Origin of the sequence: Pseudomonas sp. N040, assembly GCF_015637705.1 — a bacterium.
Taxonomy (GTDB): domain Bacteria; phylum Pseudomonadota; class Gammaproteobacteria; order Pseudomonadales; family Pseudomonadaceae; genus Aquipseudomonas.
In genome coordinates this window covers 1-57,311 of record NZ_JADOBE010000012.1, presented here as the reverse complement: position 1 = coordinate 57,311, position 57,311 = coordinate 1, and the positions used below count along the sequence as shown (strand labels likewise).

Below are 57,311 nucleotides of genomic sequence, written 5' to 3'. Positions count from 1 at the left end.
AGTTGGCCGCGACCGATGGCGACATCGACGCTGCGCTGCAGGCTGGTGCGCTCGCGCGGCGGCATGCTTGGGGTGGTCGAGTCCACCAGGCTCTTGACCACGGCATCCTGCTGCTCTCTCGGCAGATCCTTGTATTCGGCATCCCACTTCTTGGCCAGGCCATGCACCATCTGCATGACGTTGTTGTCGTAGAAGCCGACCGAGGAAATACAGCTGCGCACCCGTGAATCCTTCTCGAAATAGATCGGCAGCGAAGTGCCGCCCCACGGCAGGCAGAACACCGGCTGGATAAAGTTGGCGTCGATGATGTTGAACGAGGCGTCTACCGCGTGCGCCCTGAGCTGGTTTTCCCACAGGTAATGCTGCTTGGCGCGCATCAGTTCAAAGATCGAGGCGGCTGAGCCCACACTGACGCCGGCCGAGTCACGCGGGCCGCGGCACATGGCAGCGGTTTCCAGCGCATCGATGCCCTGGGTTTCCAGGGCCAGTTCGGCGGCAATTTCCGAGAAGGTGTACATGTACGACACCGACGGCGAAACCAGCAGCCCGGCCTGGGCATACAGCGCGCCAAACTGTTCACGCACCTGGAGCATGTAGCTTTGCTCACCGGTGGTGTCGATATGGTGGCAGCCGGCCTTGAGTGCCGCCTCGACGGTGGTGATGCCGAAATTGACAAACGGCCCGACCGTGTTGCACACCACCTTGGCACCCTTGAAGGCCTTGGTCAGCGACTCGACCGTGTGCTCGGCTTCGATGATCTCGTAGGTCGCCGACTCCAGGCGCACCACGCGCTGGGCCATCATTTCCTGGGTGCGCTTGGCGTTGCGCGCCACCGCGGTGAACGGGATGTTCTGATCGATCAGCCAGTCCATGGTCAGCATGCCGGTGTAACCACTGGCGCCATACACAACTACGGGATATTTAGCCATTTTCTTTGCTCCTGAAATTCAGTGATTGGGTGTCTTGCCTGTGATCAGTTCTTGGTCCAGCCGTCTTCGTACATTTGCTGGGCGAGGAAGCCGAGCCGGGTAGTCAGCATGTAGCTGTCGCCGTCTTCGATCAGCGCGGCGCGGGCATCGCGGAACAGCTTTTCGATCGGGTATTCGCGGGTCAGGCCGTTGCCGCCGAACAACTGCAGGGCTTCGGACACCACCTTCATCGCTTCTTCGGTAACCGTGACCTTGCCGGAAGCCGTAGCCCACGGGTGGCCTTGCGGAGTCAGGCGTGCATAAGCCAGCGACCGCCGCGCGACCGCGCGGCACAGTTCGACGCGGCGCAGCATGTCGCCAATGCGATAGCGGGTCAGCTGGTGATCCATCAGCAGCTGGCCACCCTGTTTACGCTGATTGCAGTACTCCAGCGCCATTTCGAAGGCGGCGCGGGCCACACCGGTAAACATCTGGCCCATGTGCGTGCCGGCGAACGACCAGGCCGAGGCGACATTGCCGTAGTACTCGTCCTGCAGGGCAATGGCGAAGCGCTTGGGAATCCGCACGTTGTCGAAATACACCTCACCCTGCGGCAGCGAGCGCTGACCAATCTTCTCCAGTGGCTTGCCCTTGCTCACGCCCGGCAGGTCCAGCGGCACGATCATCGCCACACCGTTGGGACGACCATCAGCACCGATGAAGCCGTCACCGTAATCCGCCGTCATATAGGCCAGGGCCACCTGAGCCACCGCGCCGTTGGACACCCAGGCCGAACACTGGCCGTTGATGACGATTTCGTCAGCACCGACTTTGGCAAACATGTTGCCCTTGTTGCCTGGCTGCCCTTGCGGCCATTCACGCTTCAGGTCGAACGCACCAACGTCGGAACCCTTGTCCGGGTGGGTGATCATCCAGCAGCCGATCTTGCCGGCGCACAGATCGATCAATTCCTGATTACCAACAGTCTTCGCCATTTCACCGGGGAAGGCCGTGACGGTCAGCGAAACAGCCAGGCCAGCATCGCCCCAGCCCATTTCTTCACCGACCATCGATTCAACGCGAACCGCCATGTCCGGCGGCAACTGCGCCAGCAGATCGGAATCCAGGCCAAGCTTGGCCGCTTCGGTGAACACGCTGTAATAGGGAGACCCGGGCGCCACCACCTGCTCGGCCGTCATGCCGTCCAACTCGCGTCCCAGCGGGCGCAACACGTCGCGGGCAAAAGCGTGCGCACTCTGCTGAATGGCGCCCTCCTCCTCACTCAGGGGCGTTTCGAATCCACTCATTGAAATGGCGGGCAGGTTGAGCTGTTTGCTTAGTTTCATGATGCGCCTCGTCGGACATGGTGTTTTTGTCTTGTCACGAATGCTAGGCGTCGACGGGGCTGGCGGCTTTCAGTAAAGACACCTATCTTTATCAAAAAAAAACCATCGGCAGACGGATAATCCAACCCATGAAACCCTGGACAAAAGTGCGCAAGCAGCTCAGCCACACGCCCATCGTGGAAGGCTATGTCCGCGGCGCGGTGCCGCTGTATGTCGAGCGTTACCTGTACCAGGCGATGGAGCTGACGGTGAGCGGCATGGAGCTGTCCGCGCTGGTTACCCAGTTCGGCGGCAGCCGCGTGCGCGAGGGTGAACTGGAACAGTTGCGCAGCATGAATCTGCCAACCCAGTCGCAACTTATACCGGCCGGCGTGCCGACGCACTGGCACTATGCCGGCACCATCGACTACGCCATCTTCTACTTCATCGACAGTACCTGCAGCGCAACCCAGTGCCTGGATGCACTGGCCGAATCCCACAACGCACCGATGCCGTTCACTGACCCGCTGGTGGGTGCCGCGGCCCAGCAGATCGTCAATGAACTGCAGAAAGGCCGCCTGGCCGACCAGGGCTACATGGAGCGCCTGGCCGGGATCATGCTCGAACAAAGCTTCCGCGTGCTGACCACGCCGAACAACACCTTCATCAACCCCCGCCATGCGCAGTTTTTCCGGTTGCAGACGGTGCTCAACCACATCCACGAGCATTTGTCGGCGGACCTCTCGGCACCTTCGCTGGCCAGGCTTGCCGGCGTCAGCCTGACCCACTTCCGCCGGATCTTCGAAGACGCCATGGGCACACCGCCGCACCGCTACATCCTCAACGTGCGCCTCGAGCAGGCACGCAAGCTGCTCGGCATGTCGAGCATCCCGATCGCCCATATTGCCCAGGAATGCGGCTTCAGCAGCCAGAGCCACCTGACCGCCTGCTTTCGCCAGGCACACGCGGCCACCCCGGCTGGCTACCGCGCCGCCTTCACTCGCGCGGCAAACCGGGAGGAGAACCTGAACTGAACCCGTGCCGCGCTGCACCGGCATCGCTCAGGTTGCCCCGGACACAGCGGGGTGGCGAGCACGGTGGCCATTGCGCTAACCGGCATGGCACTTGCCGGTCGCACAAGCCACCGTCAGCCCAGCAGATACAGCCCGAGCAGGACGAAAGTCGCCAGCCAGACGGTTTCCAGCAGCATCAGCAGGACCGGCTTGAAGCCAATCGTCAGCATGCTGCGCAAGTCGCTCTTCAGGCCGATGGCTGCGATTGCCGCGACCAGGCAGATGCGCGACAGCGAGCTCATGGCATCGGTGAACAGCACTGGCAGCTCGAGCAGGCTGTTCAGCGCGGCAAACACCACAAAGGCCACCAGAAAACCGGGCAACAGCGGCGGGCGTTTCTCGCCAGCCTCGCGACTGGCGCTGAAGATCATGGCGAACATCAGCACCACCGGCAGCAGCAGGGCCACACGCAGCAGCTTGGTCAGAGTAGCGATATCGCCGGCGGTATCGGAGACCGAGTAGCCGGCGCCGACCACCTGCGCGACATCATGGATGGTTGCGCCGAAGAAGATCCCGGCAGCGGTGTCATCCAGGCCGAACTGCGCGCTGATTACCGGGTAGATGATCATCGCCAGGGTCGACAGCGAGGTCACTCCCACCACCACGAATACCGTGGCCCGCTCGTTCCGCTCGTCCCTGGGCAGCACGGCCGACAGCGCCAGCGCCGCGGAGGCGCCACAGATGCCCACCGCGCCGCCGGTCAACATGCCGAAGCGCGGCCGATAACCCATCATCCGGGCAATCAGCACCCCGACCAGAATGGTGCTGAACACCCCGGCGACGATCATGCCGAACACCGGCCAGCCAATGCTCAGCAGGTCATCGAAGGCGATGCGGAAGCCCAGCAGTGCCACGCCAAAGCGCAGGATCTGCCGCGAGCTGAACTCGATACCGGTGGCCGAGCGCGGGTCCTGGTAGAGAAAGTTCAGCGCCATGCCCAGCAGCAAGGCGAACAGCATCGCCGGGGCACCATAGTGCTCGCCGAGAAAGCTCGCGGCAAAACCAATGGTCAATGCAATGGCGATGCCGGGAAATACCGCCTCGGCGCGAGTTTTGAAATTGTCGAACATCAGCGTACTCAGTCAGGTTGTGAAGGCAGAACGGCCTTGCCCCGCGTCGAGCGGTGCAGCCGCTAATAGAACACCGACGCCAGGCCGGTTTACAAAGTCTTGGCGCTCCACAGCAGGAAGCCGCCGGCGATCACCTTGCTCGGGTTAAAGCGATCGGGCAGCACACGCATCAGCGGCCCGCTCAAGGCATACACGGTGAGAAAAGCGAAGCCGGTGAGCAGGCTGAACTGCTGGCGGTTCAGTCCAATTCCGCTGAGCGCGCCTCTGGATCAAGGAGCCACAACGCGTCATAGCAGAACTATGGTACGCAGTGACAACGCCGAATCGGGACGGATGCCGCTGGCTTTGCCGGACCAGCCAAACAGGTTACAGGCCAGGCTTGTCGCTTTTATCGCTGTCGCCGTGCAGCTCCACCTGCAGAAATTCTTCCTCCAGCGCTGCAATGCTCGACTCTGCTGGTGCCTGGAAGCGCAGGGCATCCTTTGCATAATGCCGGTTGGCCGCGAGGAAACACAGCCCGGCCAGCAGGCTGGCCACCGGCATCAGCAGCATCGCGGTATTCAGGTCGCTGTGGTCGGCAATCAAGCCGGTGACGAACGGACCCGGTGCCATGCCCAGCAGGCTGACGGCCAGGGCGACCACCGCCAGCACTGTCGCACGCAGCCGCGGGTCGTTGACCTCGGTAACAATCGCCGTCGATGGCCCGCTGTGCGCGCCGGAAACCAGCATGCCGAGACCGATCAGCCACAACTGCAAGGTGCCCGGCGCGATGGCAAAGGCGCCGACAAACAGCAGCATGGTCAGGCCGGTATAGATCGCGGTGATGCGCAGTTTGCGCGCCGGTGCCTGCCGTGCCAGACGATCCACCAGCGCGCCGCCGAGGGTCATGCCAACCGCCGAGACCAGCACGAAAATGCCGGCCTTGACGCCGGCGTCGGCGGGCTGCAGGCCGTGGTAGCGGTTCAGGTAACTGGGGACCCAAGCCAGAGAGGCGCCCACGGTAAACATCTGCAGGCCGCAGCCGAGGTAGACATAGACGGCGGTGGGCGCGGCAAACAACGCGCCGAACGCCTGCCGCAGCGGCAATTTTTCCGCGGACACGGCGCCCGCCGTACCCGACGCCGCGGCCTGCGGTTCACGTGCCACCAGACGGAACAGCAGCGCCATCAGCAGCGCCACAACGCCAAATACGCTGAATGCCATGCGCCAGCCATAGTGCGTGGCCAGGATGCCGCCGAGCACAATGCTGAATACCGAGCCAACCAGTGCCGCAGCCAGAAAGCTGCCCATCACCGTCGAATGCTGCCGCGCCGGAAACAGGCCGAGCAGGATGGCACCGCCAGCACCGCCAAAGGCGGCCTGGGCCACACCCAGCAGCACGTGGGCAGCCAACAGCAACAGATAGTTCCCGGCCAGCGCGCAGAGCAGCGTGGCCAGGCCCCAGAGCACCGCCATCAGGGTCACGCCGAGAACCCGGCCATAGCGATCGACCAAGAGCGAGATCGGCAGGGAAAACAACCCCGCCGTCAACGCCGCCATGCTGACCAGTGAACCGAGCTGCGTGTCGCTCAGGCTCCAGTCGGCCTTGAGGAACGGAAACAGCACGGTGACCACCTGCCGCGACAGGTAGTTCGACATCATCAGGCCGATCAGCAGGGCAAACACCAGCCACAGGTAGGTACTGGAAGTGCTCTTTGCGCCGGAGGCCGGCGTAGTCGCGGAGTGTCGATTATTCATGGGAATCCTGATCAGTGTTGCGCCAATCACCGCCACCGGCATTGCCGGCGGCGGGAAGAAGTTCGCTGGTTGGCTTAAGGGGTGCCGCGCACGCCGCCGATACTGCGGTTCTGCGCGGCCGGGCTGCCGGCTACCTTGCGCAGCGGTGGCGGAACCGGTGTACCCAGCTGGATGCTCTCGGCACAGTCCTGCATGCAGCGTTGTGCCTGCACATCCGGCTGCCCGCCATTGCCCATGCCGCCCTGGCTGGCCGGTGCGCCTGGCCACAAGCCGTGGTCGGTGGTCATGCCGTTGCGGTTGGGCAGGCGCTGCTGCACCTCGGCCATGTTCTGCTGGCTCAGGGTGAAGTCCGCCGGGACTATCTGCGCCAGGTTGAGCATGTACGCCATCACGGCATACACCTCGTCGGGCTTGAGCGACTTCGGCTGGGTCCAGGGCATGGCGCGCTGGATGTAGTCGAACAGCGAGGAAATGGTCGGCAGCTTCATGAATACGGTACGCACCCGCGTGGGACCGGCGCTGAGACTGGCCACCCGGCCCGTCTTGCTGTCGTCAGCCGTGGTGCCACCGATCAGCGGGGTGAACATGGCCGCCGACTCACCCGCCACACCGTGGCAGGCAGCGCACTTGGCGGCAAAGATCGCCTGGCCCTGGGCCACGCTGCCGGAACCGGGCGGCAGGCCGAGAAAGTCCGCACGCACGTCGATATCCCAGGCCTTGACCTCGGCCGGCGTGGCCGCACGGCCAATACCGGAAAAGTCATCGCTCGCCACTGCCGGCAAGGCGCTGCCCAGCAGGGTGGCGTACAGCAACGCATCAGAGAACCTGGACATTGTTCACCTCACCGCTGGCCAGCACTTCCCAGGACTGGATCGCATTGTTGTGGTAGGTCGACTGACTGCCACGCACCGCACGCAACTGCTTATAGCTAGGCTGCACATAGCCGGTTTCATCGATCGCCCGCGACTGCAGGATGGCCGGTCGGCCATCCCAGACCCAGTCGATATTGAAGCGGGTCAGCGCCTTGCTGAGCACCGCGCTGTCCAGCCGCGCCGGCTTCCAGTTGCGCCCGCCATCGAAGGAAACATCCACCTGCTTGATCTTGCCGCGGCCCGACCAGGCCAGCCCGGTGACATTGAAGAAGCCCTGGCTGAGCAGGGTCTGCCCGCCGGACGGGCTGGTGATGACCGACTTGCATTCATTGATGGTGGTGTACTGGCGGTGCATGCCATCGGGCAGCAGATCGACATAGCTGAGGGTCTCTTCACGAGAAGCGAAAGGCTGATCGCCCACCTCGATGCGCCGCAGCCACTTCACCCAGGACACGCCCTGCGCCCCCGGCACGATCAGGCGCAGCGGGTAGCCATTTTCCGGGCGCAGCATTTCACCATTCTGCCCGTAGGCAACCAACACCTCACCCGACTCGATCATTTCCATCGCAATGGTGCGGGTCAGCGTGGCGCCGTCGGCACCCTCGGCTAGCACGTAGCGAGCCTTCTTGTAGTCGACCCCGCAGTCCTCCAGCAGCAGGCGCAACGGGACGCCGGTGAACTCCGAGCAGGAGAGCATGCCGTGGGTGTACTGCACCGTGGGAAAGGTGGCCGCGCCCCACTCGCTGGCGCCATTGCCGCCACACTCGAGAAAGTGAATACGCGACACACTCGGCAAGCGCAGCAGGTCGTCCATGGTGTAGACCTTGGCCTGCTTGATAAAGGCCGGGTTGGAAGCGGTGATCATCAGCCGGTGACGCGCAGGGTCGATATCCTGCCAGCCCTGGTGATGTCGCTCGTAGTGCAGCCCGGACGGCGTGATGATGCCGAACAGCCCCTGCAACGGGGTGAAGGACACCGAGTTTCCGGGAACCTTGGACAACACGCCCGGCAAGTCGCGACGCACGAGCTGGCTTTCGTATTTCGACGGACTGCCATAGGGACGCTCAACCACCGGCCGGCCGGATGAAGTACTCCACTCGGGCAGCTTGAGGATGTCCGGATCGCCGCTGCCGGCCGCGGCGCGTGCCGTCAGCGGCGCCACCAGTGCCGCGGTGGCGGCCAGCAGGCTGCTGCGCAGGAAGTCGCGGCGGCCGGCCTTGACCTCGCCGATCTGCTCGGCGCTGAGGAAGTTTTCCGGCGCCGGACGCAAGTGTCCCGGCTGGGTAGGCAATCCTGTCATGGCAAAACTCCGTGCTGATTCAGTTAGATCCGCGAGTAGCCTGCAAGGCTAGTTGCTCAACTCAAGTTTGGCTGAGCGAGGTTCTGAAACAAGGCGCCGCGACGAGTCATAGCAGGGCTATGGCGAGAAGCGGCAACGCGGTAACAGGGCCTCGGGCGCCGAAAGTGACTGATGAACTAGCCACTCAGGCCAGTAGCCACCGCACCACCGTGCTGGCACCAGTCACTCCAGCTGCCGGGATACAAGCGCGCCCCCTGCAGGCCGGCGACCTCCAGGGCCAGCAGGTTGACGCAGGCGGTGACGCCGGAGCCGCAATACAGGATAGGCGCTGCTTGCCCCTTGAGCAGTGGCTGCCAGCGCTGGCGCATCTCCTCGGCGCTGCGCAGCAGGCCGTTGTCGCCCAGCGACAGGCGCCACGGCAGGTTGATCGCCCCCGGGATATGCCCGGCCTGCATATCAATCGGCTCGACCTCGCCGCTAAAGCGCGGCGGATCGCGACTGTCGACCAGTAGCGGGCGATGCTCGCCATAGCACACCGCAGCGAAATCAACGCTCATGGCCGGGTTCGGCGTGGCGCTGAAGGTGCCGTTGCCGGCAGCCGCCGGCGTCGTCACGCTGGCTTGGTTGGCCGCCAGCCAGGCGGCATAGCCGCCATTGAGCACCGCCACGCGGGCCAGGCCGAAGTACCGCGCAGTCCACCACAGGCGCGCCGCAGCGGCCAGGTCGCCGGCGTCATAGCAGACCAGCAGGGTATCGGCGTCGACGCCATAACGGGCCATCAATGCAGTGAACTCGTCCACTGAAGGAATCGGGTGGCGTCCGCCGCTGGACTTGTCCCGCGCCGCCAGGTCATTTTCCAGATGCGCGTAATGCGCACCCGGAATATGCCCGGTCCTGTAGGCCTGCTCCCCGGCGGCAGGATTCAGCGGATCGAAACGGCAATCGACGATGGCGAGCTTCGCCCCGCGTGCCATTGCTTCCACCAGTTGTGCCACCTCAATTACCGGACTGCTCATGCTGCTTGTTTCTCGTCAAGGTTGGTCGGCCAAGGCTGTCATACGGCACGGTTACTTGTGGTCCCACATCTGCACGCCGACATCATTCTTTTCCCAGTAGTTGCGCGCGTTGACCAGCAGGGTGTTCATTGCTGCAGGACGCTTGCCATGCCAGTCATCGGTTTCCAGCCACAGGCGGCGCAGGTGGCGGCGCTCCCTGGGATCCTCGGCATCCTTGAACTCACTGCGTGCATGCATCATGAAATGGTTGTTGAGAAACAGCATGTCACCGGGCACCTGACGCAGGCGCAGCACCAGCGACTCGTCCCACTTGGCCTTGTTGTAGGCATCGAATGCCGCGAGGTCCTCGCCGCTCAGGCGCGGTACCTCTTCGAAGCGCTGGGCGCTGCGCACATACTCGGTGATGCAGAAAAAGGCAACGCTGCCATCTTCCTGCCGGGTAACCAGCTTGGAGCGGTAATAGGGCTTCTCGCCGGGCTGCTGCTCACCGCGCCAGTCGAAGCAATACTCGGTTTCCAGCAGGTGTTGGGCCGCCGCCGGGTTGTCCTCGATCACCTTGTTGAATACCGAGACCGCGCTGCACAGCTGATTCTCGCCACCTTCAGGGGCCTGCTTGAGGCACAGCAGGCCGACGATATCGGCACCGTCGGTATGCAGATCGAGTTCTGCGGTCGACTGGTAACCACGGGCATTCATGTCTTTTACCGGATCACGACCTTCATTGATCACGTCACCCAGCACATGGCCGCGGGCATTCTGCTGCCAGGGCCGGCCGATGTAGGTGCCAATCCCCCAGAAGATCGCACTGGCATCGTCCTTGCTGAAGCGCTCAACGGGGAAACCCTTGAGATAAAAGATACCCATGCCGGTGCTCAGGCTCTGCAGGAATCCCTTGAGCTTTGCCGCCAGCTTGGGCATGGGGAAATCGTCCTTGCCGAACTTGGGCACGATCAGCCCGCGGGCCTTGACCTGCTGCAGGGCCGCGTCCAGCTCGGCAATGTCTTGCGCGGTAAATTGGTAGATCCACTTGTCCTGTTGCGCCATCAGGCTTTTGACAGTCCAGGCGGCGGGATGATCGATCTTGGAGAGTGCTGCGTTGCTCATGTCTGATGATCCTCTAGCTGCGGTTGCGCCTTGCGGGCAGGCCCGGTTCGGGAGCCACTGGCGCACAGGATACAAGCAAAAAACTCAAGATACCACTTAGTCGAGTTGTTTTTTTGCGCCCGCTTATCGGATGCGCGCAGCCAGCGGCGCGTCGATCAACCGTTCGACCCCGTTCAGCAGCATTGCCGTCAGTTCCTGCTGCGGGCGCTGCCCGTGCAACGGCCGCGAGCGGCCCGCCATGGTCCAGCCGCCGAGGATCAGGGTGAGTACCTGATAGGCCACCATTGCACTGCTGGTCTCGGCCCATTCGGGATGCATGCGCTGCAGCAGCCGCTGGTAGTAGCGATGCAGTTCCTGGTACCAGTTGTCGCGCAGCGCGCCGTAGCGCGGATGGCGCCGCCAGAACGCCACCGACTCGAAGAAAAACACGTCGTCCACTTCACGGATGCGGCCGAATTGCAGTTCGGCGCTTTCCAGCAACTGGGTCCGCGGGCAACTGCCAACCTCGGCGATTTTCGCCTTGAGCAGCGACTGCAGGCGCTCGATGCCGGTGGTAAAGAAAGCCGCGAGCAGCTCTTCCTTGGTCGGGAAGTAATGCCGCACCGCGCTCTGCGTCACCCTGGCCCGCTCGGCAATGGCCTTTTGCGAAGCGGCCGTCGGGCCTTCGGCAATGATCAGGTCATAGGTCGCGTCGAGAATCGCCTGCAGGGTCTGCCGGCCTTTTGCGTAGCGCGCCCGGTGTAGAAACTGATTCTCGAAACTCGGTAATGAGCTGCTGGCAACGTCGCTCGGCATTACACCACCTCAGTGCACAGCGCTGCTGAGGCACGCTTAACCCTGGTCGCCAGATGCAACTGTAAAAAGAACAGCAGCGACAACACCGTGATGACATCAGCCCCTAGTAGCGCACTGGTCAACGGACTGGCAAAACCTTGCGCTTGGAAAACATCCGCGAAGAAACCAATGGCAAAGGTACCCGTGCCGATCACCAGCACATTGGCGATAAACATGGTGAAGCCGACTGCGGTGGACTGGATGCTGGGCGGTGCATTGTCCAGCACCAGCGAGAACATCGCCCCATAGGGAAACGCCAGCATGAACACCGACACGCCCATGCCCACCAGAAAGAAAGGCGACTCAGGCGAGGACAGGCGAAACAGGATCAGCAACGGCGCGCTGAACACTATCACCAGCAGCACAAACAGGGCGCGAGTGGTGGCGAAGCGCCGGCAAAACCAGTCGGCTGCGATCCCCCCGAGCAGCGACGAAGGAATCGCCGTGAGCAGGAAGATGCCGCCATACAGTGAAGAAGCATCGGCCTCGGCAATCCCCTTGTCGGCCACCAGCCACAGCTGCATGAACTGCGTTGCGGCATAGAGCATGTGCAGAAGCGACATGCCCAGCACCGCGTTGCGGAAATTGGCATTCCCACGAAAGGTCGCACCCAGCTCACGCAGCATGGCGCCGACAGTGGCCCCGCTGGATGCATGCGCGACAGCGCTTTCCGGCAGCTTGCTGCTGGTGAAATTGAAGAAAGGCAGCAGCAACAACGAGCACAGCACGCCGAGCGCGCCGAGCAGGAGGAACATGTTGCGCCAGCCGAGCTCGGCACCGACGCTGCCGGCCAACCAGTAGGCCAGGCCCAGGCCGATCTGACTGCCCATGAAAAACATGCCGAACACCGTGGCTCGCTGGTCGGGAGCAAACAGCCGGCCAATGATGCCCGCCGCCGCCGGATGCAGGGTCGCCTCGCCCACCCCGATGGCCATGCGCGGCAGCAACAGATGCAGGAAGTTCTTGGCCAGCCCGGTGCAGAAGGTCATGGCACTCCACAACAGGATGCCGCAGGCGATCACCTTGCTCGGATTGAAGCGATCGGCCAGCACCCCCATCAGCGGCCCGCTGAGGGCATACACGGTGACGAAGGCAAAGCCGGTGAGCAGCCCGAACTGCTGGCGCGATAATTCCAGGTCCGCAGTGATCTCGCTGGCAAACGCCGGCAACATGTGCCGGTCCACATAGCTCAGTATGTTGATGATGATCAGCAGCAAAAGCATTGAATAACGGCGCACGGGCAAAAACCTCTCGGTGGTCGGGTCACATCGGCAACGCAGCCTGCGGATGGACATAAATTCTGTCCGTGTCGTGCGACTGACGGGTCACGGACGATTGCAACAGTTACAACACACTGCCTCAGCTGATTTTCACCATCCGCTTGCCGCGGTTCTCACCGTGCAACAGACCGATCAAAGCGGCTGGAAGGCTGTCGAACCCGTCAATGATGTCCTCGAACACCCGGATAGCGCCCTGCTCCACCCAGGCATGCAGCTGCGCCTGTGCCTCATCAAGCTGGCCGAAGAAGTCCGAGACGATAAAACCGCGCATGCTCAGGCGCTTGACCACCAGTTGGAACGGCACACCGCACAAGCCTGGCGCCGGAACACCACTGTCGTAAGCGGAAACCGCACCACAGCAGACGATGCGGCCGTGCAGGTTCATCAGCGTGAGTGCCGTTTCCAGAATCGGACCGCCGACATTGTCGAAATACACATCAATGCCGTTCGGGCAGGCGGCTTTGAGCTTGTCTGCCAGCGCGCCAGCCTTGTAGTTGAGCGCCGCATCCAGCCCCAGCTCCTCGCGCAACCAGCAGCATTTATCTTCCGAACCGGCGATACCAACCACCCGACACCCCAGCGCCTTGGCGATCTGGCCGGCGAATACGCCCACCGCCCCGGCCGCGGCTGAAATCACCACGGTGTCACCCGATTTCGCCTGACCGACTTCGGTGAGACCAAAGTAGGCGGTCAGACCGCTGACGCCATACACACTGAGCAGGTGCGACAGCGGCGTGCAGGCCGGCTGCTTGCGCAAGGCCTGTGCCGGCAAGGCGGCGTATTGCTGCCAGCCAAACTCAGCGAAGACCAGCTCGCCGGCGGTAAAGTCCGGATGCCGTGACTCCAGCACTTCGGCCAGCGCACGACCGGCCATCAGGCTTTCCGCTCCGAGCGCGTCACGGTAGGTGGCACCTTGCATCCAGGCCCGGCTGGCGGCATCAATCGACATATAACGCGCCTTGAGCAGCACCTCGCCGTCCTTCGGCACCGGCATGGCGGCTTGCTCCAGTCGAAAGCAATCGGCCATAAGCGCACCGCTGGGGATGCGCGCGAGAATGAACTGACAATTACCAGTCATGGAATTGGCCTATAAACAGATCGGTTTTGTGTAGGAGCCAGCTTGCTGGCGATCCGTTTTAATAACCCGCATCGCCAGCAAGCTGGCTCCTGCATTCAGCGCGGCACGCACACTTTATGAGGCCGTCTCGTTCAGCTGTCAGCGCCCACCAGATCGCCGGCGGCGCAGCAGATCTTCGGCTGCTCCTGGCTGTCTGCACTGGCGGCGCTGACGAACTCGGCGAGCGGCGCGGCAGTGCGGCTCATCGACAGCTTGTCGCGCTTGAGCTTGGCGAACTCTTCCTCGATCAGCTCGCGGTGCGCCTGCTCGGCGAACTCCGGCGCAGCCCACTGGTGTACATCGAAGTTGTTCTTGATGTAGCCGTGGCTGAGCATGAAGTCCTTGCCGATCTCGATCGCCGCCAGATTCTGCGGCGACAGGTTGGGCACCATGTCGACGTTCTTGATGTTGCGGTAGGTGTCGTCGACGTCGAGATAGAAAGTCTGCTTGTCGAGGATCGCCGCCGCCGCGTGCTTGTGCTGGTTGGACCACTGGCCGACCTTGATCATGCTCTTCATGAAGGCCACCACCAGTTCCGGGTGCTCTTCAGCCATCACGTCGGTGCAGGTAATCACCGCCGGCACGTTGGCCATTTGCAGGGTCCAGTCCGGGTACTTGGCCAGGTCTTCGATGGCCTTGAACTTGCCGGTGGCTTCCTGCAGGTGCTGGAAGGGCCCGGTCTGGGTATAGATGGCATCCACCACGCCGTTTTCCAGCGCGGTTTCCAGCGGGCGGAAAGCCAGGTCCTTCTTGTGGTCGCGCTTGAACCACAGCTCCGACGGGTTATCGATTGGCGGACCGACCATTTCCGGGTCGTCGTACCAGTCATCGGCATAGGGGAACTCGACGATCTCCACGTCGGCGCGGGTCATGCCATTCATCCGCAGCATCAGCTCGATGCCCTGCTCTTCCTGAATGCGCCACCAGTCGGTCTTGATCGTGTTGAGGCTCTTGGAAATGCCGATCTTCTTGCCCTTGAGTTCGACCATCCGGTAGATGTCGTCACGCGCGCGGACCATCATGCAGCCGCCCTCGTAGACATGGGTGGCGCCCAGCAGCTTGGTGCGGCGCATGTCGGCATGCACATGCACTGGCGGGAACAGGCCGCCGACGCGGATCAGGTTGTCCAGGTTGTGGATGTAATGCGGGTACCAGTCGTTCTCGGCGCGTGAGCGCAGGTAGGCATAGGTGATGCCCATCTTCTTGAAGTCTTCGCGCGCCCAGCCCAGTTCCTGATCGATGTTGCTGGCCGACACCAGCGGGCAGTTGGTGTAGTACACCTCGTTCCAGTTCAGCGGCACGGTGCCGCCTTTCTTGCGTGCTTGATTCGTCATGCTTGATTCCCCTTGAGTCTTTGCTGTCGTTCGTCAGGTTCTGCTGCCGGGCGGCTTGTTCAGGCCCAGGAGCTTCTCAGTTCGGCCCGGGCATCGGCCTCGGCGGCCAGTACGCGCTCTTCGGCAGTCGCGTAACGCTCGTCCCAGTCGCGCAGCTTGGGTTCCATAAGGCGGAACCAGAGTGGTGGAATCAGCGCCACCGACAGGGTGCTGACGTAGCCACCGATCATCATTGGTGCGTCCGGATACGGCTGCAGTTCATGGAACGGCACTTCGCCCTGGGCATGGTGATGCGAATGCCGGCTCAGGTTGAACATGCTCCACGACGTGATGCGCTTGTTGGTGTTCCACGAGTGGCGCGGCTGCACCGGTGTCGCTGGATCGCGCACCATGCCGTAGTGCTCCATGTAGTTGACGATTTCCAGAATCGCCTTGCCCCACAGGCCGCACACCGTGAAGAAGACCACCGCCAGCCAGCCGCCCATCAGGTAAGCGGCAACCAGCAGCGCTACCGACATCAGATGGCCACGAATTACATTGTTGTGATAACTGAACACCGGCAGACCACGGCGAGCCAGGCGTTCCCTCTCCAGATTCCAGGCGCCGATGTTGCTCTTGATGCCCGAAGAGATGATGTGGCTGTAAACGTTACGGCCGCGCGGTGCAGTGGCCGGGTCGTTGACGGTCGACACATAGCGGTGGTGACCGTACACATGCTCGACAGCAAACCCTGTATCGAAGCTGTAGGCCAGCAACCAGCGACCGATCAGCATGGATACCGGATCCCAGGTACGGTGCGTCAGCTCATGACCGGTTGCGGTGCCCATGATGGCGATCAGCAGGCCCGAAAGCAGCATCATCAGGGCATAGCCAGTGGTGCTGATGGTTTCCCGCGCAGCCAGTACGTCATAGCCGGTCAACTGAGTGACCAGGGCGCCATACCCCAGCGGGTCGCCGGAACACACGCTCCAGACCATGGTGAACATCACCAGGGTCAGCAGCGGCAAAGCCAGCCACAGCTGCAGGGTGAGAATCATCGGGTGGCCGAAGTCGGGGATGGAGGTGTCATCACCCAGCAGCACATCACCCAGGATGTAGAAGGCAAACACCATGAGCATGCCGTAAACCGTCAAGTCACCACCGGCGAGAATGCTCGCGACAGTGAACAGACCCACGGCGTGGAAAATAAAATACTTGAGGTAGTGCAGCAGTTTCATGGCTAGGTCTCCGTGTAACGGGTGATGTAGTTTGTTGATTGCAGGGTGGTATTGATCAGCGGCTGACAGCGTTGTCCGCCTGGGTGGTAAAGCGGTCGGCATGGATGTGTTCCTTGCTCACCCCCAGCTGCAGCAACTGCTGCTCGGCGCTGTCGATCATCGGCGGCGGACCGCACAGATAGACATGCGCACCGCTGTGCAGGGCGTCCTTGAGTTGTTCGGTGACCAGGCCGCGGGCGCCGTTCCACGAAGAACCTTCCGGCTCGGCGGAAAGCACCGGGATGAACTCGAAATGCTCGCGCCAGCCCGCCGCGAGAGCGGCAATCTCGTCGAGCAGATACAGATCAATCTGCGTCCGCGCACCAAACAGCAGGGTTACCGGGCGCTGCACCGGCTGTGCCGAGAGCTCGCGCAGGATCGCCATGATCGGTGCCAGACCGCTGCCGCCGGCAATCAGCAGCAACGGTGTATTGGCCGGGCGCAGCCAGAAATCGCCACACGGACCGCGCAGCTCGACCGCCTCGCCGGTCAGGTCGGCATCGTTGATGCGCCCGGAGAACACGCCATCCGGCACTTTACGGACAAAGAAGGTGCAAGCCCCGTCGGCACTCGGCGGGGTGGCAAAGGAATAGCTGCGGGCGATGCCCGGCAGCGACTGCAGGCTGAGGTCGGCAAACTGGCCGGCGCGGTAGTCCAGCGGCGCATCCAGTTGCAGCTGCAGTTCGGTGATGTCGTGGGTCAGCTTGCGCTGTGCCGTGACCCGTCCGGCCAGCGTGCGCATGGCCGGGCCCTGGGCCAGCTCGACCTGGATGGCGATGTCATTGAGTGGCACGGCCTGGCAGGCAAGGACATAACCCTGCTTGAGTTCGTCGGCGGAAAGGATGTAACTGCTGTCCGTCAACTCCTTGACCTTGCCGCTGACCAGCTTGCACTTGCAGGTGGCGCAACCACCGACCCGGCAACTGTTGGGGATCGCCACGCCCTGGCGCAGGGCGCCCAGCAGCAGGGTTTCGCCCGGCAGGATCTCGACCGCCACATTGTTGATGCTGGCCGTGTGAATCTGTTTCGACTTCTTGAAAAATGAAAACATCAGGCATCTCCCACGTAGTTGCGCTGTTTTTCTTCGGAAGCAAAGATAAACAGTGACTAGCGGCAGAAGGAGGTCATAAATTGACAGCCAAGGGTCATATATTGACAATTAAGCGTGGTTACGCTTTATTTTCCTGCCTGAAGGAGGCGCATGCCATGACCGCAGCCAAGGTTCCGATCCACTACATCCACCTGATTGCCGAGGAGCTCGAAGCCAAGGGGCTGGACAGCCGGCAGTGGCTGACCCGCAACAACCTGACCCCCGAGCAGCTGCTGAACATGTCGCTGCACGTGGACTTCAGCGTGTACCGCAACCTGATGGCCGATGCCTTTGCGCTGACCGGCGATCCGGCTTTCAGCCTGTCGATCGGCAGCCGCATGGCGCAGAGCACCCACGGCCTGCTCGGCTACGCCACGCTCAACTGCGGCACCCTGCGCGAGACCATAGAGGTGCTGACGCGCTTCATCGGCTTGCGCACCGGCGTCATCGGCGTCAGCTACCGCGAGGAAGGGGAAAACGTTCTGGTGGTGATCGACGAACTGCATGCCCTGGGCGATGTGCGCCGCACGGTGCTGGAAGGCGGTCTGCTGTCGATCAAGAGCCTGCTCGACTTCGCCCTGGCCGGCCGGCCGCAGGCCATCAGCGTGGCCATGGCCCTCAGCAGGCCTGCTTATGCGGAACAAGCCTCACAGGCATTTCGTTGCGAAGTGCTGTATGACCAGGCGTGGAGCGGCTTCATTCTGCCGCGTGCATTGCTCGACGTGCCGCTGCGGCGCAACGACCCGAAAACCTACCGGGAAACCCTGAAAATCTGTCAGCAGGAACTGGAGAAGCAGGTTGCCGACCAGAGCCTCAGCCAGCGCGTACGGCAATTGCTGCTCAGTCGCGCCGATGCCTTCCCGTCACTGGAAACCAGCGCGCGGCACTTTTACCTGACCCCGCGCACCCTGCATCGCCGCCTGCTGGAAGAAGGCCACTCCTATCGCGAGATTCTTGAAGAAGTACGCCGCGGCCTGGCACTGGCGCACCTGCGTGCCGGGCGCCTGAGCATTCAGGAAATTGCCTATTCACTGGGATACCACGACATCGCCAACTTTCGCCGCGCCTTCAAGCGCTGGGAAGGTGTGCCGCCCAGTGCGCTCCAGGCGCTACCCCCGGCCCCGGACGCCCAGCCGGCGGCATAGCGCCCAGCCGGTCCCGGACCAGGCAGGCGCACGCCGGGCGGTCATCCGTGATTGCCCGCCGCACGCCATGCACCCCCGCCGTTTCGTGGCAACAGGCCAGGCAGATTGCGCTGGCTTACAGGTGATCCCACATCTGCACACTGGACTCGGGGTGCTTCCAGGTATTCGAGACGCGCAGCAGGTTCTCCATGGCCGCCGGCCGCTTGCCTTGCCACGCCGGGCTTTCGAGCCAGAGACGGCGCAGATGGCGCTTCTCGCCAGGCTCCTCGGCGTCGCGGAAGGTGCTGCGCGCATGCAGGTGGTAGTGGTTGTTGAGGAACAGCATGTCACCCGGCTCCTGGCGCACCCGCACCACCAACTCATCGTCCCACACCGCTTTCTTGAAGGCGTCAAAGGCCGCCAGATCCTCAGCGGTCAGGCGCGGCACCTGGGGAAAACGCTGGGCGCTGAGAATGTAGGGGATGATATTCAGGCAGGCCACGGCACCCTCGACGGGGCACAGCACCTTGGCCCGGTGAAAAGGTTCTTCGCCGGCCGGCTCTTCGCCACGCCAGTCGAAGCAGTAGGTGTTATCCAGCAGATGCCGGAGTGCCTGGGGGTTGCTGTCCACCAGCTTGTTGTAGGCCGCCACGGCACTGCTGAGCTGGTTCTCACCGCCTTCCGGCGCCTGCTTCAGGCACAGCAGCGCGACCATGTCGGCACCGTCGGTGTGCATGTCAAGGTCTGCCGTGGTCTGGTAGCCGCGCGCCAGCGGATCATCAAAACTGCGGCCTTCGTCGCGAATGTCGCCAAGCACGTGCCCGCGATTGTTCTGCACCCAGGACTTGCCGATATGGCTACCGATGCCCCAGAAGATCGCACTGGCCTGATCCTTGGTGTAACGGCTGATCGGGAAACCCTTGAGGTAAAGAATACCCAGGCCAAAATCCAGGCTGGCCTTGTAGGGCTCGAGCCGCGCGGCCAGCTGCGGGATGTGGAACTCGTCCTTGCCGAAATTGGGTACCTGCAGGCCCCTGGCCTTGATCTGCTGCAGGGCGGCATCCAGTTCGGCAACATCCGCTTCGCTCAAGGTGTAAATCCACTGGTCGCTCTGTGCCATCAGGCTTTTTGCGGTCCAGGCCGCCGGGTGGTCATATTTTGCCAGCACAGCGTGCCCGGGCTTGGGTGAATGCATAGCGGTCATGATCAGTCCTCGTACTTGTCTTGTTTATCTGCCTGGCCTTGAGGCAATGCCTCTCGGGTTGCGCTCCAGTCTACGAGCGGTCGGTGATAAAACAACTCAGATACGCTGTTTTATTGACATGCATCAATTCGCGTCCGCGCCGGTCAGCCGCCGTGGCCAGCCGCCGCTGTGCTAACTGCTTGTTCAGTCATAAGAAATAGACGGAAGACCACTCGTCGCGCAGCGCCCGGCAAGGTACTGGCAGGGGCCTGGCGACCAGCTTCGAAGGCACCCGGCAGGCGCGCAAGCGGTGCCGGGATCCGTGGCAAGCGCCCTATTCCGCGCCGTGCTGTTGCCGCCAGGCCTTCGGCGAAACACCGGTCCAGCGCTGGAAGGCGCGGGCAAAGTTGCTCGGCGCGCTGTAGCCCAGAGCATCGGCAATTTCCGCGATGGCAATCGCCGGGCGCTGCAGCATCGACTCGGCGAGCGCACGCCGGCGCTGATCGAGCAGTGCCTCGAAGGTGGTGCCTTGCGCCTGCAGGCGCCGGTACAGCGTCAGCCGGTGAATGCCGAGCACCTGGGCGACCTGCTCCACGCTGCAGCGACCGCCGATCAGCAGACTTTCGATCAACTCGGCCACCTGCTCGGCAAAGCTGCTGCCCAGCGTGGCCTCCATCGCCTCCAGCTGCTGGCGCAGGAAGTAATCCAGCTCCGGGTCATGCACGGCCGGGCGTTTCAGCTCCAGCAGCGCCGCATCGAAGAACACCACGTCACGCGCCTGGGCAAATGCCGGTGCCAGGCCGAAATGCCGGCGGTACACGGCCGTATTGGCCGGCAGCGAGCGCGACAGGTGGACCTGCCTGAGCGGAAAACGGCGGCCGAGGATCAGGTCGAGATGGCGCACCATGGCGGTCAGGTAGCAGGTGCGGATGGCCTGGTGGCCGAGGAAGCTGCCGCTGAAGTCGATCGCCATGCTGGCGATGCCGCGCTCCTCGTGCAGCGCAATCTGGAAGCCGGAGAACCACAGCCGGCGGAAGCGGGTCAGCACGTTCACCGCCTCGCGCACGCTGCCGGACGACGCGATAAGAAAGCGCAACGGCCCCAGGTTGGCCATTTTCGCCTTGGCGCCGAGCAGCATGGGCAACTCGTCGCACTGGGTGAAGATCACCGCGCGCTGCAGCAACTCGCCGCAGAAGGCCATCGGTACCGGCTGCAGCGGCTTGACGAATGACTCCGGCTGCAAGGCGAAGTCAAGCATGAAGCCCCAGCCGTCGAAGCCGAGTTCGTTGAGCACTTCCGGCAGATTGAGCAGCGTGCCGATGGGGACGGTACTCATTGACTGAACCTCCTGCGCGTGGCAACCGCCAATCCGGTCGCCTGATACGAAATGAGCATCACCATAAACGAAATGATAACTCAGTTCCGGTGCGAACCTCTATGCTTTCGACAACGGCCACAGCCACCCTGGCGGCTGCCGGCAAACAGTCTTCCCTCAGCACCCGACTCAGGAGTAACCATGCGTATCGAACCCATTACTTGTCACATCGGCGCCGAACTGCTGGACATCAGCCTGCGCGATGCCGCCTATGACGACGCCCTGTTCAACGAGGTCTACGCCGCGCTGCTCAAACACCGTGTGCTGTTCCTGCGCGACCAGGACATCAGCGGCAAGGACCATGTGGCCTTTGCCGCGCGCATGGGCGAACTGGAGGATCACCCGGTACTGCCGACCCCCGAGGACACCCCCGGGCTGGTGCGCATCTACAAGACCCCCGAGCAGTCCGGCAGCTACGAGAACGTCTGGCACCACGACAACACCTGGCGCGCCGTGGCGTCCAAGGCCTGCGTATTGCGCTGCGTGGAGTGCCCGCCGGTGGGCGGCGACACCATGTGGGCGAACATGGTGCTGGCCTACGAGAAACTGCCGGAAGCCGTGAAAACCCAGCTCGAAGGCTTGCGCGCCACCCACAGCTTCCTGGAAATGGTGCACAGCGCGATGTCGCCGGAAAAGCAGGCGGAAATCCTCGCCAAGTGGCCGAATGTCGACCACGACGTGGTGCAGATCCACCCGGAAACCGGCGAGAAGATTCTCGCACTGGGCGGCTGGGCCACGCACTTCAGCAACTTCCACAGCAACGGCCGGGTGCGTTGCGGCCAGGACATCTGGCAATCCGGCGGCGACCTGTTCCAGTACCTGATGGCGCAGGCCTGCATTCCCGAATACCAGGTGCGCTGGCGCTGGAAGAAGAACAGCGTGGCGATCTGGGACAACCGCAGTACCCAGCACTATGCCGTGCACGATTACCCGCCGTGCCACCGCAAGATGGAGCGCGCCTCGGTTACCGGTTGGCATCTCAGCTGAAGCAGCTGCGTAGGGTGGGTTAGCCGCGCAGCGGCGTAACCCACCGTCGATGCCAAAGGCATCGCCCTTGCCGGCCTCATGGCCGGTTGGTGGGTTACGTCCTGCGGCCTAACCCACCCTACAGAAGCTCAACTCACCCCATGCAGGAACACCGCCATGCCGAACAACCCGCCGCTTGATGCCCGCCTCGATGATCCCCAGGGCTTTGCCCATCACTTCGCCCAGACCAACGGCATCGACCTGCACTATGTGGAAGAAGGCCAGGGCCCGCTGGTGATCCTGCTGCACGGCTTCCCCTACCTCTGGTACATGTGGCGCCGGCAGATCCGCGCCCTGGCCGCTGCCGGCTACCGGGTGGTGGCGCCGGACATCCGCGGCTTCGGCCAGAGCGAGTGCCCGGCCACGGCCGAGGCCTGCAACATGCTCAATTGCGTCGGCGATCTGGTGGGGCTGATGCAGCAGCTGGGCGAAACCTCCGCGGTGATCATCGGCCACGACCTCGGCGCCTGGGTGGCCTATGCCGCCGCGCAACTGCGTCCGGACCTGTTCCGCGCCGTCGGCCTGCTCAATACCCCGGTCACCCCGCGCGAGGCACAGCGCCCGAGCGCCCAGTGGCAAATGCTGCAGGACAAGACCGGCAAGCGCTTCTACCAGGCGCATTTCGCCAGTGGCGCAGCCACCGCCGAGATGGACGCCGACATCCGCAAGACCCTGCGCAGCACCTACTACTCGATTTCCGGCGATGCCGTCGGCGCCGAGCGCTGGCGCCTGTTCATCGGTACGGATGAGCAGTTCATGGATACGGTGTGCGACCCGGCGCAGTTCCCGGCCTGGCTGAGCGACACGGCCATTGACTATTACGTCGGGGAGTACGCCCGCAAGGGCTTTGCCGCGCCGTTGAGCCACTACGCGGCACGCGACCGCAACTGGGCGCTGAGCGCCTTCGCCGACGGCCTCAAGGTGCAGCAGCCGAGCCTGTTCATCGGCGGTGCGGCCGACCCGGCGGCCGAGCTGTTCATGGCCAACTTCGGGAAACTGGAAAGCCATATGCCCGGCCTGCGGCAGAAGGTACTGCTCGACGGGGTTGGCCACAGCGCCGCGGAAGAGCGCCCGGAGAGGGTCAACCAGCTGTTGCTGGAATTCCTCGCCGGGCTCTGAAACACCCTGCACCCGCCTGGCCCGACGGGCCTGCGGGGCACCACTATTGATCAGGCACGAATTAAGCGTGATGTCATAGGGTGGGTTAGCCCGTGGCGTAACCCACCATGGATGCCAGGGGCATCCGGTTGTTGATCTTGCGTTTACCGCCACAGCGGCCGGCCTTATGACCGGCGTGGTGGGTTACGGCCTGCGGCCTGACACCACCCTACGCAGGCCTCGCCTGTTGCGCAGATCAGGGATAAATGTGTCGGATCACTAGTCGATCAGCCGCTCGACGCCGCGCAGCAAGGCCGCGGTGAGCTCTGCCTGCGTGCGTTCCTTGTACATCGGCCGCGAATGGCCGGCGGTGACCCAGCCGCCGAGGATCAGCGTCAGTACCTGGAAGGCCGCCTCGACGCAGCGCGTCTCCGCCCAGTCCGGATGCATCTGCTGGATCAGCTGCTGGTAGCAGCGGCACATGTCCGCGTACCAGCGGTCACGGATTTCGCTGTACTGCGGGTTGCGCCGCCAGAACGCCATGGTCTCGAAGAACAGCGCATTGTCCACTTCGCTGATCCGCGAGTAGTGCAGCGCGGCGATTTCCAGCAACTGCCTGCGCGGGTCGACGCAGACTTCCGCCAGCTTGGCCCGGAGCAGGCTTTGCAAGCGCTCGATGCCGGTGGAGAAGAACGCCACCAGCAGGTCTTCCTTGGTCGGAAAGTAATGGCGCACCGCGCTCTGCGTGACGTTGGCACGCTCGGCAATGGCTTTCTGCGAAGCCGCGGTCGGCCCCTCGGCGATGATCAGCTCATAGGTGGCATCCAGAATCGCCTGCAAGGTTTTGCGCCCCTTGGGATAACGGGCGCGGTCCAGAAATGTGTTCTCGGGGCTGAACATGGGTTGACTCGGCTTCTCGGCAATTGACCTTTGGCCCATTCTAGCCTGCGCGTGCGCTGCGGTCTGGCTTTCCTGGCAAAAGCGCCGCGGCGGCCTGCTGTCGCCAGGCGCCGATGCGGGACTGCCCTTGATGCTGTGCAGGAGTGGCGCCAAAGCTCGCGCCGGGGGCGACGCGCCTACGGCAAGGGGAAAGCCGCAGGGCTACTCGACCGGCCGCACCGCCGGCAACTGGTAGCGCCCGTCCAGCACCGACGGGCCGGGGCGATAGATGCGCATCAGGAAATTCCAGCCGTCGCTGGTATCCAGGCGGTTCGGCACCTCGCCACACACTTCGCGCGAACCGAAATAGGCGGTGAAGCCGCCATCCGGATCAAGCACCACGTTGCTGGCGTTGAGCAGGCTGTTCTCGTGCTGCATGAAGCCGTCCTTGCCGTACAGGGTGATGGACCAGAACGCGCGGTTTTCCGGGATCTGGTAAGTCGCCGTGTAGCAGCGCTCGGCATTGAAGCCGCCGTTGTAGTTGAGGTAGGTGGCATCGCGCTCCGGGAACAGCCCCCAGGCCGCCGCCGCGGCGATGTGCCGGGTCTTTTCATTGACCTTGCCGCGCGGGCCCTGCATGCCCTTCCAGCTCGGGTACTGGCGGGCGTCCTGTTCGTACTGGGCGCGCAGGCGGTCCAGCGAGGGCATGTCCCAGCGCAGCGGCGGCAGCGGCTCGGCGCTACCGGCCTGGATGACGAACTGGTCCTGCAGGCTGTTGACCAGCGCGATCTCCCTGGGGTCATCCGGTTCGTGCAGCTGGATGCGCACCGCCACCCCCAGGTAGCGCGTAGCGCTGGGCAGCGGGTGCACGCCGGCGCTGTAGATGACCCGGGGGACGTAGTGATCGTTGTCCACCAGGTACACCGAGACGTAGCGATCACCCGGCAATTCCGGCACGCGGATGCTCGCGCCCCGGCGGGTATCGACCACCGCCATCGAGTACAGGGTGTCGCGGTTCATCCGCACCACGCTCTGCTGGTCGAGCGGCGTGGGCTTGCGGTAGTGGTAGAACTGGTTGACCCCGCCGGCCTGGCGCGCAATGCCGAAGAACATGCGGTCGGTTTCGGCGCGGATGAAATTCTGCGCGGTCACCAGCGTGGGGGCCTCGGCCGCCAGCAGTAGCGGGCCGGGCGCCAGGCCCAGCAGTGCCAGCGCAGCCAGCCAGGCTGGGCAAAAGACCGTCTTCATCACCTACTCCTGAACAGCGGCGGCAAGCCAAGGCCGGCGTGCGCCGGGGTTGATCCGGCCTGCCGTGCTGGCCGAACCTGTAGAAACACTATAGGCAACCCAGCCGGCGATCCTGAACCATGCCTGCAGCAGACCGCAGGCTGGGTTGCGGCGCTTGCGCCGATACCCAGCGGGGGTGGCTTGATGGGTATCGCTGTGCTCAACCCATCCTACGGGTCTGAGCCGCGGCTGCTGGCTGCTGGCTGCTCGGCGCAAGTCGTAGGATGGGTTGAGGCGCTTGCGCCGATACCCATCGAGGGTGGCTTGATGGGTATCGCTGTGCTCAACCCATCCTACGGTTCCGAGCCGTGGCTGCAGGCTGTTTGACGCAGGTCGCAGGCTGGGTATCGCGGCTGTCCGGCAGCCCCGCTCAGGCCGCGGCATCAAGCCGGCGCGCGGGTGGCCCGGCCCTCGGCCAGGCACTCGCCGCCGCGCCACAGGCGCCATTCGCCAGGCTGGTACAGCGTCCACGGCTCGTTGGCGGTAAGGGCTTCAGTGGCCAGCACCGTGACCACATCGGTCGGTGTGGTTTCTGCATGGAAGTCCACGGTCAGTTCGGCATCCTTGAGCTGCGCCGCGCCGAAGGGCGCGCGGCGGGTGATGCAGGCCAGCTTGCTGGAGCAGAAGCTGAACAGCCAGTCGCCATCGCTGAGCAGGCAGTTGAACACACCGTGGCCACGGTAGCCCGCGCAGCTATCGACCAGCACCGGCAGCAATTGCTCCACCGGCACCGGTTCGGGAAAGGCCAGCCGCACACGGTTGAGCAGGTCGCAGAAGGCCGTTTCGCTGTCGGTGTCGCCGACCGCCCGGTAGAACCCCGGCGCCGGCTGGAAATCCGCCAGCTGGCCGTTGTGCGCAAAGCACCAGTTGCGCCCCCACAACTCGCGGACGAAGGGATGCGTGTTGGCCAGGCTGACCTTGCCGACATTGGCCTGGCGGATATGCCCGATTACCGTCTGGCTCTTGATCGGGTAGCGCTGCACCAGCCGCGCGACTTCCGACTCGCTGCTCGCCGCCGGGTCCTGGAACAGGCGCAGGCCGCGCCCCTCGTAGAAGGCGATGCCCCAGCCGTCGCGGTGCGGGCCGGTGCGCCCGCCGCGCTGCATCAGGCCGGTGAAGCTGAACACGATATCGGTTGGAACGTTGGCACTCATGCCGAGCAATTCACACATGCGTCACTCCTGGGCCGGCAAGGCATTGCGCGGGCTGGCAGCCGGCGGTTATGCCGCAGAACACGCACTGCCTCATGGCGTCCGCCTGGCTCAAGCGTGCATGCTGAACAGCTTGCGCGGCGCAGGCAAGCCCCGCGCCGCAGTTCGGCTGGCAGAACGACTATTGCGCGCCGGCCGGCACTGCGGCGACCATTGGCCATCAACCCCCAGGAGCCATCCAGATGAAAGAAGCCGTCATCGTTTCCACCGCGCGCACCGGCATCGGCCGCGCCTTCCGCGGTTCGCTGAACAACATCAAGTCGCCGACCATGATGGGCCACGCGCTCAGCCACGCGGTCCAGCGTGCCGGGGTCGACGGCGCGGAGATCGAGGATGTGATCGTCGGCACCGTGCTGGCCGCCGGCACCGCCGGGATGAACATCGCCCGCAACGCCTCGCTGGCCGCGGGGATTCCCTACAGCGCCGGCGCGCAGACGGTCGACCGCCAGTGCTCCTCCGGCCTGATGGCGATCGGCATGGCGGCCAAGCAGATCATCGTCGACGGCATGCAGATCGTCGCCGCCGGCGGCCAGGACAACATTTCCGCGGTGCAGACGCCCTACTTCGAGTGGACCTCGCGCGAGAAGGATCCAAACGTCGAGAAGTTCGCCCCGCACGCCTACATGCCCATGCTGCTGACCGCGGAGAACCTGGCCAGGAAGTTCGGCATCAGCCGCGAGGCCCAGGACGCCTATTCCCTGCTCTCGCAGCAGCGCACCGCGGCAGCCCAGGCCGCCGGCCGGCTCGACCAGGAAATCGTGCCGATCACCGCGCAGATGGCGCTGGTCAACAAGGAAACCAGGGAAGTCAGCTACCAGGAAGTCACCCTGAGCAAGGATGAAGGCAACCGCGCCGACACCACCCTGGCCGGCCTGGCCAGCCTCAAGCCGGTCATCGAGGGCGGCTGCATCACCGGCGGCAATGCCAGCCAGCTGTCCGACGGCGCCTCGGCCTGCATCGTCATGGAGCGCAAGCTCGCCGAGCAGCGCGGCCTGGCCCCGCTGGGCCTCTATCGCGGCATCGCGGTGGCCGGAAATGCCCCGGAAGAAATGGGCATCGGGCCGATCTACGCGATCCCCAAACTGCTCAAGCAGCACGGCCTGAAGATCGATGACATCGGCCTCTGGGAACTCAACGAAGCCTTTGCCGTGCAGGCCCTGTACTGCCGCGACTTCCTCGGCATCGACCCCGAGCGCTACAACGTCAACGGCGGCGGCATCTCCATCGGCCACCCCTATGGCATGACCGGCGCACGCCTGGTCGGCCACGCGCTGATCGAAGGCCAGCGCCGCGGCGTCAAGTACGTGGTAGTGACCATGTGCATCGGTGGCGGCATGGGCGCCGCCGGCTTGTTCGAGGTCTGCTGAGAACAGCGCCCGCAGCGGGCTCGAAGCCGTAGGATGGGTTGAGCGCAGCGATACCCATCTAGCCACCCCGCGATGGGTATCGGCGCATGCGCCACAACCCAGCCTGCGGACTGCCGCGAGCAGCCAGCAGCCATGGCTCAGGACCGTAGGATGGGTTGAGCGCAGCGATACCCATCAAGCCCCCCGATGGGTATCGGCGCATGCGCCTCAACCCATCCTACGGACTGCGGCGAGCAGCCTGCTGCCATGGCTCAGGACCGTAGGATGGGTTGAGCGCAGCGATACCCATCAAGTCATCCCACACTCTTGCGACCTGCGTCGAGCAGCCTACAACCGCGGTTCGCTGCGCAGGCGGCGCTCGCCCTGGGCGTCGATCCGGGTCTCGCCCTGGGCCATGATCTGCCGCAGGGTTGCCTCCCCAGCCGTGGCCTTGGCAGCCCCCGACGGCTGGCGGCGGCGCTTGAGGCTGCGCTCGACCAACCAGCGCAGCAGCGCGAACAGCAGGTAGAGGACGAAGGCGATCATCCCGTAGGTGGCCAGGTCGGCCACCGCGCGCCAGGCGTTGTTGCCCACGTCCAGCAACAGGTCCATCGCGGCGATGGCGATCGCCGGGGCAAACGCATCCTTGCCCGGGTCGACCACGGTCGGGGTGCACAGCAGCACCAGCACCAGCAGCCGCAACGGCTCGCGCAACCAGCGCCACATCCAGCCGGTCATCAGGCACCACACCAGCAGGCAACCCAGGGCAGCGAAGGCGTAGGCGCCCCAGGCAAGCAGATAATCGTTTTCGGTCATGATGGTCGATGGCAGGGCTGACAGGGGGGCGCTTATCATAACGACTTTTCCCCGCCACGGCCTCCCCCGGCCAGCGGCCTGCCGCCCCAGAGAATCCCCCCATGCCGCATACCCCGCTCGCCCCTGTCGCCCACACCGTCGGCGGCCCCGATCCCTACGCCTGGCTGGAGCAGCGCGACAGCGCCGAAGTCCTCGCCTACCTGCGCGCGGAAAACACCTACCTGGAAGCCGAACTGGCCGGCCAGGCCGAACTGCGCGAACAGCTGTTCGCGGAGATCAAGGGCCGCATCCTCGAAACCGACCTGTCGCTGCCCACGCCCTGGGGCCCGTGGCTCTACTACCAGCGCACCAGTGCCGGCGACGAATACCCGCGACAGTACCGCTGCCCGCGCCCGGCCGATGGCAGCCTGGACGTCGATCCGGCGCAGGAACAGCTGCTGCTCGATCCCAATGCCCTGGCGGCCGGCGGCTTCCTCGCCCTCGGCGCCTTCAGCATCAGCCCCGATCACCGCCTGCTGGCCTACAGCCTCGACACCAGCGGCGACGAGATCTACCAGCTGTTCGTCAAGGACCTCGCCAGCGGCGCTGTCACGGCCCTGCCCTTCGACGACTGCGACGGCAGCCTGGTCTGGGCCAACGACAACCAGACGCTGTTCTTCGGCGAACTGGACGACACCCATCGCCCGCACAAGCTCTATCGCCACCGCCTCGGCAGTCCCAGCGCCGAGCTGGTGTTCGAGGAAACCGACGGGCGTTTCTTCCTGCATTGCTACCGCGCAAGCTCCGAACGCCAGCTGATCCTGCACCTGGCCAGCAAGACCACCAGCGAAGCCTGGGTGCTGGATGCCGCCACCCCGAACGGCGAGTTCCGCTGCCTGGCGCCGCGCGCGGACGGCCACGAATACGATGTCGATCACGGCCAGCTGGATGGCCAGTGGCACTGGCTGATCCGCAGCAACCAGAGCGGCATCAACTTCGCGCTGTACGCAGCAGACGAAGCAACGCCCGAACGAGCGCACTGGCGCGAACTGCTCGCCCATGATCCGCAGGTGATGCTCGAAGGTTTCAGCCTCAACGCCACCGCCTGCGTGCTGAGCCTGCGCGAGGCCGGCCTGCCGATCATCCAGGTACAGCCGCAGGGCCAGCCGGCCTACCGCGTGCAACTGCCGGATGCCGCCTACAGCCTGTCGGTGCAGGACCACCTGGAGTTCGACAGCCCGGTGATCCGCCTGCGCTACGAAGCGCTCAACCGCCCGGCGCAGATCCGCCAGCTCGACCTCGCCAGCGGCGCCCAGCAGGTGCTCAAGCAAACCCCGGTACTCGGCCCGTTCGACCCCGACGCCTACGTCAGCCAGCGCCTCTGGGCCAGCGCCAGCGACGGCAGCCAGGTGCCCATCAGCCTGGTGGCCAGACGCGAGGTGCTGACCGCCGGCGCACCCGCCCCGCTCTACCTCTACGGCTACGGCGCCTACGGCGAATGCCTCGACCCCTGGTTCTCCCATGCCCGCCTGAGCCTGCTCGAACGCGGCTTCGTGTTCGCCATCGCCCACGTGCGCGGCGGCGGCGAACTCGGTGAAGCCTGGTACCGCGCCGGCAAGCTGGAGCACAAGCACAACAGCTTCAGCGACTTCATCGCCTGCGCCGAACACCTGATCGCCAGCGGCTACACCACCCCGGCCCAACTGGCCATCAGCGGCGGCAGCGCCGGTGGCCTGCTGATCGGCGCCGTGCTCAACCAGCGCCCGGAACTGTTCGCCGCCGCGATCGCCGAAGTGCCCTTCGTCGACGTGCTCAACACCATGCTCAACCCCGACCTGCCGCTGACCGTCACCGAATACGACGAATGGGGCGACCCCAACCAGCCCGAGGTGCATGCGCGCATCCGGTCCTACGCGCCCTACGAAAACGTCAGCGCCCAGCCCTACCCGGCCATGCTGGTGGTCGCCGGCTACAACGACAGCCGCGTGCAGTACTGGGAAGCCGCCAAATGGGTGGCCAAACTGCGCACCCACAAGACCGACGACAACCTGCTGCTGCTGAAAACTGATCTCGAAGCCGGTCACGGCGGCATGAGCGGCCGTTATCAGGCACTGCGCGATGTAGCGCTGGAGTACAGCTTTCTGCTCAAGGTGCTGGGGAAGCAGCTAACCCGGTGCGAAGCCACGGGCTAATGTCGCGGGGAACAAAGGGGGTGGAGTGATTATTTATTGATCCGCTGCAACAGGGCAAAGAGTGCTAACGGAGTGCCTCTGCCCCCTTTATGTGGGCGTAGAGCAGACACAGCGGCAGCAGGATCGGGATGCTGGTGAGCATCACCACCAGCAGCATCAGCATCACTCGCGGGTCGCTGAAGTTCTCGCTGGCGATCACCACCGCGGCGGCCAGGTTGGGCTGGCTGCAGCTCAACGACAACAACTGCCGTGGACCGGCTTGCGGACCGCCGAGCAGCCAGCCGCCGGTGGCGGCCAGGACGATGAACAGAGCGGCGGCCGGGAAGGCATTGCCACGGGCAATTTCCACTAGATCCTGCCAGTGCTGCAGCGGCAGCACGATCCAGATCAGCAACATGCTGAGGGTGGACAGCCGCTGCACCGGCAACTGCAGGCGGGCTGCCCAGTTGGCGCGGCGCGCGCGCAGCGCCAGCCCGATGATCAAGGGAGTCAGCACTGTGGCGATCAGCGTCGTCACTATGGCCTCGGCATCCACGCTGACCTCGTCCAGCAGCAGGGGCAGCAGCAGCGGCTGGCTGATGACGCCCAGCAACAGCAGGATCACCAGCAGGCCAACCGCCAGGGCATGATCCGCCTTGGCCAGCGCGGCCAGCTTGACCAGCACCGGGCCGCCGGGGGCGGTCGCCAATACCAGCAGCGCCGCGCTTAGCACGACGTCCAGCTGCAGCAGACGAGCCACGGCGAATGCCAGCGCCGGCAGCAGCACGAAATTGGCCAGCAGGGCACGCACAAGCCAGCGCCGATCCTGCAGCGAGGCGGCGATATCGCGGACGCCGAGCATCAGGCCGACACCCAGCATGGTCGAGACAACAAAGAGCAGAATCAGCGGCTGGCTAATGAGTTGCATCAAAGTGGACATTCCTCGGGACAGGAGACACCGCGCACGGGTGCATGATTTCAGGCCGCAGGCTGGGTTGAGCGCAGCGATACCCATCGAGACAGCAGGCACGGTTTGATCTTAATCGATGGGTTACCCCGCTGCGCGGCTAACCCATTCTACGGGTTTACCCCCAAGTCGAGCGCCGCGTGCAGACCGATCCGGCGCAGGCTTGGAATATCGAGGCCGAGCAAGCCTTCACCACCGATGGACGTTCGAACTAAAGGGGTCGCCGGCTACAACGACAGCCGCGTGCAGTACTGGGAAGTCGCCAAATGGGTGGCCAAGCTGCGCACCCACAAGACCGACGACAACCTGCTGCTGCTGAAAACTGATCTCGAAGCCGGTCACGGCGGCATGAGCGGGCGTTATCAGGCACTGCGCGATCTAGCGCTGGAGTACAGCTTTCTGCTCAAGGTGCTGGGGAAGTAGGTGGCTCGGGACGGGGGTATGGGCTAATGTCGCGGGGGAATCGGTGTGGTTCGCTCGTGGTGGATACAATCCTGATACGGGACGGAAAAATGGCGGAAAAATGGGGCCGGATTTATTTTTGCGTGCGCATCAAGCAAGAAAAATAAATCCGTTACCTTTTTCTTAAAGCATTAAAGGGAGAAAGATGAGCATTCTTGATTGGATTGACTTCGGGAAAGTATCTGCTGAGCGCGACGACCTACTGTCGCATTACTTTTTTGACAACGGCGTTCTAAGGGCGGTTTGCGAGAGCCCTACATCGTTCTTGGTGCTTGGACGCAAAGGCGCTGGTAAGACAGCAATCTTTCGACACTTAACAGAAAATCCAAGAGACTTTCTCGGGGCCAACGATCTGCTAGTTCCATTGTCATTTGAAGACTACAACTGGAACATCCACACCCTCCTAACGAACGAAAACAAGGCCGAATCGCTGCTCTACAAGCAGTCTTGGCGCTTCGTTATTCTAGTCGAATCGCTAAAGGCTGTCGCCGCTTGGTTCTCGCGGACGGGAAATACGCCGCCCAAGCAGATCGCAACGGCCACGAAGCTTTTAGAGCGCCTTTTTGATAGTCCGGTACCAACGATCTATCAGATCGTAGGACGCAAACTGCTTTCCCTCTCCGGTTTCAAGCTGCCGAAAGCTGGGCTTGATCTCGAAGAAGGTAGCCTCGACTCCGTTAGCATGGAAGGAGGCGAGGTCAGCTTCGAGCAAGTCCAGAAAGACCAGTCTCTCAGGCAGCACTTGTCTGAGAATATTGAGAATCTCATCGACTACTTGGACAACGCGCTAAGTAGTACTAAGGAGCAGTGGCCAACGACATTCATCTGCTTTGACCGAGTCGACGAAGCATGGGACGAAGTTTCTTATGACGCATCGCGAAAGGTTATCGCCGGGTTGGTTGCCGCGTCTGATTCGATCAACGCTCAGTACAAGGGCAAGCTTCGGCCTATCATCTTTCTCCGTGAGGACATCTTTGACAGTCTGAGCCTCAATGACGCAAACAAACTGCGCGAGGATTGCGGGGCACTACTTCACTGGACGAAGGATTCGATCGCAAGCCTCATGCTGAAACGGGTTAACTATTTCGCTGAAAAGTACGGGCAGCCGCTTGTAGCTTCGCTAGATGCACTTTTCGACAAAACTGAGATGCGCCAGGGGGCTCGCCCTACCCGGTACATTTTGCTTCGAACGATGATGCGCCCGCGCGACCTCATCTCGCTGTTGAATCGCACTGTCGACGCCATGAAAGACAAAGCGAATGACCCGTTCGCCGATGAAGCACAGACTTTTGACAAGCTCGAATGCGATTCCATCTACGACGCCGAACCCGGGTACTCTGAGTGGCTGAAGCTTGAAGTCCTCGAAGAATGGAAGGTTCAGAGGCCCTCCATCGTGAGCCTGCTCAACGCGATTCAGAACCACGGTTCAACAAACTTCTCCGTTGAGAGTCTTTCGATCGAGCTAAAGAAGCTCAGCATTGAAGAAGCAACAGCAGATACGCTGGAAAACCTGCGGTTTCTCTTTGAGAACTCTGTCATCGGCTTCCGATTGGGTTCGTCAAACGAATGGCGTTTCAAATGCTTCTATCCATCGCAAGGCTTCGTTGAAGCCAATGAGTATCGAGTTCACCACGGCCTAGTGCGTGCACTTAATTTGACCGAGACACGAAAACCGGGCTAGCGACGCCCAACACTTTTCCATAGGGAAAACAGGGACGGATTTATTTTTGCGTGCGTACAAAGCAAGAAAATAAATCCGTCACCATTCCCATAGGTCAATCAATCCCCTGCTATCTGCTGTACCCTGCTCCCACCAGGCAGCCGGCAGTCATAGTCGGCAGCGAATCCGCCAGTTTCGTCTACAGTTAGGCATGCCTGAAACGCTGTGGTGCGCATCCACACAGGCAGTCGTGGCTTTCGACCCGAAACCCGGCCGTGTACCCGCAGCGCTTGCCGGTACACCTCCCCGCCCAGGCCACCCCGACTCGAATGGCGCCGTCGTGACGGGCCAGACCGCCCGCCCCGAAGCCGACCGTCAGGCCACGCCCTTGCCGTGGCTCGACGGAGCCGTGATGCGCGAGCTCATATTCGTTGGGAGACTGAAGATGCGAACGCTAACGCTGATTTTTTCGTCCTTGTTCCTGGCTTGTCTTGCCGCGCCACTGGCGACGGCAGATGAACCGGCCACCCCCGCTGGCGCCGCCGCGGAACAGCTCGGTGCGGTGAATTTCCCGGTGTCCTGCAATGCCGCGGCGCAGCAGGAATTCAACCACGCGATGGCGCTGTTCCACTCGTTCTGGTTTGAACCGGCCAAGGCCTCGTTCAACAAGGTGCTGCAGCTCGATCCGCAATGCGGCATGGCCTACTGGGGGATTTCCATCATGTCGATGGGCAACCCCTTTACCTGGCCGACCAACCCGGCGGCGGCCAAGGCTGGCGCGCCGGCCGCGGCAGATGCCAGCCGGGTGGGCGCCAACAGCCAGCGCGAACGCGACTACATCGCCGCGCTCGGCGCCTTCTTCAAGGACTGGCAGACCACCGAGTTCCGCCCGCGCGCCCTCGCCTACGAACAGGCGATGGCCGGCGTGGCGGCGAAGTACCCGGATGACGTGGAGGCGCAGATCCTCTATGCGCTGGCGCTGAACATCACCGCCCTGCCCACCGACAAGAACTTCACCAACCAGCTCAAGGCGGCGGCCATCCTCGAGCCGCTGTTCACCCGCTACCCCGAGCATCCGGGCGCGGCGCACTACCTGATCCACACCTACGACTACGCCGCGCTGGCCGAGAAGGGCCTGCCGTCGGCGCGCGCCTACGGCGCCATCGCCCCCAGCGTGCCGCATGCGCTGCACATGCCCTCGCACATCTACGCGCGGGTCGGCCTGTGGCCGGCGATGGTGGAAGGCAACCGCGCCTCCTATCTCGCCGCCAAGGGCGAGCTGCAGGGCGACAGCCTGGGCATCGGCGCCTATGACGCCCTGCATGCGATGGACTACATGGTCTTCGCCCAGCTGCAGCAGGCCCAGGACGCCGCGGCCAAACAGCTGGTGGACGAAGCCGCGGCGATCCACAAGGTCAACGTGGAGAATTTCCCCGCGGCCTATGCCTTCGCCGCCATGCCGGCACGCTATGCGCTGGAGCGCGGCGACTGGGCGCAAGCCGCGAAACTGCAGCTGACGCCAGCCACCCTCGGCTGGGACAAGTTCCCGCAGGCCGAGGGCATCCTGGTCTTCGCCCGCGGCCTGGGTGCGGCGCGCAACGGCGACACCGCCGCAGCGCGCCGGGATGTGGAGCGCCTGCAGGTGCTGAAGGCGGCGATGCTGGCGGCGAAGAACGGCTACTGGGCGAGCCAGACCGAGTTCCAGAGCATGACGCTGAATGCCTGGATCGCCCTGGCCGAGCAGCGCAATGACGAGGCGCTGCAGCTGATGCGCGCCGCGGCGGACGCCGAGGACGCCAGCGACAAGCATCCGGTGACGCCGGGCAACGTGGTGCCCTCGCGCGAACTGCTCGGCGAGATGCTCCTCATCCTCAACCAGCCCGGACCGGCACTGGTGGAATTCCAGCGCTCGCTGCAGCGTGACCCGAACCGCTTCCGCGGCCTGTATGGCGCCGCCCGCGCCGCCGCAGCCGCCGGCAATCAGCAGCTGGCCGCGGACTATTACACCCGCCTGCAGACGCAGGCCGCCAGCCATGACACGCAGCGCCCCGAACTGATCGAGGCCACGGTGTTTCTGGCGCAGCGCTGAGCAGGCGCAGGGGGTGCAATGAAATAAACAGGGCAAAGCTCACGCCGGGGGCGACGCTCCTGCAGGGTTGCGCAAAAACCGCCGCGCCGCAGCGGGATGCTGCGGGATGGCTGGCGGCTGTTGCCAGGCTGGATGTCCCGCTGCTGTGCAGGCTCGGCCAACGCTCGACGGCCTGCGTCCATGGCGTGGCCCGCCTGCTGAGCGCGAGCCTGCCACGGCTCGAGGTGCTGGCGTTCAGCGAGCTTGGGCACATGGCGCCGATCACCCATGCGGATGTGGTGAACCAGGCAATCGCCGCTTTCCTCGCGCGGCTCGGAGCCCCCTGAGGAACACCGATTTTTTTCGTGACAGGGCCTTGATACAGATCAATCCAGCCCCAGTATTCAGGTGTAGGATGGCATGAGCGATTCAGCTACTTGCTGTCGCAGCTGATGAGCCAATGCCTTGAAATTGTTTAACGATGGAAAGGAGTATCAATCATGAGCCTTATTCGTCATACCCCTCGCGGCCTCTCCGCACTCGACCCGTTTTCCGGCATGGAAAGCCTGCTGGACAACTTCTTCTCGCCGGTGCGCATGCGCGATCTGGATAACGACCTGCACATGCCCTCGACCGACATTCGCGACACCAAGACTGCCTACGAGGTGACCGCCGAGTTGCCGGGCATGAAGAAGGAAGACATCAAGGTTTCCCTGGACAACGGTGTGCTGACCATCAGCGCGGAAAACAAGTCGGAAACCGAAGAGAAGAAGGAAGGCCAGCTGATCCGCCGGGAACGGCGCTACGGCAAGTTCCTGCGGCGCTTCTCGCTCGGCCCGGATGTGCAGGAAGACAAGGTCGACGCCAAGTTCGAAGATGGCGTGCTCAAGCTGACCATCCACAAGGCCGCGCAGAAACCTGCCGAGGCCAAGCGGATAACCATCAGCTGACCCCACCAAAGACCTGCCCCGCAAGGCTCTGCGGGCGCAACTGTCTTCTGCGGGAGCGGCGCCCTCGCCGCGACAAGGGCCGGCTCCGGCCCGCCGGGCAAAAGCAAAGGCTCGCGCCGGGGGCGACGCTCCTGCAGGACTGGGCAATATCCGCAGCGCTGCTGCGGACCGGCACTCGATGGCTCTTGCAGGAGCGGCGCCCTCGCCGCGACAGGACCGGTTCCGGACGGCCAGGCACAAGCAAAAGCTCGCGCCGAGGGCGACGCTCCTACAACAAGGGCCAAGCCAGCGCGCCGCTGCGGGAAGGCGCTTGGTTGTTCTTGCAGGAGCGGCGCCCTCGCCGCGAGGGGGCGCTGACTGCGCTTCAGCGCCCGCCCCGAGCCAGGCGCCAGAGGCGGGCGAGGTCGCAGGTGCGGGCTTCCAGTTCGGCGGCGGCATGGGTCATCGCCTGATGCAGGCTGAACGGCCCCGGCACCAGGCTGAAGGCCGCGTCGATACCCACCGCATACAACGCCTGATAGCCCTCGCCGAGGCTGCCGGCCAGCGCCAGTACCGGCACTCCCGCCGCCCGCGCCAGTTGCGCGACCCCGGCCGGGGTCTTGCCATGCAGGGTCTGGCCGTCCAGGCGGCCCTCGCCAGTGATCACCAGATCGGCGCCGACCAGGGCCTCGGCCAGCCCGGCAGTCTGTGCCACCAGCTGGACGCCGGGGCAGAAGCTCGCGCCAAGGAACGCCTTGAGGGCGAAGCCCAGGCCGCCGGCCGCCCCGGCGCCCGGCTCGTGCTGGCAGTCGCGGCCGAGGCTGTGGCTGGCGCAGGCGGCGAAATGCGCCAGGGCGGCGTCGAGCAGGTCGACATCGAAGGGGCTGGCGCCCTTCTGCGGGCCGAACACCGCGGATGCCCCGCGCGGCCCGCACAGCGGGTTGTCGACATCGGCCGCCACCCGCAATTCGAGCTGTTGCAGGCGGCTGTCCAGCCCGCTGCAGTCGATGCTGGCCAGCCCCGCCAGGGCCGCGCCGCCGGGGCCGAGCGGCTGCCCGGCAGCATCCAGCAGGCGCACGCCCAGCGCCTGCAGCAGGCCGGCGCCGGCGTCGTTGCAGGCACTGCCACCCAGGCCGAGGACAATGCGCCGGGCGCCGGCGTCCAGCGCCGCCAGCAGCAGTTCACCGGCGCCGCGGCTGCTGGCCCGGCACACATCGCGCTGCGCCGGTTCGAGCAGATGCAGGCCGCAGGCGGCAGCCACCTCGATCACCGCGCTGCCGTCGGCCAGCAGCCCCCAATGTGCGTCCAGCGCTGCGCCGAGCGGGCCCGACACCCGGCACGTGCGGCGCTCGCCACCCTGCGCGGCGAGCAGCACTTCCACGGTGCCCTCGCCGCCATCGGCCATCGGCCGCAGCAGCAGTTCGGCGTCCGGGTAGACCCGCGCCCAGCCGCGGGCGATGGCGGCGGCCACCGCGGGCGCGGAAAGGCTTTCCTTGAACGAATCGGGGGCGATGACGACTTTCATGCGGATTCCTGTCCAGTTTGCGCGCAGCTAGGCAGCATGCAACGCCGCGGCGGGTTAAGCTTCAAATATGTGATTGGACGAAGCAACAGGTGACAGCATGAGCACGGAAAAATCAGCGGCAACCCTCAAGACCGACCGCCTCATCGCCGAGGCGCAACGCAGCAGCGAGGCCGGCTACCGCGACAAGGCGCTGAAAATGTACCCGCACGTCTGCGGCCGCTGCGGCCGCGAGTTCTCCGGCAAGCGCCTGAGCGAACTGACCGTGCACCACCGCGACCACAACCATGACAACAACCCGCAGGACGGTTCCAACTGGGAACTGCTGTGCCTGTACTGCCACGACAACGAGCACTCGCGCTACACCGACCAGCAGTACTTCGCCGAAGGCTCGACCGCCACCCCGCAGGGGCCGAAGTCGACGCACAAGGCCTTCGCCGACCTGGCCGCGCTGCTCAAGGGCAAGTCCGACGAATAGCCCGGCAATCCGGCTGCGCCTTGCAACCGTACCCCCCGAATGGCTATGTCCAGATTATGTGTTGCGGCGCTTTTTTGTTGGATGGGCGTCGGGGGGGGGCGTAGCCTTCCGCATGACTATCAAAGCAAAAACCTGGAGCACGCATGTCCGCACTGATCCTACATCACTACGCAATGTCCCCGTTCTCGGAAAAGATCCGCGCCATGCTCGGCTATGCGCAACTCGACTGGCAGTCGGTGATCACCCGCGAAATGCCGCCGCGACCGTTGCTGAGCCCACTGGCCGGCGGCTACCGGAAGATCCCTGTGGCGCAGATCGGGGCGGATATCTTCTGTGACTCGCGGACCATTGCCGCCGAGATTGCCCGGCTGTCAGGCCGCCCTGAACTGGCCCTGGAGCAGTGCCCGGCCCGGCAACGCGCCTATGTCGGTGAAGTGGACCTGCAAGTGTTCTTTGCCTGCGTCATGCTGGCGGGCACTCCGACCATGCGCCGCAAGTTCCGCCAGTCGCTGTCACTGCCGGACATGGCACGCTTCATCTGGGACCGCCTGAACATGGGACGCACCGCAGCGTTCAAACCGCTGAGCGGGCGCGCGGCGCGCAGCCGGGTCGAAGCGCATCTGGACAGCGTTGACAACCTGCTCGAGCAGGACTTCCTGTTTGGCCCGCAACCGACCCATGCCGACTTTTCCACCTACCACAGCCTGTGGTTCCTGCGTGACCTGGCCGAGTCGCCGCTGCTCGAGCAGCACCCGCAAACCCTTGCCTGGATGGACCGGATCAAGGCCTTCGGCCATGGCCGGCGCCACGAGATCAGCGCCGAGCAGGCGCTGGAGATGGCCCGGCAGGCCAGCCCGCGCAGCATTCCGTCGGCGCAGCGCCGCGACCAGCGCATCGGCCAGCCGATGCAGGTGACTCCGGTCGACTATCGCCAGACACCCACCACCGGCACCCTGGTCGGTGTCACCGCCAACAGCTGGATCCTGGCCAGGCAGCAGGCGGAAGTGGGCACCGTGCATGTGCACTTTCCGCAGCAGGGGTTTGCGCTGGATCCGGCTTGAGCCAGACCCTCGCCAGGACTGGCACGCGCCCGCTTACTGGCCCGACTTCAGGCGACTGAAGGCACGGGTCAGCGCCCGGTCGAATTCGCGCGAATTGTCGTTCTTCACGTACAGGTTTGCCTGCACGGCGGCCGGTGGATAGGTGCCCGGATCGTTCAGGATCGCCGGATCCACCAGCGGATTGGCTGCCGGCACGGCGTTGGCGTAATACACCGCGTTGGTCACACCCGCAATCACCGCGGGGGTCATCAGGTGATCCAGCAAGGCATGCGCCGCTTCGGGATGCGGTGCATCCTGGGGAATCACCACGGCGTCGAACCACAATACCGTGCCTTCTTTGGGGATCTGGTATTTCACACTGTAGGGCTTGCCCGCCTCCCCGGCCTGGCTGGCCGCCAGGGCGACATTGCCGTTCCAGGCCATGGCCAGGCAGGTATCGCCATTGGCCAGATCGGCAATGTTGCGGTCGTTGTCGAAGTAGCGGATGTGCGGGCGCACCTTGGCCAGATGCGCCTCGGCCAGCTTCAGGTCAGCCAGGTTCTGCCGGTTGATGTCCAGGCCCAGATACTTGAAGGTGGCGGCAAACACCTCATTCGGATCATTGAGAAAGCTCACGCCACAGTCGGCAAAACGCGATACCACTTGCGGGTCGAGCAGCATCGCCCAGCTGTCCAGCGGCGCATTGGCCATGCGCTTGTCGATGGCCTGCTGCTGGTAGCCGAAGCCGGTGGTGCCCCACATGTAGATCCCGGCGTAACGGTTGCCGGCATCGAAGCCTTGCATGTGCTTGAGTGCCCAGGGATCGAGCTGTTTAAAGTTCGGCAGCCTGGACTTGTCCAGCGCTTGCAGGGCACCGCTGCTGATTGCGCGACTCAGGTGCTGCCCGGAAGTCAGCACCAGATCGTAGCCACTGTGGCCGGTCATCAATTTGGTGTCGACGGTCTCCATCGAGTCGAAATGATCAGACACTACCTTGATGCCAGTCTTCGCTTCGAAGGAACTCAGGGTGTCCGGCGCTTCGTACTCGTTCCAGATGTACAGATTGACCTGTGGTTGTGCGGTTGCCGCCTGTACGCCAGCGGCGACAAGTCCCAACGCTATGGCAGTCAGCAGAGCTCTTGGCTTCATGGGTGAATTCCTTTGGTGGGTTTTAGTGATGAAGCAATTACGTGTTGCGGAGCTCTTTTGTAGGAGCGAGCTTGCTCGCGATGCGCGTGCACAGCCTCTCGCCAGCAAGCTGGCTCCTACAGAAAGCGAACAGTGGCTAGCACCACCTAATCCGGACCTGGCCTCAGCTTTTAATGGGCGCCGCGTACTGCGGCATGGTGATGCAGGCTACGTTGCCACCACCCAGCAGGATCTCCCGGGAATTCTCGATACCGATGATCCGGTGCTTGGGGAACAACCCCGCCAGAATGTCGCGCGCTTCGCCGTCTTTCGGATCATTGAACAGCGGCAGCACGATCGCCGAGTTGCCGCAGTAGTAGTTGATATAGGACGCACAGATCCTGGTCCCGGCTTCGCGCACATGAGTGCCGTCGATATGGTCCAGACCTTCGGCTTCCTCGGCTGTCCATTCCAGCACCCGGGGCTGCGGCAGCTTGTGCACTTCCAGTTCGCGGCCGCGGGCATCGCGGGTGCTGCGCAGGATGTCGTAGGCCTCCTGATAGATTTCCCACTGCGGATCGTCGCGGTCATCGGTCCACTGCATGACCACCACGCCCGGCCGCACGAAGCAGGCCAGATCGTCGATATGGCCATCGGTTTCGTCGAACTTGCAGCCGCGCGGCAACCAGATCACCTGCTCGGCACCCAGATAGTCGAGCAGGCGCCTGGTGACTTCTTCCTTGCCCAGATGGGCATTGCGGTTGCGGTTGAGCAGGCATTGTTCGGTGGTGAGGATGCTGCCCTGACCGTCGGACTGGATGCCGCCGTTCTCGGCAATCAGCGGCGCGCGGTAGCGGTCCAGACGCTCGATTTCGAGCATTTTCTGCGCGATCTGGTCGTCCTTGTCCCACGGGTAATACAGGCCGCCATCCAGACCACCGTAGGCGTTGAATTCGAAGTCGATGCCGCGCACTTCACCGGTGGCATCGTTGACCACGGTCATCGCACCGCTGTCACGGAACCAGGTGTCGTTGCAGGTCATTTCCACCACGCGCACATGCTCGGGCAGCATGCGCCGCGCATTGGCGTATTGCGCGGCAGAGGCGCAGACCGTCACCGGCTCGCTGCTGGCGATGGCGGTAACGATGTCGACCCAGACTTTCTGCGCCGGTTTGGCGCCGTTACGCCAGACATCCGGACGTTCCGGCCAGCCCAGCCAGCAACCCGCCTTGCGCTCGAACTCACCGGGAAAGCGAAAGCCATCGGCCTTGGGGATCGACGTCAGGGAACGCGCCATGCAACACCTCATTTCATGATTGTGGAGAGAGGTGCCGACAGTACGCTGGCCTGACGTTTACGCGCCAATGACGATTATCGCGGAATAGCTGAATTTAATTCACAGATTAACCGGCGACTGTTCGAACTGATCGCTCAGCCAGTCGAGAAACTGCAGCACCGCCGGTTTCTCCAGACGGATGCGTTCGCAGACCAGTGCGTACTGCCCGAGCGAGGTCACGCTGGCGGCAAACGGCCGGACCAGCCGGCCACTGGCCAGGTCCTCGGTGGCGGTCAGGTTGTCGCCCATGGCTATCCCCTGCCCCTGAGCCGCAGCCTCCAGGGCAAGGCCGGCATGGGGAAAATACAGGTGACGGGCGGCCTGCAGGTCTTCGGCATGGGTGGTCAGCCAGGCCGTCCAGGTCTTGCCGTCCTGGTCGTCATGCAGCAGGCAATGCCGGGCCAGGTCGCGCGGTTGCTTCAGGTTGCCCTGGTTGAACAGGCTCGGGCTGCACACCGGAAAAAACTGCAGGGTCGGCAACGGCCGGACGAAGTAGGCACTGGCATCTTCCGGGCCGGTGCCGTAGGTAATCGCCAAATCAATTTCATTAGCCGGCACCCGCCCCTCGAGTGCCTGCTCGTAGAGATGCAGGGTGATGTGCGGAAAGCGCGCGCTGAAATCGGCCAGCCGGCTGACCAGCCATTTCTGCGTCAGCTCCGCGGTGACCGCGACCCGCAGTTGCGCCTGCGAATCCGGATCGCGCACTTCGTCACAGGCATCCAGAATCAGCTCGAAGGCCTGCTGCACCCGGTGCAGCAGGCGCTGGGCCGCCTGGGTCGGCTTGATCTGGCGCCCGTTGCGCAGAAACAGGCTGGTGCCCAGCTGCTCCTCGAGCTGGCGGATCTGGTGGCTGACGGCGCTGTCGGTGACGCACAGCTCTGTCGCGGCACGCCCAAAATGGGCATGCCGGGCAGCACATTCGAAGGTGCGCAGGGCTGTGAGTGAGGGCAGGCGGCGCATTCAGTGGCTCCGGTTGATTGGCATGCAGATCATCCTTGTTCGACCAGCCGGCTGGCCAGGCGCTCCAGCGCCGGCAGACCGATCATTTCGCCGTCCATCTCCGGCACGCTGAGGATCTCCGCGAAGCGCGTATGCAGCGTGCGGCGCGCGGCGTAATAGGCCAGCAGGCGGGCATGGCAGGCGGCCAGCTCGCGCGCGTGCGCCGCGCGCAGGGACTTCTGCACCGCTGCCTGTGCGGCAGCGCTGCCCTGCGACCACTGCGGCCAGGCGCGGTTCACGATGACCTTGCGCAGGTGGTAGCCGGCCTCGAGCAACTGGTCATGGAAGGCCTCGCCTTCCTGGATCTTAGCCGCATCGAAACTGCTGATCAGCACGAAGGCGGTGCTCGGGTCGAGCAACAGTTGCTGCGCCTGCAGGTTGGTCCGGCGAATCTCCGGGGCGATGGCGTCGATGGCAGCGAAGAAGTCGGTGAAATTGCGCACGAACTCCGAGCCGGTGAGGAACGTCAGGGTGCCGAGGATCATCTTCACCCCCTGCTTCCATGCCGTGGCGGCCAGGCCGAAGCCGGCCGCGCGGCCCATGAACATGCTGACGATGGTCGAGTCGAACACCGCGTTGAGCTTTTCCGGGGTCAGCAGGAAATCCACCGCATGCGCCGCCGGCGGCGTGTCGAGGATGACCAGATCGTAGTCGCCGCTGGTGGCCGCCTCGTGCAGGCGCGCCAGCGAGGTGAATTCCTGGGAGCCGGACAGGGTGGTCGACAGCTGCTGGTAGAGCACCGTGTCGAGCAGGCGCTGCGCGGCCGCGCGGCTCTCGCTGTGGCGCTCGATGTAGTCGGCGAAGATCCGCGCCGGGTCGATCATGCCGGCATACAGCTCGCCGGCGAAATGCTGCCCGGGTACCCGCACATCCTCCGCGCTATTGTCGATGCCCAGGCTGGTGGCCAGGCGCCGCGCCGGGTCGATGGTCAGCACCAGCACGCGCTTGCCCAGCTTGGCCGCGGCAATCCCCAGCGCCGCCGAGGTGGTGGTCTTGCCGACCCCGCCGCTGCCGGTGCAGACAATCACCCGGTGATTTTCCAGCAGGGCTTTCATGTGGCGTCCTCCTCCCCGGCCGCCAGCGCATCGGCCAGCTGTTCCAGCAGGTACTCGGGGTCCAGGCTGGTCACCAGCGGCAAGCGCTGCAGCGGACCCTGGCGCTGGCGGCCGAGCTGTTCCAGGGTCGCCAGGCTGCTCTTTTGCCGGCGGTCGATGCGGCGCATCTGCGCGACGAAGTCATGCGCCGGATCCTGCCGTGCCACCGCGGGGATGCTGGCCGGCAGCTCGAGCAGGCGGTTGCAGTAGACGCGCGGCGCGATGCCGGTTTCGGCGAGCAGTTCGGCAGCCATCTCGCAGGCCTCGGTGACCGGCATTTCCTCGGCCAGGGTCACCAGGCGGTATTCGCAGAGCGCCGGATCGGCCAGCATCCGCGCCATGATCGAACTGTGCTTGTGCATCGGCCCGGCACTGGCGGTCTGCGCCATGCCGCGCGGGGCGCGCAGCATGGCCATGAACTGGCCGGTGGCATAGGCGTCGACCACCACCACATCGACCTCGCGCTGGTACCAGCCGTGGCGCATCGGCGCGGTCAGCTTGCCGAGCATGGCCAGCTCGGACAGGCTCGGCGCGGCCGCGACCAGCGCCTTCATCACCGTGTTGCCAAGGATCTTGTCGGCCAGGGCCTTGATCGGCAGGTAGTGTGTGATGTACTCGCGCAGGGTCGACTCGACGTCCCAGCGGGCAATCCCGATGTTGTGTTTCCAGGCCACCGGCTCCACGCCGACCGAGAGGCCGAGCAACGGCCCGTAAAAGCTGCGGCTGCCCATTTCCGCCAGCAGCACGCTGTGCCCCTGGCGGGCGAACTGCAGCGCGGTGGCCGCCGCCACCACCGACTTGCCGACCCCGCCCTTGCCGGTGACGAACACGATGCGATGCCAGCGCTGGCCACCGTAGGCGGTGGGCTGACGGCTGCCGGCTGAAGCTCTGGAGGTTTTCAAGGGCCGCATTTCCCTGGCTGAAAAATTCATTTCACCACAGCGCGCCGAAGGCGCCCAGCGAGCAAATGCCGCAGCCGCTCAATCCTGATTCACGGCTGCAGGCTCATCCAGCGTGACCTCCCTGCGGATCGCCGCATCGAGTCGCCGGATGATCGCCTCCGGAACCTGCTGGCTGCACATCAGGTAACGCAGCTCACCCCGCGGCAGGTCCGCCAGGCGGACAACGCGAAACCCCTGCAGTGGCTGCCCCGCCTGCGCGGCATAGAAGTCGACCTCCTCGGCCGCGAGGATGAGCAGGTCGGCCCGCCGCGCCTGCAGCATCAGCAGCAGGTTGGGCACCTCGACGGAAACGCGCTGGACCCGCGCGGCCGGCAGCCGGGCAATCAGGCTGTCCAGGTACTCGCCATAGGCAAAACTCTGCTTGAGCAAGAGGCGGATTTCCGGGTTGCCCAGCAGCTCCCGTGCGCTGACGCCCTGCTGCACGGGAAAGTCCGCGCGCACCAGTCCGACCTGCGGCTGGTCGCGGTAAATCGGCAGGCTGAAGCGGGCAAAACCCTCGCGCTCCGGCGTCTTGAACCAGCCGATCGAGCAGTCATTACCGGTATTGGCCTGGATCACCATCAGGCTTCGATTGAACGGCTCGGATTTCCAGGTGACCGGAACCCCCGCCCTGGCGAAGACCCTGGCCGTCGGCGTGATCAGCACGCCGGCAGCTCGGCCATCCCCATCGGTGTATTGATACGGCTGGCGTTCGGAGTAATGCAGGGTGACGGTCGGGTACGGCTGTGCCGGCAAATGCCCGCTCACCAGCAGGCCACCGGCCAGGCAGATGTGCAGCAGCATGCAGCGACTGGACAGAAATACGCCTCTACCCGCGAATGCCATAGCAACCAACTCTCCAGAACAGCCCGGGGCGCCCGCGTTGCGCAGCGCCACGCCTAGCCTGGCGGGCGCAGGCAGGTGCAGGCTCAGATGCGCCCTTCGGCCACCATCCAGTCGTAGCAATCCCTGACCATCTCCTCCAGCGGCACGATCCTGAAACCCAGCTCGCGCTGCGCCTTGGCGGCAGTGATGGTGACGCTGCCGGCAAAGCCCTTGGCCATTTCCGGGGTGAGCGCGGGCTCCTTGCCGGTGAAATTGCTGATGAAATCGCTGACCGCGGCCACCACCGTGAGCAGCGGGCCAGGCACCTCCCTGGCCTTGGCCGGCTTGCCCAGCAGCTGCTCGATGCAGCGCACCAGCTCGAGCATGCTGCGGTTTTCGCCACCAAGCAGGTACTGCCCGCCGTTCTCGCCCTTGTCCGCCGCCGCCACATGCGCGCCGACCACTTCGCGGACGTGGGCGAAGGTCAGCCCGGCGCGCGGCACCTGGTTCATCTTGCCATCGCGGACCAGCGGGAACAGGCGTGACCAGGTGCCGATGTCATAGGGCCCCATGATCGCGCCGGGCTGCATGATGACAACCTCGAGGCCGCGGGCCATGGCCGCGCGGGCGATTTCCTGGGCCTGCCATTTGCTGAGTTCGTAATTGACCGTGGAGCTGGCCGCCAGGCTCGGGGTTTCCTCGGTGATGGCGCCGCTGACCGGGCCATAGGCGGAGATTGACGAGGTCACCACCAGCCTCCGCACGCCCTTGGCCAGCGCCGCCTCGACCACGTTGCGCGTGCCTTCGACATTGTCGCGGGTCTGCTGGGCATTGCCCTGGCGCCACATGCTGGTATTGCCGGCCACGTGAAACAGCGTGTCGATGCCATTCGGCAAGGCCTTGAGGATCGAGGCGGCATCGGTGATCTCGCCCTGCGCGAGGTTTGGCGAAAAGCGCGAGAGCAAGCCCAGGTCGGAACTGGCGCGGTGCAGCGCGGTGACATCCCAGCCGTCATTCTTGAGTTTCTGCACCAGGTTGAGGCCGACAAAGCCGGTGCTGCCGGTGACAAATGCGCTGCGTGCCATGGTGTATTTCTCTCCGTCCGGGATGCTGTTTATCCGCAGGGAAAGTAGCACGAAATGCAGCGGCCAAACGTACGCGGATTGCCCGGCATTTGCAGGGCGGGTGCAACCCGGCATAACCCAGCAAGCGGCAAGCCGCGCAATGGATTCAGCCAGCGGTGGGTTGCACCCGCCCCAGGCGATTCGTTGCGCGGCGCTTGCCCTCAGCGTTCCTTGAGCTTGTGCCGCGCGGCGTACAGGCAAACCAGTTCCATCGCCACATAGGCGGCGGCCAGCGCGGTGACTTCGGCGTGGTCGTAGGGTGGCGAGACTTCCACCACATCCATGCCGATCAGGTTGATGCCGCGCAGGCAACGCAGGATTTCCAGCGCCTGGTGGCTGCTCAGCCCGCCGGGGACCGGGGTGCCGGTGCCGGGGGCGTAGGCCGGGTCGAGGCAGTCGATGTCGAAGGTCAGGTACACCGGATTGTCCCCTACCCTTGCCTTGATCTGCGCCGCGATCTGCTCCGGGGTGCTGCGCTGCACCTGCCGGGCATCCAGCACCTGAAAGCCCAGCACGTCGTCATTGGTGGTGCGCAGGCCGATCTGCACCGAACGCGCCGGATCCACCAGCCCCTGTTTGGCGGCGTAATAGAACATGGTGCCGTGATTGATGCCCTGCGTGCCCTCGTCGGTGTCCGGCCAGGTGTCGCTGTGCGCATCGAAGTGCACCAGCGACAGCCTGCCGTGCAGCCTGGCATGGGCCTTGAGCAGCGGGTAGCTGATGAAGTGGTCACCGCCAAAGGTCAGCATGGCGCAGCCGGCGCCGAGGATCTTGTCCGCATGCGCCTCGATGGCAGCCGGGGTGTGCTGCGGTTGCGAATGGTCGAAGTCGCAATCGCCGTAGTCGATGCTGGCGAGCAGCTCGAACGGGTCGAACTCCCATGGCCAGTGCCGCTCCCAGGCACTGGTGATGGATGCAGCACGCACCGCCCGCGGGCCGAAACGGGCACCCGGGCGGTTGGTGGTGGCGCTGTCGAACGGCACGCCGCTGACCACCAGGTCGACGCCGGTCAGGTCACGGGTGTAGCGGCGGCGCATGAAGCTGGTGACGCCGGCGTAGGTCGGCTCGGAAAAGGTGCCGTACAGGCTGTCGCGGGTGATGGCCAGGTCGTTGCCCTGAAACGCTTCCATGATCGACTCCTCAATACTGACTGCGGAAACTGGTCCAGATGCGGGTGCGCTCGCGCTGCTGCTTGAGCGACAGCAGTTGCTCGCTGAACAGCTTGGCGCGCACTTCCCGCGGCGGGTAGATATCCGGATCACCCTTGATCGCCGGGTCGATCAGCGCATCGGCGGCCTGGTTGGCATTGGCGAAGTAGATGCTGTTGGTCAGCTCGGCGATCACCTCCGGGCGCAGCATGAAGTCGATGAAACTGCGCGCGGCTGCCGGGTGCGGCGCATCCACCGGAATGGCCATGACGTCGAACCAGATCAGCGTGCCTTCGCGCGGGATGCGGTAGACCACCTCGAACGGCTGCTGGTTTTCGGCGGCCTGGGCGGCGGCCATGCCGGCGTCACCGTTGTAGGTCAGCGCCAGGCAGATCTCGCCCTTGGCCAGGTCGTCGATGTGCCGGCCAGTGCCGACGTAGCGCACGTTGGGTTGCAGGGTGGCGAGCAGTTGCTGCACGTCCTTGAGGTCGCTGGCCTGGTGACTGTACGGATCATGGCCCAGGTAGTTGAGCGCAAGGCTGATCACTTCCTGCGGCGAATCCAGCACGGCGATCCCACAGTCTTTCAGCCGGCTGGCGTATTCGGGCTTGAACAGCAGGTCGAGGCTGTTCAGCGGCACGTTCGGCAGGCGCTGCTGCAGCGCCTGCAGGTTCAGGCCGAGGCCCACGGTGCCCCAGGTGTAGGGCACGCCGTAGCGGTTGCCCGGGTCGCTGGCGGCCAGCTTGGCCAGCAGCTCCGGGTCGAGGTTGGCGTAATTAGGCAGGCTGTCATGCGGCACTTCCTGAACCGCTTGGGCCTTGATCGCCCGCGCCAGGCCGCTGGAGGCCGGGAACACCACGTCATAGCCGCTGCCGCCGGTGAGCAGCTTGCTGTCGAGTGCCTCGGCGCTGTCGAACATGTCGTACTTCACCGCGATGCCGGTCTCGTCCTTGAACTGCTGCAGGCCCTTCTCGGGGATATACGACGACCAGCTGTAGATATTCAGGAGCTTGTCTTCGGCCAGCGCCGGCAGGCACAGGCAGGACAACAGCAAACAGGCAAGCAGACGCATGGTGGCGGCCTCATTCGGGTTGGCGAGTCAAATCGTTCCGTAGGAGCCAGCTGGCTCCTAGACAGGCGTGCATCCTGCGCCGGGATTTGCTTCCGATAAATATGAAGTGTGCTACTTTGACATTCATATTTATCAATGTTTGGAGCCGGCATGCTCAGCCAGCTGCGTGACCTCGACCTGCAACTGCTGCGCCTGTTCGTCCGCGTCGCCGAGTGCGGCGGCTTCAGCGCCGCCCAGGGCGAACTGGGAATCGGCCAATCGACCATCAGCACGCAGATGGCCAAGCTGGAAACCCGCCTGGGGTTTCGCCTGTGCGAGCGCGGCAAGGCCGGCTTCAGCCTGACACCCAAGGGCGCGCAGGTGCTGCAGGCCACCTACCGCCTGCTGCAGGCCATCGACCTGTTCAAGGACGAGGCCCGGGACATGGCCGACAAGCTGCTCGGCGAGCTGCGCATCGGCCTTTCCGAAGCCCTCGACAGCCAGGTCCTGCAGCGCGTGGCGGCGGCCATCGGACGCTTTCGCCGGCGCAACCAGGCGGTGCGGATCGAGCTGATCAGCGCGGTGCCGGCCGAACTGGAGCGGCGCCTGCTGCAGGACCAGCTGCAGCTGGCCATCGGCTACTTCGCCGGCAACCAGAGTGCCCTCGACTACCAGCCGCTGTTCAGCGAGCAGCAGGCGCTGTACTGCGCCAGTGGCCATCCGCTGTTCCAGCGCGAGCAGATCAGTCGCGAGGACCTGGCCGGCTGCGACCTGGTCTACCACCCCTACCGCTCGATCACCGCCACCCAGCCGCTGCAGACCCGCCAGAGCAGCGCGCACTGCGAGCAGGTCGAGGGCAGCCTGGCGTTCATCCTGTCCGGCGCGCACATCGGCTACCTGCCCGAACACATTGCCGCGCCCTGGCTGGCCAGCGGCCAGTTGCGCGCGCTGCTGCCCGCGCAGCTGGGTTTCCGCGTGCAATTCCACCTGGCCAATCACCGCGGCCGGCATCCCGGCGATGCCCAGCGCGCGCTGGTCGAGGACCTGCTGGCGGCCTTCGCCAGCGCTTGAGGGCGGCGCGCCGCTAGACTTAAGTGCAATAGCCAGTGGCGCCGCGGCCGGCTAGGGTGTCGCGAGGGCCACTGGCTGCCTGCCAGCGGGCGACAGCGGACACACTGATTCCATTTGGCGACGAGGCCGGCATGAGCAAGGCGGATGCTTTCGATCAGACGGGCAGGATTGCCGTCCAGCAGAATATCCAGGGCACCCTGGAGTTCCTCAAGAAGTACCCCCCGTTCAACCAGATGGAGCAGGCCCACCTGGGCTATCTGGTGGAGAACTGCCGCTTGCGCTTCTATGCCGCCGGCGACTCCATCATCAAGCCCGAAGAGGGCCCGGTGCAGTACTTCTACATCGTCAAGCAGGGGCGCATCCACGGCAAGCGCGCGCTGCAGGCCAAGGATGGCGAGCCGAACACCTTCGAGATCTCCACCGGCGAATGCTTTCCGCTGGCCGCACTGCTCGGCGAGCGCGCCACCCGCACCGAGCACCTGGCCGCCGAGGACACCTTCTGCCTGCTGCTGAACAAGCCGGCGTTCGTCCGCCTGTTCTCCAACTCCAATCCGTTCCGCGACTTCGCCCTGCGCGGCGTCAGCAGCCTGCTCGACCAGGTCAACCAGCAGGTGCAGGCGCGTGCCGCGGAAAGCCTCGGCTCGCAGTACTCGCTGGAAACCACCCTTGGCGAGCTGGCGATCCGCGAGCCGCTGACCTGCGGCCCCGAGGAGACCCTGCAGGGCGCGGTGCGCCTGATGCACGAGCGGCAGGTCGGCAGCATCGTGATTGCCGGCGCGGACATGCAGGCGCTGGGCATCTTCACCCTGCGCGACCTGCGCAAGACCATTGCCCGCGACGGCGCCGACCTCGGCCAGCCGATCAGCCAGCTGATGACCCCCAGGCCCTTCCACCTGCCGCGCCGGGCGAGTGCCTTCGATGCCGCGCTGGCGATGACCGAGCGGCATATCGCGCACGTCTGCGTGGTGGAAAACGAGCGCCTGTGCGGCGTGGTCTCCGAGCGCGACCTGTTCTCCCTGCAGCGGGTCGACCTGGTGCACCTGGCGCGCACCATCCGCCACGCCGGCAGCCTGGAAACCCTGGTGCACCTGCGCCATGACATCGGCCAGCTGGCCCAGCGCATGCTGGCCCACGGCGCCAGCGCGGCGCAGATCACCCACCTGATCACCCTGCTCAACGACCACACGGTGTGCCGGGTCATCGAGCTGTGCATCGAGGAACTCGGCGATCCGGGGATTCCCTTCAGCTGGCTGGTGTTCGGCAGCGAAGGCCGCCGCGAGCAGACCCTGCACACCGACCAGGACAACGGTATCCTCTTCGAGGCGAGCGACGCCCGGGAGGCCGAACGCATTCGCCAGTGCCTGCTGCCCCTCGCCCAGCGCATCAACCAGGCCCTCGACCAGTGCGGCTTCAGCCTGTGCCAGGGCAACATCATGGCCGGCAACCCGCAGCTGTGCCTGTCGCGCCAGGAGTGGAGCCGGCGCTTGTCCGACTTCGTCCGCGAGGCCACCCCGGAGAACCTGCTCGGCTCGACCATCTTCTTCGACCTGCGGGTGGTCTGGGGCGCCGAGGAAGGCTGCGAACAGCTGCGCCAGGAAGTCCTCGGGCTGATTGCCGACAACAGCGTGTTCCAGCGCATGATGGCGGAAAACGCCCTGCGCCACCGGCCGCCGCTGGGCGGCCTGTTCCGTGAGTTCGAGGTGGCGCGCAAGGGCGCCGAGAAGCACACCCTCGACCTCAAGGTCCAGGGCCTGACCCCCTTCGTCGATGCCGCACGCCTGCTCGCGCTGGCCAACGGTGTCGAATCCTGCAGCACTCTCGAGCGCTTCGACCAGCTGGTCCGCCGCGGCGTGATCGAGGCTCTGGACGGGGCCGCCTACGAGGAGGCCTACCTGTTTATCCAGCTGATCCGCATGCAGAACCACCAGGCACTGGCCAAGTCCGGCGAGGCATTCTCCAACCGCATCGACCCGGACGAGCTGAACGACCTCGACCGGCGCATCCTGCGCGAATCCTTTCGCCAGGCGCAGCGCCTGCAAGCCAGCCTCGCCCAGCGTTACCAGCTATGAAAAAGTGGTTCAGCTGGCTGGCCCCGGCCAGGGGCAGCGTGCTCGGCGCGGCGCAGCTGGCCCGCCGCGCGGCCCTGCCGCCGGCCCGGGCAGCGGACAACCGGCCACTGCGCGAGCAGCGCTTTGTCGTGCTGGACCTGGAAACCACCGGCCTCAACGTCAACCGCGACAAGGTGCTGTCGATCGGCGCGGTGGTCATCGAGGACGGCGACATCGACCTCGGCAGCCAGTACGAGTGCACCATGCAGCAGGATCACCAGGTCAGCGAAAGCATCCTGATCCACGGCCTGGCGCCAAGCACCATCGCCGCCGGCCTCGACCCCGCCGAAGCCCTGCTGGACTTCATGCAGTTCCTCGGCGACAGCCCGGTACTCGGCTACCACGCGCCCTTCGACCAGCGCATGCTGTCCCGCGCCCTGCGCGAGGTGCTGGATTACGACCTGCGCCACAGCTTCATAGACCTGGCCGAGGTGGCGCCGATGCTCTTTCCCAAGGCCGGCATCCACAAGGGCGGGCTGGATGCCTGGGTCAAGTATTTCGGCCTGCAGGTGCTGGCCCGCCACAGTGCCAGCGCCGATGCGCTGGTGACCGCCGAACTGGCCCTGATCCTGTTCAACCGCGCCCAGCGCCAGGGCATCGACAGCCTGGCCAGCCTCCAGCAACAGCTGCACGGCTGGCGCCGCCGGCAACAACACAGCTTCTGATCCTGCCCTGCACTGAGCACCTTTGCGGTTGCGGGGAGATGCCTTTGCCGGCGAACTTGCAATCCGCAGTCAGCCCGCGCCTTCCCGCCAGCCGAACCGCCCTGCCCAACCGGCGGCCCCGCGCCGACCTTATCGCGCCGGGGGCGGAGCTCCTACAGAGGCAGTGCACCTGCACACGTTTTCGACCCAGCCGATAACCCTGTAGGAGCACCGCCCGCGGCGCGAGCTTTGGCTTTTGCCTGGCAGCCCTGCAAGGGTTGCAGGCGCATAAAAAAGGCGGCCCGAAGGCCGCCTGAAGGGAGCAATGCATGTACGGTTATCAGTGACCCGAAGCGACCGAGATACCGATACCGGTTTCGCCACGCAGGGCCTGCGCCGGGTAGCCGGCACGGTCGATGCGGGCACGATCACTGTTATCCAGCAGGGAGAACAGCCAGATGCCGCCGAAGCCGGCAATCATCGAGAACAGCGCGGGCGAGGTGTAGGGGAACAGGGCTTCGGCATTACCGAAGATGTCTACCCAGATCGACTTCGACAGCACGGTCAGCACCACCGCAGTGATCAGGCCCATGAAGCCGCCGATGGTGGCGCCGCGGGTGGTGCAGTTCTTCCACATCAGCGACATGAACAGCACCGGGAAGTTGGCCGATGCGGCGATGGCGAAGGCCAGCGATACCATGAAGGCGATGTTCTGCTTCTCGAAGGCGATCCCGAGGATCACCGCCACGATGCCCAGTACCACGGTGGTACGGCGCGACACTTTCAGCTCGGAAGCCGAATCGGCCTTGCCCTTCTTGAACACGGTGGCGTACAGGTCGTGCGATACCGCCGAGGCGCCGGACAGGGTCAGGCCCGATACCACCGCCAGGATGGTGGCGAAGGCGACCGCGGAGATGAAGCCGAGGAACAGGTTGCCGCCCACCGCGTCAGCCAGGTGGATCGCCGCCATGTTGCCGCCGCCGCGGAGGACGCCGACTGCATCGAGGAACTGCGGATTGGTCGAGACCAGGACGATGGCGCCGAAGCCGATGATGAAGGTCAGCAGGTAGAAGTAGCCGATCCAGGTGGTCGCCCAGAACACCGACTTGCGGGCTTCCTTGCCATCCGGCACGGTGAAGAAGCGCATGAGGATGTGCGGCAGGCCGGCGGTACCGAACATCAGTGCCATGCCGAAGGAAATGGCCGAGATCGGGTCCTTGACGAAACTGCCCGGGGCCATGATCGACAGACCGGTGGTGGCTGCCGTGGCAGCATCCTGGCCGGCTTTGACCGCGCCAGCTTCCTTGACCTGGACCGCAGCAGCGAACAGCGCTTCCGGCGAGAAGCCGTAGTGCATCAGCACCATGAAGGCCATGAAGGACGCACCCGAGAGCAGCAGGCCGGCCTTGATGATCTGTACCCAGGTGGTGGCGGTCATGCCGCCGAACAGCACATAGACCATCATCAGCGCGCCGACGCTGACCACCGCCATCCAGTACTCGAGACCGAACAGCAGCTTGATCAGCTGGCCGGCACCGACCATCTGCGCGATCAGGTAGAACGCCACCACCACCAGGGTGCCGGAGGCCGCGAAGACACGGATCGGACCTTGCTGGAAGCGGTACGCCGCCACATCGGCAAAGGTGAACTTGCCCAGGTTGCGCAGGCGCTCGGCCATCAGGAAGGTCAGGATCGGCCAGCCGACGAGGAAGCCGATCGAGTAGATCAGGCCGTCGTAGCCACCGACCATCACCGCCGCGGAAATACCCAGGAAGGAGGCGGCCGACATGTAGTCGCCGGCAATCGCCAGGCCGTTCTGGAACCCGGTGATGCCGCCACCGGCGGTGTAGAAGTCGGCGGCCGACTTGGTCTTCGAGGCGGCCCATTTGGTGATGAACAGCGTGCCGATGACGAACAGCGAGAACATGCCGATGGCAGTCCAGTTGGTGGCCTGCTTTTCCAGCTGGCCAAGATCGCCACCCGCGGCCAGCGCGGTGACGGAGAAGCCGGCGAGCAGCAGCGCCAGCAAAGCCTGAATGTTATGGCGTTTCATTGACGGGTCTCCTCGACGATCTTGCGGGTCAGCTCGTCAAACTCCGAGTTCGCCCGACGGACATAAAAACCGGTAATCAGGATGGTGAAGACGATGACGCCCAGCCCCACCGGGATACCAAGGGTCATCACGCCGTCGCCGATCGGCCTGGCCAGCAACTCCTTGTCAAAGGCGATGAGCAGGATGTAGCCGTAATAGACTACGAGCATGATGATGGTGAGCAGCCAGGCAAAGCGGCTGCGCTTGGCCCTCAGCTCCTGATAGTGCGGATTGGCGGTAATCCGGTCGAACATGTCTTCGTTCATGGCACAGACCTTCTGCGGGTGGTGATCGGTAGCTGTACTCTAGTACCGCACAGGCAGGACAACAGACGACCTTAGTCGTAGGAAAGGAGCTGATTCGACTAAAGTCTTACCAGTGCTGACAGGCTGGATCAGGTTCATTGCTCGGCGGCGGGAAACGGTTGCCGGATTGGAAATCCGTGTTGTTGGGCCCATGTGCCGAGCTGATTATCGAGGCTGCTTGATAGCTTCGGTTGCGCCCCGCCGGGCGCCTCACTTTTCTTGCTTGCCTGTATAGACCGGAGACATGGTGGACACATGTGCGGACACATGGTTGACGGATTATGCACCGGCCTCGGCCGGCTCCCGTAGATCAATCTGCATCAGTTTGTGGTGGATGAAGTACACATCGTACAAGCCATCTTTTTTGCCGGATGGCCTGATTGCTACCGGCAGACCTGCGAGCGGGTTAGAGAGCTTGTAGTCTCTGCCATGGAAGCTGATTGCCCCGCCCCATTTGCTCACCGTCACCACGGTATCGTTTGGTCCGTATTCAATCTCCGGAAGTTCCTCGGGATAGGTCTTGGGGCTTATCTGGTAGCGGGTAGTCGGCGTAGCCATCTGCAAGGCCTCATGGGGACGCTGCTGGTTGTAAACCTCACGCCAGCAATCGAAAGCCGCCTGGGCCTCCTGCAGCGAGTGGAAACTGCGTCCGTTGAGGACTTCGGCCTTGAGGGAGCGATGGAAACGCTCGTCCTTGCCGTTGGTTTGCGGGTGATACGGGCGGCTGTAGCTCAGGCGGATACCCAGCCGGATCAGCCAGATCGCCAACTCAGTTAGTTGCCCCGGCTGACGCGCGGCCCCCCAAGGCGCACCGTTGTCAGTGTTGATACGTACCGGCAGGCCATAGCGCCTGAAGATCTCGATCAACTGCGCCCGGACCGTGCGGTAGCGTTGCTCGGAGCAGACACGGATACCCAGATTGAAGCGTGAATGGTCATCCAGCACGGTCAAGGGATGGCAGACACCCTCGGAAGTCTGAAAACAGCCCTTGAAGTCCATCTGCCAGAGGTCATTGGGGGCGGCGTGCTCGAAGCGCTTCCAGGGCGTGGCTGCCTCTGAGCTCTGGGGAGAGATCAGTTCATGGCGGTGCAGAATGCTGGTGATGGTGCTGGGGGCGAGCAGGGGTTTCCCCAAGTCCTGCAAGCGCCGGCTCAGTTTCCGTCCGCCCCAACAAGGGTGTTCCCGGCGCAACGCCACAACAGCCTGCTCCAGGTCAGTGTCAGTCAATCGCGGGCTGGTTTTAGGGCGTCTGGAAATGTCGGCCAGGCCATCGCTGCCATGTTGCTTGTGCCGGGTCAGCCACTTGTAGGCGGTTTGGGGGCTGATCCCGAAGCGCCGACATAACTCGCGGCGATTAGCGCCATCTTGTCGGGCCAGCAGTACGAATTCTTCTCTAAGGCTCATGGTGTCTTTAGCGTTCCAAGGCATGGTTATCGGCTCGGCAGGTCACTACCGAAAGTGTCAGCCATGTCTCCGCACACCTGTCACCTATGTGTCCGGTCCGTACA

49 protein-coding genes and 1 pseudogene (1 of these 50 running past the window's edge) are annotated in these 57,311 nt (G+C 64.2%); 16 read left to right on the top strand and 34 right to left on the bottom strand.

The window, feature by feature from the left end; genetic code table 11:
• Positions 1–929, bottom strand: the 5' portion of a protein-coding gene (locus tag ISX93_RS16065) for a saccharopine dehydrogenase family protein (protein WP_195779772.1). 202 nt of this gene lie to the left of the window's left edge; the window shows 929 of its 1,131 coding nt (coding positions 1–929); the start codon lies at positions 927–929; its stop codon lies beyond the left edge, outside the window.
• A gap of 44 nt (positions 930–973) precedes the next feature.
• Positions 974–2,254: an acyl-CoA dehydrogenase family protein gene (locus ISX93_RS16060; protein ID WP_219841038.1), complete on the bottom strand. Its 1,281-nt coding sequence runs from the start codon at positions 2,252–2,254 to the stop codon at positions 974–976.
• Between the two features lie 128 nt (positions 2,255–2,382).
• Between ISX93_RS16060 and ISX93_RS16055 the strand changes: the two genes are divergently transcribed.
• Positions 2,383–3,267 (top strand): helix-turn-helix domain-containing protein, encoded by an 885-nt coding sequence (locus ISX93_RS16055; protein ID WP_195779771.1) that lies wholly within the window; start codon positions 2,383–2,385, stop codon positions 3,265–3,267.
• A gap of 113 nt (positions 3,268–3,380) precedes the next feature.
• Here the strand turns inward: ISX93_RS16055 and ISX93_RS16050 are convergent, their stop codons facing one another.
• From ISX93_RS16050 to ISX93_RS15995, 12 genes are all read right to left on the bottom strand, one after another.
• Complete coding sequence (locus ISX93_RS16050) at positions 3,381–4,376, bottom strand: YeiH family protein (RefSeq protein WP_195779770.1); 996 nt, start codon at positions 4,374–4,376, stop codon at positions 3,381–3,383.
• Between the two features lie 366 nt (positions 4,377–4,742).
• Positions 4,743–6,113 (bottom strand): MFS transporter, encoded by a 1,371-nt coding sequence (locus ISX93_RS16045; RefSeq protein WP_195779769.1) that lies wholly within the window; start codon positions 6,111–6,113, stop codon positions 4,743–4,745.
• 74 nt (positions 6,114–6,187) lie between these two features.
• On the bottom strand, positions 6,188–6,946 hold the full coding sequence (locus tag ISX93_RS16040; protein ID WP_195779768.1) for a c-type cytochrome: 759 nt from the start codon (positions 6,944–6,946) through the stop codon (positions 6,188–6,190).
• Positions 6,930–8,285 carry a sulfite dehydrogenase gene (soxC, locus tag ISX93_RS16035; protein ID WP_195779767.1) on the bottom strand — a complete coding sequence of 452 codons (1,356 nt, stop codon included), beginning with the start codon at positions 8,283–8,285 and terminating at the stop codon, positions 6,930–6,932. Before soxC ends, ISX93_RS16040 begins: the two co-directional genes overlap by 17 nt.
• A 176-nt stretch (positions 8,286–8,461) precedes the next feature.
• Positions 8,462–9,301: a sulfurtransferase gene (locus tag ISX93_RS16030; protein WP_195779766.1), complete on the bottom strand. Its 840-nt coding sequence runs from the start codon at positions 9,299–9,301 to the stop codon at positions 8,462–8,464.
• A gap of 51 nt (positions 9,302–9,352) precedes the next feature.
• On the bottom strand, positions 9,353–10,405 hold the full coding sequence (locus ISX93_RS16025) for a TauD/TfdA family dioxygenase (RefSeq protein ID WP_195779765.1): 1,053 nt from the start codon (positions 10,403–10,405) through the stop codon (positions 9,353–9,355).
• Between the two features lie 123 nt (positions 10,406–10,528).
• Entirely contained in the window at positions 10,529–11,200 is a 672-nt protein-coding gene (locus tag ISX93_RS16020) for a TetR/AcrR family transcriptional regulator (RefSeq protein WP_195779764.1), read from the bottom strand.
• Positions 11,200–12,477, bottom strand: coding sequence for an MFS transporter (locus tag ISX93_RS16015; protein ID WP_195779763.1), 1,278 nt, complete (start codon positions 12,475–12,477; stop codon positions 11,200–11,202). Before ISX93_RS16015 ends, ISX93_RS16020 begins: the two co-directional genes overlap by 1 nt.
• Positions 12,478–12,598: 121 nt before the next feature.
• Positions 12,599–13,597 carry an NADP-dependent oxidoreductase gene (locus tag ISX93_RS16010; protein WP_195779762.1) on the bottom strand — a complete coding sequence of 333 codons (999 nt, stop codon included), beginning with the start codon at positions 13,595–13,597 and terminating at the stop codon, positions 12,599–12,601.
• A gap of 131 nt (positions 13,598–13,728) precedes the next feature.
• Complete coding sequence (locus ISX93_RS16005; protein ID WP_195779761.1) at positions 13,729–14,970, bottom strand: ABC transporter substrate-binding protein; 1,242 nt, start codon at positions 14,968–14,970, stop codon at positions 13,729–13,731.
• 59 nt (positions 14,971–15,029) lie between these two features.
• Positions 15,030–16,187: an alkane 1-monooxygenase gene (locus ISX93_RS16000; RefSeq protein ID WP_195779760.1), complete on the bottom strand. Its 1,158-nt coding sequence runs from the start codon at positions 16,185–16,187 to the stop codon at positions 15,030–15,032.
• Between the two features lie 55 nt (positions 16,188–16,242).
• The gene (locus ISX93_RS15995; RefSeq protein WP_195779759.1) at positions 16,243–17,277 is read right to left on the bottom strand and encodes a 2Fe-2S iron-sulfur cluster-binding protein; all 1,035 of its coding nucleotides are present in this window, start codon (positions 17,275–17,277) and stop codon (positions 16,243–16,245) included.
• A gap of 155 nt (positions 17,278–17,432) precedes the next feature.
• Between ISX93_RS15995 and ISX93_RS15990 the strand changes: the two genes are divergently transcribed.
• Positions 17,433–18,461 (top strand): AraC family transcriptional regulator, encoded by a 1,029-nt coding sequence (locus tag ISX93_RS15990; protein WP_195779758.1) that lies wholly within the window; start codon positions 17,433–17,435, stop codon positions 18,459–18,461.
• Positions 18,462–18,576: 115 nt separating this feature from the next.
• On the opposite strand, the gene ISX93_RS15985 is transcribed toward ISX93_RS15990, so the two are convergent.
• Together ISX93_RS15985 and ISX93_RS15980 are read right to left on the bottom strand one after the other, a co-directional pair.
• The gene (locus tag ISX93_RS15985; RefSeq protein WP_195779757.1) at positions 18,577–19,644 is read right to left on the bottom strand and encodes a TauD/TfdA family dioxygenase; all 1,068 of its coding nucleotides are present in this window, start codon (positions 19,642–19,644) and stop codon (positions 18,577–18,579) included.
• A gap of 313 nt (positions 19,645–19,957) precedes the next feature.
• Positions 19,958–20,959: an AraC family transcriptional regulator gene (locus ISX93_RS15980; protein WP_195779756.1), complete on the bottom strand. Its 1,002-nt coding sequence runs from the start codon at positions 20,957–20,959 to the stop codon at positions 19,958–19,960.
• A gap of 180 nt (positions 20,960–21,139) precedes the next feature.
• On the opposite strand from ISX93_RS15980, the gene ISX93_RS15975 reads away from it, so the two are divergent.
• Positions 21,140–21,985, top strand: a complete 846-nt coding sequence (locus tag ISX93_RS15975) for a TauD/TfdA dioxygenase family protein (RefSeq protein ID WP_195779755.1) — start codon at positions 21,140–21,142, stop codon at positions 21,983–21,985.
• Between the two features lie 156 nt (positions 21,986–22,141).
• Positions 22,142–23,143, top strand: a complete 1,002-nt coding sequence (locus tag ISX93_RS15970) for an alpha/beta fold hydrolase (RefSeq protein ID WP_195779754.1) — start codon at positions 22,142–22,144, stop codon at positions 23,141–23,143.
• A gap of 258 nt (positions 23,144–23,401) precedes the next feature.
• Here ISX93_RS15970 and ISX93_RS15965 read toward each other — a convergent pair whose 3' ends face one another.
• The 3 genes from ISX93_RS15965 to ISX93_RS15955 form a co-directional block, all read right to left on the bottom strand.
• Entirely contained in the window at positions 23,402–24,022 is a 621-nt protein-coding gene (locus tag ISX93_RS15965) for a TetR/AcrR family transcriptional regulator (RefSeq protein ID WP_195779753.1), read from the bottom strand.
• A gap of 201 nt (positions 24,023–24,223) precedes the next feature.
• On the bottom strand, positions 24,224–25,249 hold the full coding sequence (locus tag ISX93_RS15960; protein ID WP_195779752.1) for a DUF1254 domain-containing protein: 1,026 nt from the start codon (positions 25,247–25,249) through the stop codon (positions 24,224–24,226).
• A 422-nt stretch (positions 25,250–25,671) separates the two neighbouring features.
• On the bottom strand, positions 25,672–26,460 hold the full coding sequence (locus ISX93_RS15955) for a class II glutamine amidotransferase (RefSeq protein ID WP_195779751.1): 789 nt from the start codon (positions 26,458–26,460) through the stop codon (positions 25,672–25,674).
• 221 nt (positions 26,461–26,681) lie between these two features.
• Here ISX93_RS15955 and ISX93_RS15950 point away from each other — a divergent pair, with 221 nt between their 5' ends.
• Positions 26,682–27,866, top strand: coding sequence for an acetyl-CoA C-acyltransferase (locus ISX93_RS15950; protein WP_195779750.1), 1,185 nt, complete (start codon positions 26,682–26,684; stop codon positions 27,864–27,866).
• Positions 27,867–28,193: 327 nt separating this feature from the next.
• Here ISX93_RS15950 and ISX93_RS15945 read toward each other — a convergent pair whose 3' ends face one another.
• Positions 28,194–28,661: an MFS transporter gene (locus tag ISX93_RS15945; protein ID WP_195779791.1), complete on the bottom strand. Its 468-nt coding sequence runs from the start codon at positions 28,659–28,661 to the stop codon at positions 28,194–28,196.
• 101 nt (positions 28,662–28,762) lie between these two features.
• On the opposite strand from ISX93_RS15945, the gene ISX93_RS15940 reads away from it, so the two are divergent.
• The gene (locus ISX93_RS15940; protein WP_195779749.1) at positions 28,763–30,832 is read left to right on the top strand and encodes a S9 family peptidase; all 2,070 of its coding nucleotides are present in this window, start codon (positions 28,763–28,765) and stop codon (positions 30,830–30,832) included.
• A gap of 64 nt (positions 30,833–30,896) precedes the next feature.
• Here the strand turns inward: ISX93_RS15940 and ISX93_RS15935 are convergent, their stop codons facing one another.
• Positions 30,897–31,739: a bile acid:sodium symporter family protein gene (locus ISX93_RS15935; protein WP_195779748.1), complete on the bottom strand. Its 843-nt coding sequence runs from the start codon at positions 31,737–31,739 to the stop codon at positions 30,897–30,899.
• Between the two features lie 258 nt (positions 31,740–31,997).
• On the opposite strand from ISX93_RS15935, the pseudogene ISX93_RS15930 reads away from it, so the two are divergent.
• The 5 genes and pseudogenes from ISX93_RS15930 to ISX93_RS15910 all read left to right on the top strand — a co-directional run.
• A pseudogene (locus ISX93_RS15930) lies at positions 31,998–32,201 on the top strand (prolyl oligopeptidase family serine peptidase); the annotation flags it as partial.
• A 184-nt stretch (positions 32,202–32,385) separates the two neighbouring features.
• On the top strand, positions 32,386–33,921 hold the full coding sequence (locus ISX93_RS15925) for a P-loop ATPase, Sll1717 family (RefSeq protein ID WP_195779747.1): 1,536 nt from the start codon (positions 32,386–32,388) through the stop codon (positions 33,919–33,921).
• Between the two features lie 424 nt (positions 33,922–34,345).
• Complete coding sequence (locus ISX93_RS15920; protein ID WP_195779746.1) at positions 34,346–35,989, top strand: hypothetical protein; 1,644 nt, start codon at positions 34,346–34,348, stop codon at positions 35,987–35,989.
• A 185-nt stretch (positions 35,990–36,174) separates the two neighbouring features.
• A complete protein-coding gene (locus tag ISX93_RS15915; RefSeq protein WP_195779745.1) occupies positions 36,175–36,315 on the top strand; it encodes a hypothetical protein in 141 nt (46 codons plus the stop codon).
• A 153-nt stretch (positions 36,316–36,468) separates the two neighbouring features.
• Positions 36,469–36,918 carry an Hsp20/alpha crystallin family protein gene (locus ISX93_RS15910; RefSeq protein WP_195779744.1) on the top strand — a complete coding sequence of 150 codons (450 nt, stop codon included), beginning with the start codon at positions 36,469–36,471 and terminating at the stop codon, positions 36,916–36,918.
• Between the two features lie 364 nt (positions 36,919–37,282).
• Here ISX93_RS15910 and ISX93_RS15905 read toward each other — a convergent pair whose 3' ends face one another.
• Complete coding sequence (locus ISX93_RS15905) at positions 37,283–38,422, bottom strand: glycerate kinase (protein ID WP_195779743.1); 1,140 nt, start codon at positions 38,420–38,422, stop codon at positions 37,283–37,285.
• Positions 38,423–38,519: 97 nt separating this feature from the next.
• Here ISX93_RS15905 and ISX93_RS15900 point away from each other — a divergent pair, with 97 nt between their 5' ends.
• Together ISX93_RS15900 and ISX93_RS15895 are read left to right on the top strand one after the other, a co-directional pair.
• Positions 38,520–38,897: a YajD family HNH nuclease gene (locus ISX93_RS15900; protein WP_195779742.1), complete on the top strand. Its 378-nt coding sequence runs from the start codon at positions 38,520–38,522 to the stop codon at positions 38,895–38,897.
• 143 nt (positions 38,898–39,040) lie between these two features.
• Entirely contained in the window at positions 39,041–39,958 is a 918-nt protein-coding gene (locus ISX93_RS15895) for a glutathione S-transferase family protein (protein ID WP_195779741.1), read from the top strand.
• A 33-nt stretch (positions 39,959–39,991) separates the two neighbouring features.
• Here the strand turns inward: ISX93_RS15895 and ISX93_RS15890 are convergent, their stop codons facing one another.
• The 9 genes from ISX93_RS15890 to ISX93_RS15850 all read right to left on the bottom strand — a co-directional run bounded on the left by ISX93_RS15890 (position 39,992) and on the right by ISX93_RS15850 (position 49,604).
• Positions 39,992–41,086, bottom strand: a complete 1,095-nt coding sequence (locus ISX93_RS15890) for an extracellular solute-binding protein (RefSeq protein ID WP_195779740.1) — start codon at positions 41,084–41,086, stop codon at positions 39,992–39,994.
• A gap of 163 nt (positions 41,087–41,249) precedes the next feature.
• Positions 41,250–42,362, bottom strand: a complete 1,113-nt coding sequence (aguA, locus tag ISX93_RS15885) for an agmatine deiminase (protein ID WP_195779739.1) — start codon at positions 42,360–42,362, stop codon at positions 41,250–41,252.
• Positions 42,363–42,461: 99 nt separating this feature from the next.
• On the bottom strand, positions 42,462–43,361 hold the full coding sequence (locus ISX93_RS15880; protein ID WP_195779738.1) for a LysR substrate-binding domain-containing protein: 900 nt from the start codon (positions 43,359–43,361) through the stop codon (positions 42,462–42,464).
• A 29-nt stretch (positions 43,362–43,390) separates the two neighbouring features.
• Positions 43,391–44,455 (bottom strand): ArsA family ATPase, encoded by a 1,065-nt coding sequence (locus ISX93_RS15875; RefSeq protein WP_195779737.1) that lies wholly within the window; start codon positions 44,453–44,455, stop codon positions 43,391–43,393.
• A complete protein-coding gene (locus ISX93_RS15870) occupies positions 44,452–45,396 on the bottom strand; it encodes an ArsA family ATPase (protein WP_195779736.1) in 945 nt (314 codons plus the stop codon). Before ISX93_RS15870 ends, ISX93_RS15875 begins: the two co-directional genes overlap by 4 nt.
• Positions 45,397–45,474: 78 nt before the next feature.
• The gene (locus ISX93_RS15865; protein WP_195779735.1) at positions 45,475–46,239 is read right to left on the bottom strand and encodes a transporter substrate-binding domain-containing protein; all 765 of its coding nucleotides are present in this window, start codon (positions 46,237–46,239) and stop codon (positions 45,475–45,477) included.
• A 125-nt stretch (positions 46,240–46,364) separates the two neighbouring features.
• Positions 46,365–47,345 (bottom strand): NAD-dependent epimerase/dehydratase family protein, encoded by a 981-nt coding sequence (locus ISX93_RS15860; protein WP_195779734.1) that lies wholly within the window; start codon positions 47,343–47,345, stop codon positions 46,365–46,367.
• Between the two features lie 200 nt (positions 47,346–47,545).
• Positions 47,546–48,514 (bottom strand): agmatinase, encoded by a 969-nt coding sequence (gene speB / locus ISX93_RS15855; protein WP_195779733.1) that lies wholly within the window; start codon positions 48,512–48,514, stop codon positions 47,546–47,548.
• A 10-nt stretch (positions 48,515–48,524) separates the two neighbouring features.
• Positions 48,525–49,604 carry an extracellular solute-binding protein gene (locus ISX93_RS15850; RefSeq protein ID WP_195779732.1) on the bottom strand — a complete coding sequence of 360 codons (1,080 nt, stop codon included), beginning with the start codon at positions 49,602–49,604 and terminating at the stop codon, positions 48,525–48,527.
• Between the two features lie 150 nt (positions 49,605–49,754).
• Between ISX93_RS15850 and ISX93_RS15845 the strand changes: the two genes are divergently transcribed.
• From ISX93_RS15845 to ISX93_RS15835, 3 genes are all read left to right on the top strand, one after another.
• Complete coding sequence (locus ISX93_RS15845; RefSeq protein WP_195779731.1) at positions 49,755–50,654, top strand: LysR family transcriptional regulator; 900 nt, start codon at positions 49,755–49,757, stop codon at positions 50,652–50,654.
• A gap of 131 nt (positions 50,655–50,785) precedes the next feature.
• Positions 50,786–52,723: a DUF294 nucleotidyltransferase-like domain-containing protein gene (locus tag ISX93_RS15840; protein ID WP_195779730.1), complete on the top strand. Its 1,938-nt coding sequence runs from the start codon at positions 50,786–50,788 to the stop codon at positions 52,721–52,723.
• Positions 52,720–53,427 (top strand): 3'-5' exonuclease, encoded by a 708-nt coding sequence (locus ISX93_RS15835; RefSeq protein ID WP_195779729.1) that lies wholly within the window; start codon positions 52,720–52,722, stop codon positions 53,425–53,427. Before ISX93_RS15840 ends, ISX93_RS15835 begins: the two co-directional genes overlap by 4 nt.
• Before the next feature lie 319 nt (positions 53,428–53,746).
• On the opposite strand, the gene ISX93_RS15830 is transcribed toward ISX93_RS15835, so the two are convergent.
• The 3 genes from ISX93_RS15830 to ISX93_RS15820 all read right to left on the bottom strand — a co-directional run bounded on the left by ISX93_RS15830 (position 53,747) and on the right by ISX93_RS15820 (position 57,231).
• Entirely contained in the window at positions 53,747–55,435 is a 1,689-nt protein-coding gene (locus ISX93_RS15830; protein WP_442793304.1) for a cation acetate symporter, read from the bottom strand.
• A 20-nt stretch (positions 55,436–55,455) separates the two neighbouring features.
• Positions 55,456–55,764: a DUF485 domain-containing protein gene (locus tag ISX93_RS15825; RefSeq protein WP_195779727.1), complete on the bottom strand. Its 309-nt coding sequence runs from the start codon at positions 55,762–55,764 to the stop codon at positions 55,456–55,458.
• A 318-nt stretch (positions 55,765–56,082) separates the two neighbouring features.
• Positions 56,083–57,231, bottom strand: a complete 1,149-nt coding sequence (locus ISX93_RS15820; RefSeq protein WP_195779726.1) for an IS481 family transposase — start codon at positions 57,229–57,231, stop codon at positions 56,083–56,085.
• Between the last annotated feature and the right edge of the window lie 80 nt (positions 57,232–57,311).

Excerpts from the sequence above, each read along its gene's own strand:
- ISX93_RS16060 (WP_219841038.1), bottom strand. The coding sequence starts at position 2,254 with ATGAAACTAAGCAAACAGCTCAACCTGCCCGCCATTTCAATGAGTGGA.
- ISX93_RS16055 (WP_195779771.1), top strand. The coding sequence starts at position 2,383 with ATGAAACCCTGGACAAAAGTGCGCAAGCAGCTCAGCCACACGCCCATC.
- ISX93_RS16050 (WP_195779770.1), bottom strand. The coding sequence starts at position 4,376 with ATGTTCGACAATTTCAAAACTCGCGCCGAGGCGGTATTTCCCGGCATC.
- ISX93_RS16045 (WP_195779769.1), bottom strand. The coding sequence starts at position 6,113 with ATGAATAATCGACACTCCGCGACTACGCCGGCCTCCGGCGCAAAGAGC.
- ISX93_RS16040 (WP_195779768.1), bottom strand. The coding sequence starts at position 6,946 with ATGTCCAGGTTCTCTGATGCGTTGCTGTACGCCACCCTGCTGGGCAGC.
- soxC (WP_195779767.1), bottom strand. The coding sequence starts at position 8,285 with ATGACAGGATTGCCTACCCAGCCGGGACACTTGCGTCCGGCGCCGGAA.
- ISX93_RS16030 (WP_195779766.1), bottom strand. The coding sequence starts at position 9,301 with ATGAGCAGTCCGGTAATTGAGGTGGCACAACTGGTGGAAGCAATGGCA.
- ISX93_RS16025 (WP_195779765.1), bottom strand. The coding sequence starts at position 10,405 with ATGAGCAACGCAGCACTCTCCAAGATCGATCATCCCGCCGCCTGGACT.
- ISX93_RS16020 (WP_195779764.1), bottom strand. The coding sequence starts at position 11,200 with ATGCCGAGCGACGTTGCCAGCAGCTCATTACCGAGTTTCGAGAATCAG.
- ISX93_RS16010 (WP_195779762.1), bottom strand. The coding sequence starts at position 13,597 with ATGACTGGTAATTGTCAGTTCATTCTCGCGCGCATCCCCAGCGGTGCG.
- ISX93_RS16005 (WP_195779761.1), bottom strand. The coding sequence starts at position 14,970 with ATGACGAATCAAGCACGCAAGAAAGGCGGCACCGTGCCGCTGAACTGG.
- ISX93_RS16000 (WP_195779760.1), bottom strand. The coding sequence starts at position 16,187 with ATGAAACTGCTGCACTACCTCAAGTATTTTATTTTCCACGCCGTGGGT.
- ISX93_RS15995 (WP_195779759.1), bottom strand. The coding sequence starts at position 17,277 with ATGTTTTCATTTTTCAAGAAGTCGAAACAGATTCACACGGCCAGCATC.
- ISX93_RS15990 (WP_195779758.1), top strand. The coding sequence starts at position 17,433 with ATGACCGCAGCCAAGGTTCCGATCCACTACATCCACCTGATTGCCGAG.
- ISX93_RS15985 (WP_195779757.1), bottom strand. The coding sequence starts at position 19,644 with ATGACCGCTATGCATTCACCCAAGCCCGGGCACGCTGTGCTGGCAAAA.
- ISX93_RS15980 (WP_195779756.1), bottom strand. The coding sequence starts at position 20,959 with ATGAGTACCGTCCCCATCGGCACGCTGCTCAATCTGCCGGAAGTGCTC.
- ISX93_RS15975 (WP_195779755.1), top strand. The coding sequence starts at position 21,140 with ATGCGTATCGAACCCATTACTTGTCACATCGGCGCCGAACTGCTGGAC.
- ISX93_RS15970 (WP_195779754.1), top strand. The coding sequence starts at position 22,142 with ATGCCGAACAACCCGCCGCTTGATGCCCGCCTCGATGATCCCCAGGGC.
- ISX93_RS15965 (WP_195779753.1), bottom strand. The coding sequence starts at position 24,022 with ATGTTCAGCCCCGAGAACACATTTCTGGACCGCGCCCGTTATCCCAAG.
- ISX93_RS15960 (WP_195779752.1), bottom strand. The coding sequence starts at position 25,249 with ATGAAGACGGTCTTTTGCCCAGCCTGGCTGGCTGCGCTGGCACTGCTG.
- ISX93_RS15955 (WP_195779751.1), bottom strand. The coding sequence starts at position 26,460 with ATGTGTGAATTGCTCGGCATGAGTGCCAACGTTCCAACCGATATCGTG.
- ISX93_RS15950 (WP_195779750.1), top strand. The coding sequence starts at position 26,682 with ATGAAAGAAGCCGTCATCGTTTCCACCGCGCGCACCGGCATCGGCCGC.
- ISX93_RS15945 (WP_195779791.1), bottom strand. The coding sequence starts at position 28,661 with ATGACCGAAAACGATTATCTGCTTGCCTGGGGCGCCTACGCCTTCGCT.
- ISX93_RS15940 (WP_195779749.1), top strand. The coding sequence starts at position 28,763 with ATGCCGCATACCCCGCTCGCCCCTGTCGCCCACACCGTCGGCGGCCCC.
- ISX93_RS15935 (WP_195779748.1), bottom strand. The coding sequence starts at position 31,739 with ATGCAACTCATTAGCCAGCCGCTGATTCTGCTCTTTGTTGTCTCGACC.
- ISX93_RS15925 (WP_195779747.1), top strand. The coding sequence starts at position 32,386 with ATGAGCATTCTTGATTGGATTGACTTCGGGAAAGTATCTGCTGAGCGC.
- ISX93_RS15920 (WP_195779746.1), top strand. The coding sequence starts at position 34,346 with ATGCGAACGCTAACGCTGATTTTTTCGTCCTTGTTCCTGGCTTGTCTT.
- ISX93_RS15910 (WP_195779744.1), top strand. The coding sequence starts at position 36,469 with ATGAGCCTTATTCGTCATACCCCTCGCGGCCTCTCCGCACTCGACCCG.
- ISX93_RS15905 (WP_195779743.1), bottom strand. The coding sequence starts at position 38,422 with ATGAAAGTCGTCATCGCCCCCGATTCGTTCAAGGAAAGCCTTTCCGCG.
- ISX93_RS15900 (WP_195779742.1), top strand. The coding sequence starts at position 38,520 with ATGAGCACGGAAAAATCAGCGGCAACCCTCAAGACCGACCGCCTCATC.
- ISX93_RS15895 (WP_195779741.1), top strand. The coding sequence starts at position 39,041 with ATGTCCGCACTGATCCTACATCACTACGCAATGTCCCCGTTCTCGGAA.
- ISX93_RS15890 (WP_195779740.1), bottom strand. The coding sequence starts at position 41,086 with ATGAAGCCAAGAGCTCTGCTGACTGCCATAGCGTTGGGACTTGTCGCC.
- aguA (WP_195779739.1), bottom strand. The coding sequence starts at position 42,362 with ATGGCGCGTTCCCTGACGTCGATCCCCAAGGCCGATGGCTTTCGCTTT.
- ISX93_RS15880 (WP_195779738.1), bottom strand. The coding sequence starts at position 43,361 with ATGCGCCGCCTGCCCTCACTCACAGCCCTGCGCACCTTCGAATGTGCT.
- ISX93_RS15875 (WP_195779737.1), bottom strand. The coding sequence starts at position 44,455 with ATGAAAGCCCTGCTGGAAAATCACCGGGTGATTGTCTGCACCGGCAGC.
- ISX93_RS15865 (WP_195779735.1), bottom strand. The coding sequence starts at position 46,239 with ATGCTGCTGCACATCTGCCTGGCCGGTGGCCTGCTGGTGAGCGGGCAT.
- ISX93_RS15860 (WP_195779734.1), bottom strand. The coding sequence starts at position 47,345 with ATGGCACGCAGCGCATTTGTCACCGGCAGCACCGGCTTTGTCGGCCTC.
- speB (WP_195779733.1), bottom strand. The coding sequence starts at position 48,514 with ATGGAAGCGTTTCAGGGCAACGACCTGGCCATCACCCGCGACAGCCTG.
- ISX93_RS15850 (WP_195779732.1), bottom strand. The coding sequence starts at position 49,604 with ATGCGTCTGCTTGCCTGTTTGCTGTTGTCCTGCCTGTGCCTGCCGGCG.
- ISX93_RS15845 (WP_195779731.1), top strand. The coding sequence starts at position 49,755 with ATGCTCAGCCAGCTGCGTGACCTCGACCTGCAACTGCTGCGCCTGTTC.
- ISX93_RS15840 (WP_195779730.1), top strand. The coding sequence starts at position 50,786 with ATGAGCAAGGCGGATGCTTTCGATCAGACGGGCAGGATTGCCGTCCAG.
- ISX93_RS15835 (WP_195779729.1), top strand. The coding sequence starts at position 52,720 with ATGAAAAAGTGGTTCAGCTGGCTGGCCCCGGCCAGGGGCAGCGTGCTC.
- ISX93_RS15825 (WP_195779727.1), bottom strand. The coding sequence starts at position 55,764 with ATGAACGAAGACATGTTCGACCGGATTACCGCCAATCCGCACTATCAG.
- ISX93_RS15820 (WP_195779726.1), bottom strand. The coding sequence starts at position 57,231 with ATGCCTTGGAACGCTAAAGACACCATGAGCCTTAGAGAAGAATTCGTA.